The sequence below is a fragment of the Corallococcus silvisoli genome (genome assembly GCF_009909145.1).
GTDB lineage: Bacteria > Myxococcota > Myxococcia > Myxococcales > Myxococcaceae > Corallococcus > Corallococcus silvisoli.
This window is the reverse complement of record NZ_JAAAPJ010000003.1, coordinates 461,371-519,041: the sequence shown is the minus strand read 5'-3', so window position 1 is coordinate 519,041 and position 57,671 is coordinate 461,371. Positions and strand designations below refer to the sequence as shown.

Below are 57,671 nucleotides of genomic sequence, written 5' to 3'. Positions count from 1 at the left end.
ACGCCTGGGCCCACGGCGACGACCTCGCCCGCGCCATCGGAGCAGGGGATGACGGGGACGTGGAGGCCCGGGTAGGTGCCTCGGGCGATGATGAGGTCGCGGTAGTTGAGGGAGACGGCGTGGATGCGGACGAGCGCCTGGCCCAGGGCGGGCCGGGGCTCGGGTTTCTCGACGGCGACCCAGCCGTCGCTGCCGGTGGTGTGCTGGAGCTCGTACGCCTGCATGGGAGTGACTCCGGGATGGGAGGGAACGAGGGCCTGGCGGACTGCCCGGGTTGCCAGGGCGGGATGTTGCTGGAGCGCCATCCCGGCGTGCATGAGGATTGACGGGAGGCGTTCAGCGGTTAATGTAGGTCGAGTGCGGAGCGTGAGTGGCCGCACGACGTACATCGAACCGGGGGCGACCTGGCTTCGACGGGGGCAATGACGTTCGAGACGCGTGCCGAGCTTGTTGGGTGCTCGTAAAACCGCCGACAACAACACAAAAGCCAACGACAACGTTGAGCTCGCGCTGGCTGCCTAACTAGCAGTCTCTAGTGCGCGGTCCCCCTGCTCTCGGTCCGTGGGGTAGGGATGGGCCGTCATAATGCGGACTGGCTGCCGAGGGTGCCTGGGCCTGAGGCGGCGAGATCTTTCCAGGACCGGCATCGGGAATCCCGTCCGTGGGAGTCCAGGTGACGTAGCAAATCGCGGACTACGCACGTAGGGTCAAAGAGCCGACGGCTTTCGGACGAGGGTTCGATTCCCTCCGCCTCCACTTGAAAGGGCCCGTAATCCTCAGGGATTACGGGCCCTTTCATTTTCCACCCCATGTCAGCAAGGGCGAGCCAGAAACCGCCCGACGAGCAGGTCGGGGCTTCGGGAGAAGAGGAGGTGTGCCCCCTGCTTTCTCGAAGCCGCCAAGCACGTATTCGCCTGTGGACAGGCAGCGCTCGAGCCGTGCGGGGCCTTGGCGAAGGACCATGCGCGTGGGCACTGCTTGTCTCGCTGACGAGGCCTGTTGCTAGTTTGGACTCCAGCAGAGGTAATGGACCTCGACCACATTCGAGACATAGGTGTTGGCGTCGAGGACACGGAACCGGATGTACTTGTCGTAGTAGGTTCCGTATGTGTGGAAGCCCATCTGGCAGTAGTCGTTGTAGCTGGTTGAGTTGTTCCACCAGTAATCGCCATACGGTCCACCTCCGAAGTCATCGATGATCGACCACTGGTAGGTGTACGGCGGTACGCCGTTGTTGGCGCCGCCGGTGCAGGTGACTGCATTGGTCTGGGGGTTTCTTCCGCAGCCCATGGTTGCCGTTGGAGGTGGGATGTCGAAGGCGGTAACGGTGCTCTGTATATCGATATTCTCTGGCTCGCTGGCAAGGGGCTCGCCGCAGGCTCCAAGCAAGGTCACTGCCGAAATAAGCACTGCGCCATTTAGAAAGTGCTTCACGTTGGTCGGAATTGCCATGGGCTCTCCTGTGCATACGGCCGAAGTGGTGGCATTCCGAATTTAATGGATTTGCGTGGCATCCTCGTTTGCTTTGGGCGGTGGATGTTCTGAAGTGTTCAGATGCCTTGGGCGACCCTCTCGTGAGGTGCTGCGCATTGATGGGTTGCTCCTTGCGCTTGCTGCGCCTTCATGATGGTTGGCGTTGCGTTGCAGGAACGGCGTTGCCATTGGGGGCAATAGGCGCTCACTTTCCCAGGGAAACCTCGCCATCCCTGGGGATGCCATGTCCATCACGCCAGTCGGTTGTGTCCGGAGGGCACATATGGACACAACGCCTCGTAATTGGAGGCCTCTGGGTTGTGAGGTGACGCAGGGGATGGCTCAACTGAACGCCACGGTGGTAGCTGCCAGTCGTGCCTGGTGAAGTGTTGAGTGGTGGACGCTTCCCTTGAGCCGGTCAGTCTTCGTGGGCAGTCTCGGTTGACTGGAATTGCCTGTTCGAACGACGTGTATGGCCATGCGGCGATTGGCGCCGCGGAAGAGCACGCCGCGCTGAGGTCTCAAGTCAGATGGCGGTGTGTTGTCTGTGGACTGGAGGTTGCGCGATGTCGAACAGGTTCTTGTTTCGAATGGGCTTGCTGTTGGTGACTGCTCTTGGGGCGACAGGGTGCGGCGATTCCCCTGGTGAAGAGCAAGCGTCGATTGAACTCAATCCTTCGTCCCATGCCGAGGCGCGCCTGTCGCTCGAGCGCATCCGCCAACTCTACGAATCCAATCCGGCCGCCGCGTTGGACGCCCGACAGAAACTGCGTCCGAGACTCGATGTGCTCAATCGCTTGATTGTGCGGGTCGAGGTCGCGCCGGAGCACTCCGTGGAGTTTTACGAACTGCGGCCGGACGGCATCCTCGTCGCGGAGAGCGGGCCGGTGGAAGGCGGGCGTATCTTGCGTGACAGCGACTTCGCCGACGACTCGGCCGTCGAGCTCTATCGTCGGCTTACGGGAGGTTCCACGCCGCCAGAGGCCCTGGTCAGGGCTGAGTCGCACCGTGACGGACCCGCGCGCGATGAAGCTGTTGCCAGTCTGGGGGCTGTCGAAGGACTGGCCCCGGCTCGTGGTGGGCAACAAGGCGACGTCCGCTCATCTGTCACTCAGTCATGGACTGGGGCGGACGGCCAACTCTGGAGGGATACTGCCTGTTACAAGGGCGGAGACTTCGTTCAGTGCTGGCCGACCGTCACCGGCAATGGATGGGCGTCCGCGAATTCGAAGTCGTCGTTCATCAAGGTCGCGCCCTACAGCGGCGGTATCGTGGGGGTGTGGTTCTCGTATGAGCTTTCAGTGTCAGGCACGTGGGGCGTTGCCCCTGGAGAAATGCGGTCGTTCTATGCATATAGCGGCAGCTACAAGACCTGCCCGCCTCTCTCCGCGTGCGGCACTTTCGAGTACTACATTCGTAATCATCGGTGGGACATCACGGACGCGGTCGGAGACAACTATCACGCTGCGATCGCGTTCAGGTGGAATTGCAGCTACGGCCTGTGCGGGAGTCCCTAGCCCTCCTGTATCGCACCGGATGGATGAGACACCCGGTTGTCTGCATTCGACCCGTCTGCCTTTGCATCGCCTCGCGCCGGGGCTGACTCGGCGCGAGGCGGTCGTGCCGCTCCAACGGCCAATGCCCCTTGGCCTGTGGGCCTGTTCCAGTAGGGCCAGCCGGGGTTCCTCCACGGTTTCGAACGTGCGCACCCAACGGTCCTCTTGGGGGCGAACTCTCGTGTCCCTGGGGCCGGAACGCCCCCGTGGGTCACGTTTTTCGCTCCCGTAAAACAGGATTCTCTGAGCGGCGTGGATACATCGGCGGGGGAGCAAGCAGAAGGCGCACTTGGAGGCGCGACGTCATCGCCTTGGCCCGGTACCATCGGGACGAATCGATTTGTTCCGATGAACACGGACGATCGCCAGAGGTGGAGACGCACGAGGTGGTGACGGACGAGGAGCTCAAGGAGGCACCGGCGGCGACCGCGCCGTCGGTGGATCCGCTGGTGGGGTCGAAGATTGGCGAGTTCGTCATCCGGGAGCGCGTGGGCGCGGGCGGGATGGGGGTCGTCTACCGGGCGGAGCATCCGCTGATCGGCAAGCACGCGGCCATCAAGGTGATGCGCGCGGAGCTGGTGTCCCCGGAGCAGGAGCAGCGGCTGCGGGTGGAGGCTCGGGCGGTGAACGCCATCCGGCATCCGGGCGTGCTGGACATCTTCAATTTCGGGACGCTGCCAGACGGCCGGCCGTACGTGGTGATGGAGCTGCTCCAGGGCCAGTTGCTCTCGGACTTGCTGCGCGTGCGGGAGCGGCTGGACGTGGGGACCACGGCCTGGGTGTTGGAGCAGGTCCTGGCCGCGCTGGGCGCCGCGCACCGGGCGGGAGTGGTGCACCGAGACCTGAAGCCCGCGAACGTGTTCCTGATGGAACAGCAGGACGCGGCGCCGCTGATCAAGCTGGTGGATTTCGGCATCGCCAAGTTGATGCAGGCGCACGACGCGCAGGATGGCTCCACGCTGGGGACGCCGGACTTCATGGCCCCGGAGCAGATCCGCGGCGGCGAGGTGGGCCCGGCCGCGGACCTGTACGCGCTGGGGGTGATGGCGTTCCAGATGCTCACGGGCACCCGGCCGTTCCAGGGCGACAACGTGCAGCTGATGTTCGCGCACGTGGAGCAGGTCCCGCCTCGGGTGTCCTCGCGGGTGGAGGGGATTCCGCCGGAGTTCGACGACCTGGTGCTCCAGCTGATGCACAAGGAGCCCACCCAGCGGCCTGCGTCCGCGGCGGCCGTCCGGCTGAAGCTCCGCGGATTGGCGCGACCGCCGGTGCCCTCCGTGGACCCGGAGGCGGAGACCCCGGCGGTCGTGGAGACGCAGGACGTCCCGACGCTGGCACGGAGGGAGGAGCCCACGGCCCAGGTGACGCCAGGGCCCAGGGTGGCGGGGACGGAGCGCCGGAAGGCGACGTCCTTCGTGGTGGCGGCGCTCGCCGGGCTGGCGCTGCTCGGAGTGGGTTATGGGTGGGGCGCACAGGCGGGGAAGGCGCAGCGGACGCAGGCGTTCGCGCCGCCGAGCCCTTCCGAGCCGGTGGTGGCGGAGGCGCCGCCAGCGCCGCCGGTGACTCCGCCGTCGGCCACCTCGGCGCAGGCTCCTGTCGAGGCGCCGCCCGAGGAGCCCTCCGAGGACCCTGCGCAGGAGGGGGCGAAGAGCGAGCCCGCGACCGTGGCGAAGGTCACGGGGCTACCACCGTTGCCAGCCGGGACCGAGTCCGAGAAGAAGATGGAGCAGCGGCTGGCAGGCCTGTTCAAACAACTGCTGGCGCGGGCAACGGACGTGGATGCGGACAGAGCGCTGCGCGGCAGGCTGATCCAGCAATACCGGGCCGCCGCTGAAGCGACGATGGATTCCGAGCGTGCGCGCATCCACGTCGCGCTGGATGACATCGAGAAGGAGCTGACCCAGCGCATCGCGCTGCAGGACGCGCCCCCGGCTCCCGTCGGCGTCGCCGCCGTTGTTACCCCGGCGCCGCCGCCCCGGGTCCCGGCCCTCGTGATTCCCAAACTCCCCCTCCTGCCCCAAAGCAATGCCTCCGAGCAGCGGCTGGCCCAGCGCATGGACAAGCTGGTGGCGGAGCTCCGCAAGCGCACGCAGAACCAGGACGTCGCGCCGGAGCTCACCAAGCAGCTGGTGGACCTCTACACCGAGGCCGCGAAGGCCCAGACCGCCACCGAGCGCATGGACGTTCATCAGGCGCTGGATGCATGGCAGGAGCGGTTGAAGGGACGGTTCCCGCTTTGAGCGGAGCCGGCTCCCATGACCGGGTGAAGGCCACGAGCAACCGCTGATGCGAGGCCCGCGGCGTCCCACGTGTCACCGCGGGACGCTCAGTCCCGGGTCGCCAGTCGGTGGGCGGCCCTGGCGAGCGCCACGACCTCTTCGCGTTCCAGCGTCGCCTCCTGCGCGAGCAGTGCTGGAACCAGTTCGTGGGCCCCAAGGACCGGGACGTTCCTCGGCTGCTCCTTCACCACGAGCTCCGCGTCCACGAAGACCAGCAGGCTCTGGACCCAGAGCGAACGGCGTCGCGTTGCCGCGCTCAGCTCCTCACGGATCCGCTTGGCCTCCGCTTCGCCCTTCCTCACGTAGTTCCGGTTGGCGCCGCCGACCTGGATGACGTGTCCGGCGACCCACACCCTCTGGCTGAGGAACTTGGTGTTGATGACGTAGACGCCCGGCGGGCCCACCACGAGGTGATCCACGTTCGCGCCGGTCCGGCCAATCTTGACGTCGTGCTGGATGAACCAGCCCCGCGGCCGAAGGGGTTCGAGCAGCTGACCCACGCGCTCCTCGCCTTCGGCGCCGCGCCCCCAAGCACGCTCTTCGGTGTGCATCCCGAAGAGCCGCGTGAAGAACGTCTTGATGGGCGCGGCCTTCACGAGCCTGTTCTGCCGCTCTCGTGCGCCTTGCCCAGGCCGGCGGACGGAGGACCCGTGCGATTCAATGTGTTGCTTCGGCATGGAGGGACCGAGCATATACCCCTTGGGAGGGATTCTCCGGAGAGGGAGAAGGGGCCTATTGGATGGCTCATGCGAATGAGCTCCCTCGTCCTGGTGTCCTGGTGTGTCCTCCTGTCTCTTGTCACGGCCTGTCTGGGGGATGAAGGGTCCCTGGGGCCCCAGAGGTTTCCCGAACCCCAGGGCTCACTGGTGCCGATCGAGTCTCTGGCGTCTGTCCTCGACGCGGGCTCGTTCCTCTGCAAACGCGGCGAGGCCTTCTGCGACTCCGCGAACCTCTCCTATTGCAGCCGCTCCGGCACGGATGCGGTCAGCCTCGGCGCCTGTGGTGGAGGCACCGTGAACAACCCGGTGGGTTGCTTCATGACGGATTGTCCTGGCGGTGCAAAGGCTTGCTGTCGTCCTGGGAAGGCCACCTGTAGCTGGTCCTTCACGAGCCCCGCCATCTCGGGCCAGACCTTCGGCTTCGACGAAAGCAGGGACAAGGAGAACTATTGCGTGGCGCCCTCGACCTGCGACCAGAACAGCCTCACCTTCTACATCGCCCCGCCGAAGACGACGGGAACGTGCCCCGTGATGGTCGGCCGCTCGGTTCACGTCATCATCGGACGGCCACTTCCGCCGCTCGGGCAGATCGTGACGCTGCCGGATTCGCGGGTCTTCATCTCTTCCGGAGGCACCCCGACCTCCTGCTCCGCGTGGACGGGGACGGTCATCGTCCATTCGGATGTTCCCACCTGGCGCGTCAGCCTCGACTTGACGTGCAGTGACCCGAACCTGCGAGACCTCCGCCTCGTGGGGTCCGCCAGCGGTGACGTCTGACTCATCTGGTGGAGTGGAGCCGCGTCGTCAGGCTGTAAGCGCTCACGGGAGCCGAAACTCGCATCAGTGCACCGTGCGGCGCGGCTTCGTCCTCGCGGTGCGCTTCAACTGGGCCTCCAGGTAGTCCTTCAACACCCTGGCGTTGTTGTGCTCGGTGTCGCGGGCCCCGTAGAGCAAGGTGATGCGGCCCTGGCGCGCCGCCTCGAGCAGCGGCTCCCACGCGTCGTGGTGCGCATCCAACTCGCGAATGTACCGGCGCCGGAACTCGTCCCAGCGCGCCACATCATGGGCAAACCACCGCCGCAGCTCCGTGCTGGGCCCCACCTCGCGAGGCCAGCCGTCCAGGCGGAGGTCCGCCTTCCTGCGCCCCCGGGGCCACAGCCGGTCCACCAGGAAGCGAGTCCCCGCCCGCGGGTCCGGGCCGTGCTCGTCATAGACACGCTGGAGTCGAATCATCGTCGCGAGCCCCCGAATGAATATGCTGCCCACGGGAAGTGCGCACGGGGAGCACCCGGCGGGGACGTGGCGGCCGTGCGGCGCTCTCCCCGGAGGTGTGAACCGCTCCTCCTGCGACACTTCCGTGCTCCGCTGATTCCGGCTGTGAAGGAACTGGAGGCTGCAGAAGTCGTCCTTGGGATACAGCTTGGCCGTTTCCCCGGTAAAACGAGCCTCAAGCGGGCCAGAAGCTCATCAAACCCAAGCCTCCGGGATTCGACCCTTGGTGAAACGGAAAGAAGGAGTGCGTCACCCCGAAGAGGGTTCCATTGAACCGCTCGCGATCGCGGCCATGGAACAGGCCTGGGAGCTTGAGGAAGATGCCGAAGCTTCTCGCGAAGCCCTGTTCCATGCGTATTTGATGGCGGCACGGGCAGGGAGAGTGGAGGCGATGACGAATGCCGGACTTCATCTCATGTATGGAGATGGAACCCGCAAGGATGTGAGGGAGGCGCTCGGGTGGATGAGAAAGGCCGCCCGACTGGGTGATGATGTTGCTGCCTTCAATCTCGGGTTGTTCTACGGCAAGGGGCAGGACGTCCGCCAGGACAGGCGGCTCGCCGAGCGCTGGTACCGGCGAGCCATGGACCTTGGATTTCCACCGGCCAAGGGGAATCTGGCCACGCTGCTCTACTTCGGCCGGAACAAGGAGAAATGGAAGGAGGCAGTGGTGCTCTGTCGAGCGCTTGCTCGGAACGGCGACATGGCCGCGCTCTGCACCGTGGCTGATGCCTACGAGCGGGGGCGCGGCGTCAGGAAGAATCTGGGGAAGGCGATCCAGTTGTACAAGAAGGCCGCTGCTGGGGGAGATGCCGAGGCGCAATCCATCCTGGGTTGGATGTGCATCAATGGCGTCGGGGGGGCTCGGGACGTCCTGGGTGCGATCCGCTGGTACCAGGAAGCCGCGAAACAAGGCCACGTCAGCGGCTTTTTCAGCCTGGGGCACATCTATGCGGAGGGCGATGGCGTGCCGAAGTCCAAAGCCCGAGCGGTCCGGTATTACAGGATGGCCGCGGCCGCGGGGCACCCACGGGCAGCAAACTGTCTGAAGGCACTTGGCGTCGAGATGTAAGGTCTGGACACAGAGCAAGGCACGCTGGGAGCTGAAGGCGCTCCCAGGGCGGACCGCTGGACCGAGCGCGGCCTACGGCAGCACGGCCCGCAGACCCTGACCCTGTGGCCCGGGTGTCTCCAGCGCGCGCGTGGGCGCCGTGTTCCCCTGGGCGTCGCGGGGGTACACGGTGACGGTTCCGGACTTCGCGTTCGCCACCCACAGCTGCTGTCCCGATGCATCCAGCGAGACGTCGATGGGCTGTGCGAGTCCGGTGGCGCGGCCCTGGAGGACTCGGACCGGCGTCACCTCCTCCTTGCCCGCGAGGAGCGCTTCCACGGAGTACACCGCCACCGTGTCGGAGCCGTGGTCCGCGACGAAGAGCTCCTGCCGGGACACATCCAGGGCCAGCCCCGCGGCCCGGTTGAGCCCGAGCTGGTCTCCTGTCCACTTCACGCGCGGTGCCACGTCCCCCTTCGCGTTGGCGTCGAACACCGTGAGGAAGGTGGTCCGGCTGCCCGCCCTGGTGGCCACCGTCAGTCCCGTCACCTGCGCCTTTCCGGAGCCCGCCACGAAGAGCAGCTTGCGCTCCGGATCCAGCGCCAATCCCAGCGGGCCGGACAGCCCTGTCTTCTTGCCGGAGATCACTCGCTCCTGCTCGAAGCCTCCCAGCTTGTCGCGACGGAAGACCGCCACGGAGTCCTCGCCGCCATTGGCGACGTAGAGCGTGTCCTGCGCCGCGTCCAGCACCAGCGCCGTGGGCTGTACGACGCCCGCGCCGTGGCTCCCCAGCGGGGTCAACGCATCCTTCTCCTTCAAGCTGAAGCGCAGCACGGAGCTTGTCCCCGTGTCCGCGACCAGCAGCTCCTGACGCTTCAGGTCTCGCGCCAATCCCCAGGGCTGCCCCAACCCCGACGTGAAGTCGCGCCGCGCGGTCTCCGTGAGCACGGCGGGGCCCTCCGCCCGCGCCACCTCCACCACGCCCCCCGGCCCGCTCACCCGCGGCGCGAGCCCGATGACGAAGCACTGAATCCAGAACCACAGCTCGAAGTCGCCGCCCTGCCTGCCATCACCCCGGTTGGGATAGCCGATGGCGAAACGCTCGGCGAGCGAACGGGACGTGGCCTCGCCATCCAGGAGTCGGGTTCCATCCAGCGAGTGGATGAACCCGCCCTGGATGCGCAGCTTCGCGAGCATCCGAGGGTTCGACATGTTGTCGACGTTCATCCATCGCAACCGGTCCATCCATTCGAAGGCGGACGCGCTGGGGACCCACTGGATGTTCTTCCCGGAGATGCGCGCCTCCCCCGCCACCGAGAGCGTCTGGTGGCCCAGGATGCCCGGTGCCTTGCCCATGATCTGTTGCCAGTAGGAGTAGTCCGACGTCGTCATCGGATAGAGGAGCTCCAGCGACAGCGTCACGACAGGGCGCGGGAGAGGCAGGGGCGCGCCGGTGGGGCTCCGGTAGGGCGCCAGCTCCTCGCTGCACGTGATGCGAACCCCCTGCTTCAGCAGTTGGAAGAGGTCGGCGTTCACCAGCCCGTCGTTCTCGAGGAGGTACTGGGATTCGCTGGGCAGCGTCACCTGGACGACGTGGACCGCGGGTTCCGCCGCCCCCGACGCTCCGGGCCGGGCATTGAACTGGATGGGGGGCAGCCGCGTCGGCTGCTGCGAATCATCCACCAGCGTGACGAGCACCTTCTGCGCGGTCTGGGCCGACAGTCGCCAGATGACGGAGGCCGTGCCCTGCTCATCGGTGCGCACGAGCAGCGACGTGTCGCCTGGACTGGTGTCCTTGAGCGGCCGGAGCCGGGCGCCCTCCGCCGGCTTCACGATCTGGAAGTGGACCAGCGCGTTGACGACGGGGTTCTCCCCCGTCATCACCCCCACCACCAACGGCGACTCCAGCTCCTCCCCCGGAGTGCCCTCCTGTCCATCTCCGCCCAGGTACAGGAACGTGCGCTGGCGGCACAGCGTGTCCAACGCCTGCTGGACCGTCGTCGCTTGGGAGAGCGTCTGGCATCCACCCGCCTGATAGGCCACCCGGTCCGCCCGGCTCAGGCTCGCGGTGAAGACCAAGGGGAGATGGACCGGCGTGGGGTTGGCTCCGCCTCCTACCATCAGTCGCGCTTCCACCTGCTGGGTGGCGTCGTTGGCGTTCGGCAGCCAGTCCACCTCCGCGATGCCCTCGTCATTGGTCGTCGCGGTGATGCTCTGCGCCCAGGGCTGGGCCGAGCCCGTGACGCGCACCCCGCTGGAGGCCCCGTTGGACGTCCCCCGCACCTGGAAGCGGACGACCTGATTCGCCGCGCGCCGCTGATGCCGCGCCACGCCCACCCGCAGCGGACGCGGAAGGGCCTCGCCCGGCATCGCCTCCTGGCCGTCTCCGCCCTCGTACGTGAGCACGAGCTGTCGGCTCAGCGTATCCAGCGCCTCCTGGACGGTGTGCGTCCCGTTGAGGATCTCCTGCGCCGTGTCCGGCGCGTACGCCACCTTCGAGGCCACGCTGAGACTGGCGAAGTAGCGCAGCGGCGCGTGGACCACCTCGTTCCCGGAGTCCAGCAGCCGCGCCTCCACCGTCTGGCTGTGCAGGGGATGGTCCACCGTCTGCCAGCCGTCGATCTGCGGCGCCCAGTACACCTGCGCCACGCCATCCGCCCCGGTCAGGACGACGATGGAGGCGCCCGTGTTGGCCGGCGTGCTCACATCCGTCAGCGTTCCGCTGCCTTCGGGGACCACCACGTTGAACCGGACGCGCGCGCCCACCACGGGCGTGCGCCCGTTGAACACGCCCGCGCGCAGGGGCCGGGCGAGCCTCGCGGGAGCGATGGGGGGCTGGGTGGGCATCACCTCCTGGCCGTCGCCCCCCAGGTACACCAGCGTCTTGTGCTCGGTGAGCGGCGGGAACAGCTTGCGGCAGTCGTGCACCGTCCAACCGCTGCCGCCGCGCTCCAGCACCCCCAGCGCGCAGTAGTGATGGCGGATGCCCTGCGGAGGCTCGGCCACCGGCAGCCCCCCGCTCTTGGGCCAGAGCACCCCTCGCGTCACCGTGCGCGCTGGGATGAGCCAGTAATCTCCCGTGCGGTAGCGGCCCGCCGTGAAGCGCACCTGCACGCCGCTCTCCAGGGGAGTCCAGCCGCTCTCCGGCTGCGAGGGATCCGGCGCGGGGCTGACCTCCAGCGCGCCCGCGCCTCCCACCATGTCCCAGGCTCGCACGGTGAGCGCGCCCGCGGGCAGCGCGGCTGGCCACGTGGTCGCGTCCACGGTGATGCGATTGCCCGTGACGGCCTCCACGCGGACCAGCTCCCCGGGCTCGCCGCGCAGCACGCGCTCTTCGTTCGTCAGCTCCAGCCACTGGTTCGGTTGGAACCTCCGGTAGCCATCCTTGCCCGGCTCGGCCACCACGAGCAGCCGGTCCGCGGCGTCCACCGACTTCACCTGCGTGACGAGGATGCCGTTGTCGCGGGACCACTTGAAGGTGGCCTTTCCGCCGCTCGGGTTTCCGCGGTGGATCTCCACCCGGTAGAGCTGGTTCTCCAGCCGGCGGTAGCCCGCCTCCGCACCGATGATGCAGGGGTTGTCACTGGCCTGCTCGGGTTCGCCCCGCGCGGCCAGGGTGCCGGTGCTCTTCAGCTCCTCCGGCGTCCACTGGGGCGTGCCGAACGTCTGACACGGCACCGCCTCCACGGGCCCGGAGGCATTCGCGCCCGTCAGCGGATACAGCCGCACCTGCCACACCGTGCGCGTGCGGGTCGCGGTGTCCGGGCCGCCGAGCGCCACCTCGCGAAGCTCCGCGTCCTCCAGCGCGGTGACATGGCGCTGCCACACGTCCAGGAAGGCCAGGTAGCGCCCGTTCGCCGTGGGCAGCGGCACGCCGGGCAGGTCCGGCTGGGCGCCCAGCGACGGCTCCTGGTCGTTCTCGCAGAGCACGCCGTCCACGTAGTAGCGGCCCTTGCGCAGCGCCGGCTGCCCTGCGGACAGGAAGAGGGCGAAGCCCGTCTGGTCCGCGGGGGTGCCCGGCTCCTGGGGCGTGCCGCTGACGCCGATGACGTCCCGGCGGGTGGTCTGGTCCAGGTACCGCTGGATGTCGACGTGCTCGTTCCAGTCCGCGTCGAGCTGCACGCGCCCCTGTTGCATCCGCACGCCGGAGTAGTGCTTCGCGGGCCGGAACGTGTTCCGGCTGAAATCGCCCTTCATGGCGTCTCCTCAGGTCACGAAGAAGAACCCGGCTTCGAGTCCGAAGCGCAGGTAGTCAGTCAAGCTGGCGCGCAGGTTGGCCTCGCGCTGCGGTTGTTGGAGGTGGTGGAACACGCCCATCTCCCCCTCGTCACTGGCACCCCGGCGGATGCCGGAGTCGGTGTCGTCCCGGAGCTGGCAATAGCCAGGGTCCCCATACCGGTCCGACGTGAAGACGGGCTTCACCCGCCGCTCCACCTCCAGGCGCACGTCCACGGGCGCGTCCTCGGCGTAGGCGGGCTGGCAGCGGAAGCGCTGGGGCACGCGCGAGCCCGGCGGCACGTAGCAGAAGCGCACGCAGCCCTCCTGCCGCTGGAGCACCTCCACGGTGCCCGTGAAGAGCGAATCGCTGGCCAGCTCCAGCACCGTGGCCTTCACACCCCCCAGCACCGTGCTGGACAGGACGTGCAGCACGCCGGTGGCGCCTGGGCCCTCGAAGGACTCGGGGGGCGGTGGCGGGTTGTTGAACGGCGCCTCGGACGGCGGGAGCGGCTGGAGGGCCTGCTCCCCGAGCCCATCCACGATGCAGTCCTCCACGCGCAGGGTGGTGGCCCGGCCCGCCTGGAGGGGGCCGGTGATGCAGCGGTTCAGCAGCACGGTGCAGTCGCCGTCCTTCGCGCCCCGCACGACGAGGCTCGGCGCGGTGCCGCGAGGCTGACCGGCTGGAGTCAGGTCCTGTCCCGGGACGAGGGTGCAGTGCCGCAGGTCCAGCGTCGCGTTGTCCGCGGCTTGGACCTCCAGCACGCCTCCGCGCACCAGCAGTCCGCTGAGCACCAGCGTGGCGCCCTGGCCCAGCCGCACCACGCACCGCCCACCGCACACGTCGATGACCGGCCGCTGGAGGTTGGCCGCCCGCAGCTCCAGCCGCGCGCCCGCCGCGACGTCCAGGGACTCCAGGGGATGGCGCTCGCTGTCGACCACCTCCACCAGCGCGTCCGCGCTGGCGTGGCTCGCGGCCACGGCCACGGCCACGGACGTGAAGGGCCCCTTGCGCGCGTCCACCTGGAACACGTCTCGCTGTCCCAGCGGGAGCAGGGTCTCCTGCCGGTCATGGAAGCCGCCGCCCACCTCGCTGCTGAAGCCGTAGGCGTAGCTCACGGACAGCGCGCCCGGCACCGGCCGCCCCTGCGCGAAGGCGATGCGCCCGTTGACCGGATCCACCGCCGCGAGGATGTCGCGGTCCACCGGGGGCGCGTCCGGATCCGCGGCGGGATAGGGGAGGGTGGCCGCCGGGCGGTGCCAGGTGGACAGGTCGCAGATGACGATGCCGTCCGGAGAGAGCTCCGAGTGGACCTCCGGATCCTCCGCGAGGTGCAGCGCGAAGGGCGGCGCGGCGCCAAAGGCCCTGGGCTCGGGCGTCTCCCCGCGGGCGAGCGCGGCGCGGCGTGCCTCCAGCTCGTCGTACAGCGGCCGGCGGCGCAGCGCCCCGGGGACGTGGGCCTCGTCGGCCAGCGTGCCGAGCGTCGTCTCCGACTGGGGCAGGTTGAACAGGTGCGTGTCACAGCCCAGCACGTTGAAGCGGAAGAAGCCCTCCTCCGTGGCGCCGGGCTCGGAGCCGGGCTCCACGCGGAACGCGGGCGCGAGGACCACCGGATAGGCCTCGAGCCGCCACAGGAAGAGGCCGACGTTGGGCAGGTTGTGCATCCCCCGCCGGTTGTCGATGTGGCGCACGTCCACGGTGCGCGTGGCGCCCTCGAAGGGGGTGCCCACCTGCTCCAGCGCGTTCGTGTCGCGCAGGTCCGGGGTGCGCAGGTTCGCAGGGCGCGGGTGGTTGAGGTGCTGCGTGGTGCCCACCCGCTGGAAGAGCTCCACCGCCCGCGCCGGCCAGCCCGTGACGTCACGGGCCAACTGCTCCAGCATGGCCGCGGTGCCCTTGCGGCGCCGGTAGGCCAGGGAGTTGGCCACGTAGGCGCGCTGGCTGAAGAGCCCGGGGTCCACCGGGACCAGATCCCGCACCTTGAGCAGGTCGCCGATGTACGGCACCACCCACTCCTGGCAGGTCTCGATGAACCAGTTGTCGTGGAGCTGGCCGATGTCCTCCTCGATGGCCAGCAGCTCGCGCTCCATGATGGCCAGCAGCGCGCGCAGCGGCTCGCCCTGGATGGCGTCCCGGGCGCGGTGGATGGACGGCAGCAGCTTGTAGAGCCGGTCCTGCGGCGTGGGGCTCACGGGCTCACCTCCGTGTCGAGCACCAGCGTCACGCCCTTGCGCTCACCCTGGAGCGCCGGGTCGAGCAGCAGCAGCTGGGCGGGCCTGAGCACGTCGCCTTCCCATCGCGCCCCGCGCGCGCGCAGCACCGGCATCAGCTTCTGCGCCGGGATGGCGGGCGTCGTCGGGTGCAGCCGCTCCAGGTCCACCATCACCACGCCCTCCACGTCCTGGAGCACGCGAATGACCTCCGCGCCGCTCACCGCCTGGGCGAACTGGCGCCGCTGAAGGGAGAAGGCGTCTCGGAGCGCGGCCTCCGCGCGGCCCAGCACCTCCTCCGGCAGGTAGCGCGCGTCCAGGCGCAGCCGCGCCTCCATCGCGAAGAAGAGCCGCTCGTATGAGGAGACCTCGAACTGGCGCACCGGATCGTGGTGCTCCCGCAGCGCCTCCACCAGGCTCAGGAAGAGCTGGGAGTCCGCGGCCACCGGCTCCCCGTCCATCCCCGCCACGGTGACGTGGACGAGGATGCGCTCGCCGTTGGTCAGGTCCGCCGCCTGGGCCTTGCCGATGCCGGCGAACGTGGAGGCGAAGTCCTCGTAGTCCTGCAACGACACCACCCGGCGCAGCGTCAGCACGGACGCGGGGGCGTTGTCGCGCGCCTCGTCCCGGGACTCGGGCGCCGCCGCGCCGGTGGCCGCGACGGGATTGGTGACCTCCCGGATGCCCAGGGGCCGCACCTTCAGCAGCGCGAGCTGTCCCCGGTCCACCTCGCCCTCGGGCCCGATGCCGGAGCGGTACACCGCCGTCACGTTCTCCTGCCCCGTGGGCAGTCGCGCGCCGGACACCCCGTCGCCGAACGTCACCACCACGGAGCCGTCGTCCTGGATGCGCACCATGAACACCTCGGCGCGCGGGTCCTGTCCGAACAGCGTGGGCACCTGCTCCCAGCGCACGCCATTCACCCGGACCTCCAGCGTGCTCTCCCCGCCCGTGTCCGTGGGGGCCGGCACGTGGGTGAGCGGCGGCTTGCGCAGCACGAAGCGCTGGTTCACGCGCGAGCCGTCACCGCCGCCCAGCACCTCCCGCACCGTCTCTCCATGCGTGGAGGGGACCACGTTGGCGTAGATGCTGACGGTGGCGCGCTCCAGCGGCGTGGTCAGGGCCTTCTTCAGCACCAGCCGCGTGTGTCCACCGACCAGCGTCTCGGCCCGGTCCAGCTCCACCACCTCGCGGATCCACGCCCCTGGCCCCGACGCTTGCTCCAGCGCCGCGCGCCCTTCGACGATGAGCACGCGCCCGCGCTCGAGCCCCTCCACCGCGCGGTCCAGCTCGATGTCGTCGCCCTCCACGGGGTCGGTCCGGGGCATCTCCCCCACGGGCAGCTCCTCGCTCTGGGCCAGGACCACCGTGCTGCGCAGCGGGAAGTAGGACAGGTGCTCGTTCGTGTCGAAGGTGAGGCGCGTCACCTTGGCGTTGAGCGTGAAGTCCTCGCGCGCCCAGGGCTGGATGTCGGTGACGCGATACAGCTCCACGTACTTGGACTTCCAGAGCGCCACCCAGCTGCCCTTCAGGATGCTGGGGTACTCGCGGTCCAGATCGATGATGCCCTGGACCGCCGTTTGAATCTCGAAGTCGGGCCACTGCGTGAAGCGCGCGTCGTGGGGCCGGTAGTTCGGGTTGTAGAGGGCCTTGGTGGCGTCCGGCATCGCCTTGAAGGAGGGCGCGTTGTAGCCGAAGAGGTTGCCGCGCAGCCGCAGCACGAAGGCGCGGGGGTGGTCCGCGGGATCCACGCGGGGCGTCTCGCTGCCGAGCCCGGCGTCCCACGTCACCCGGGTGTGGCTCAGCGCGGGCTCCGCCGGATCCGTCACGCGGGTGACGGTCTTCACCCAGCGCAAGTCCCACTGCTCGCTGCCGGGCGCGTTCTCCCGCTCCTCGCCCACCAGCAAGAGCGCGTCTCCAGGCTGGATGCCCATCTGGAGGCCCTGGAGGTAGAGCGTGTGCTCACCCCGCATGAGCGGCTGGGGCATCGTCCGGGGCACCTTGAGGACGTTCCACGCGGCCCGGGCCTCCAGCGGCTGCGTCGTCTCGAAGGTCTGGGGCCGCGCGTCCTGGCCGGGGATGCTGAGCACCTGCACGCCTTCGGGCACGTGCACCTGGGTGGGGGCGCCGGGCGCCGTCTCCACGGTGAAGACCAGATACGTGCTGGCGGCGACGCCGGGCTTCAGCTCGTAGCCAATCTGCCGCGCCAGCTCCAGCACCGAGCGCCGCTCCGTGGCGGTGCGCAGGAAGCCCTCGTTGGCGATGCGCTCCTGGTAGAAGGTCAGCACGTCGGAGGCCGTCGCCCACGCGTCCAGCAGCGCGATGGACAGGTCCTCCGTGCCGCGCGTGGACAGCTCCGCCAGGGGCCGGGTGCCCGCGAAGTCCCCATCCGGCAGGAACTCCCCGGGCAGCCGCGCCAGCATGCGCTGGAAGAAGCCGCTGTGCGTGCCAATGCGATACGCGAGCGCGGGTTGCCCCGGCCGGTTGTAGAGCGGCGTCGGCTCCGCGGCGCCGCGGTCCTCGCAGGCCTCGCAATCCCCCGAGCCGTTTGCTGGCGTGCTCACAGGCCCCCCTGCATGAAGAAGTCGAGCTTCCCGTTCTCGGGCTGGCTCGGGTCGTTGTCGAGCCGGGCGATCTCCAGCCGCTCCATCTCGATGAGGCCGTTCTTCCACTCGTCGCGCGGCACCTGCCCCCAGCGCCGGAAGCGCTGCGGCTTGCCGGGCGCGTCCTCCGTCTCCACCCACGCCACCCCCGGCACCTTCATGGCCGTGGCCACCAGCTGGCTCAGGTACACCGGCTGGCCGAAGGTGAAGTTGTCCGGGTGGAAGAAGCCGCGCAGCCCGCCGGGTTGCTCGCGCGTGCTGAACACCTCCAGCAGCGCGGCCTTCACGTTGGCGGCCAGGTAGCCCGGTGACACGCAGACCGTCATGGCGATGTCCAGCGGGACGAAGAGGGGCGCGTCGACGCGCAGGTCGTAGCCCGCGAGCCGGAAGCGCTCCAGGAACGCGGTCAGCCGCTCGGCGAAGTCCGCGTCCACCGGGAAGCCGCCGCGCCGGTCCACGGTGACGAACATGGTGTGCCAGCTGCCCGTCCACCGCAGGCTGCCCACCGCGCGCTGCACTTCAGGGTGGCGCTGGGCGACCTCGGCGTAGTCCGCCTCCGTCACCGCGCGCTGCTGGACGCGGAAGGACTCCGGCGCGTCGATGCGAACGCGCTCCACGGACTCGGGATCCACTCCTCCCCGGGCCGGCAGGGGGTTGCGGATGCTCAGGATGGCGTCGCGCCAGTCTCCCCCCAAGGTGGAGTGCAGGTGGGAGATGGCCTCCGCGCCCACGTTGCCCGCGCTGCCATTGCCAATGCGATAGGTGGCCGTGAGCGGAACGCCCGCGCCGGGGCGCTCTCCCAGCACGTTGTCGCCGAAGCGCAGGCGGGCCCGGCCGTCGTCCTCCACCTCCGCCACGAACTCGCGGCTGAAGCGGCCGCTGTTGAGCAGCGTGCGGCGGGGGATCCACGCCCGCCCGCTCTCCGTCTCTCGCAGCCAGAGCGCGGGCAGCGTCTCCTCCGGGGGCGTCCGCAGCGCGGCGGCCGCCGACGCCGTGGGGTCCAGCGCGCGGCCTCCCTCTCCCCTCGACACCTGGGTGAGCGGACCGCGCGAGAGCCTGGGGCGGTAGCGGCCCTCGGAGGGCACGACGGGCAACGGCTCGGTCAGGGTCCGCCCATGGTCCACCAGCACCACGTTGCCGCGCGCCACGCTCACCGGCGCGAGCTTGCCGACGGGATCCTCCGGCTCATCGGCGGAGTCCGGCGGCACCATCACGTCCCACAGGCACAGCTCGAAGGGGAGCGCGTCGTCCGTGCCCCACGCGACCTCCACCACGGCCACGTCCAGCAGCGGATCCCGGGTGAACTCCACCTGCGTCAGCCGCACGGCATGGCGGCGCGACGGATCCGCGTCCACCCTCCGTCCCGTCTGGGGACTGCGCCCCTCCTCCAGGAGGAGGACCCGCCCTGGCGCGAAGTTCTCCGGTGTCAGCACCCGCTTCGCCGGGTCGAATTCGGAGGGGACGTTGAGCAGCGTGGCGGCGGTGGCGCCCTGGGGGAGGCAGCAGCGGTCCTCTCCCCAGGTATGGAAGAGGATGCGGCCGTGCCCGGAGTGCAGGGTGAGGGGGTGGAGGGACTCGAAGACCTCGGCGCCCGCGTTCACCGCTTCCTGGAGGTGCTGCGCGTCCAGCACCCGGGGGCCCTCCACGGTGGTGACGAACACCGCCCCCGGAGACACGTCCGTGGGGCCGGGGAGCGACCAGCCCTCGGCGCCGGGGGACACCTGCAACGTCACCCAGGCCCGGGCGTTGCCGCCGTCGTGCATGGGGTAGTCCAGCAGTCGCGCGTGGCGGCGCACGGAGGTGCGCTTGCGAGCGGTGCCGAGGTACGCCTCGGTGGCCACCGCGTCCTGGTAGTAGCTGAGGTAGTCGGCCGAATAGGCCATCAACTCCACCAGCGTCACGCCCAGGTCCGCGGGGTTGCGCTCCTTCCACTGGGGCGCCACCTCCGACAGCCGGTCCAGCAGCAGCCGCCGGAAGCTGGCGTAGTCCCGGGTGAGGTAGTCGATGGGCGGGTCCACGCGCCCGGGCGTCGCGCTGCCCTTCGGCGGCGCGCAGTCGAACTCGCTGGGACACTCCACCTTGAAGGTGAAGTCCACGCGGGACAGGGGCCCGTCGAAGTCGTCCGGAGGCACCGTGTCCAGGAAGCCCCGCAGCAGGGCCAGCGTGTACGTGGAGAAGTCGCCGGACGAGGTGGTGCGCACCACCAGCGTCTGCTCCGTCTCATGGGTGCCCAGCAGCTCATCGAGCACCTGGCGCTTGGCGTACTCGGCCCGCTCGGCCGCGGTGGTGCGAGGGTCGCCGGGCGCCTGGTCCATGCGGAAGGCCAGGGACACGCCGACGTCCTTCAGCCGCACGCCTCCGGAGATGGAGACGTGGTCCGCGTCGATGTCCTGGGGCAGGGGCTTGTAGCAGCGCACCCACAGCGTCCGCTGACGCTCCAGGCCGAGCGCCGACGCGTCCTCGTCCAGCACCTCCAGGAAGTCGATGCCGTTGAAGGTGGCGTGGGCCTCCACCAACCGGCGCCGCTGCTCGCTCTTGCAGACATAGCGCGCGCCCATGTCAGAGCTCCCTCGTGAACTGGGCCACCTGCCGCTGCTGGGTGCGGCGCACGACGTAGCGCACCGTCACCTGGAGGCGGGCCTCCTCGCTGAGCGTCTCCACGGCCTCCACCTGGAGGAGGTCGCCCAGCCACTGCTGGAGCGCGCCCTGCACCAGGAACTGGGTCGCGGTGGCCAGCTCCGCGCTGTTGGGGGCGAACACCAGCTGGCCCAGCCCGGTGCCGAAGGTGGGGCGGTTGATGCGCTCGCCCGGAGCCGTGAAGAGCACCTGCTCGATGAGGTGCCGCACGTGCGTGTCCAGGTCCGCGTCCGCGGTGCGACCGCGTCCATCCAGCCGATAGGGGAAGGCGATGTGCATGGCTCAGGTCCCCCTCACCCGGACCTGCGTCATCACGACCTGGGGCGGGCCCAGGGGCGCGGCGCCCATGGAAATCCCCACGCTGTTCTGCAGGATGACGGGCTGCCCGCCCGCGCGGACGCGCACCGCGGGGACCAGCCACTTCACCTGCACGCAGGGGCCTCCGCCCTGCGGCGGGAAGGGACAGCCGGACACCAGGTACTGGTCGGCCAGGGTGGCCACCGGCTGCCCGCCCACCTTCACCCGGGGATTGCCGGGCGTGGTCTGCACCTGTCCCGCGTGGGGACACATCACCGTGGCTCCGACGTGGAGGAGGAAGGCTCCCATGGCTAGATGACCTCCAGCGCGCCGTTGTTGACGTTGACGCCCGCGGGCCCGAGCTTGATGTTGGACGCGCCGAACGACAGCTCGATGCCGGTGGGGCTGAGCACCACCTTCGCGGTCCCCCCGTGGTCGATTTCGATGCCGGCGGCGCTGAACGTGGCCTTCAGCGGCATGGGCACCGCCGGGGGACTCACTTCGATGCTCAGCCCGCCCGCGCCGGGCAGGTCGTCGAGCTTCACGGTGATGGCCCCTGTCTTCCACACCTGGGTGGTGGGCAGGGCGGGCGAGGCCGGTGCCTCGCCCTCGCCCCAGAAGCAGCCGGCGACGATGGGGTAGTTGAGGTCCCCCCGCTCGAACTCCACCCAGACCTTCGCGCCCATCGCGGGCACGGCGAAGAAGCCCTTGCCGCTGCCGCCACACGGCATGCACGGCATGGCCCAGCCCAGCTGGCTGTCGCCCAGCACGGTGGGCACCTTCACCTGCACGCGCCCCATCATCAGGGGGTCGATGTTGTTGACGACCTCGCCCCGGTACTTCCCGAAGTACGTGCTCATGGCGGCACCACCGGTGTGAGCGCTCCAGCTCCCTCGCGGGTGAGGGTGAAGCGCTGCTTGTATTCGCCAGGACGGATGGAGTGCGTGACGTTGCGGACGTAGAAGAAGCCGTCGTGTTCGAAGCCCGCGCCGCGCACGCCCACCAGCCCGCGGGGGCGCAGCATGTCGCCGTAGCGCGTGGCATCCAGCTCGCCCGACCCGGTGAGCACCTGGTCCGTGGACGCATCCGTCTGACCCTGGGCCCGGCCCTGGGCCGCGATGTAGCCCGCGCCGTCCGGCACGTCCTCCAGCAGCGAGGTGCGCACGCGCGACTGGGTGAGCAGCGCGGGCTGGCTCGCCAGCGGTGGCACCCGCAGGCTCGCGAACGTCCGCACCGGGAGCGCGCGGCCCAGCGCCATCGCCTGGCCCTTCACGGTGGTGGGCGCCAGCGCGTTGTATTGGAAGTCGATGCTGTCGACGTTGGACTGCGCCCCCATGTTCACCGACAGCGCCCGCTGGGGAATGCCCACCCGGTTGGGCGGCCCCCAGTAGGCCGTGTTCATCATCGGCGCGGGGCCGGGGGTGACCTGGAAGACGTAGCCGTAGCGGTTCGCCATCTCCCGCAGGTAGGCGTAGTCGGTGCCCCGGAACACGGGGGTGCGCTGGATGGGCAGCGGCACGTCCAGCGAGGGCGGCGGGATGATGACCGGCACCAGCCCGTACTGCGCGTAGCCCAGGACGAGCTGCGCGATGATGATGGGCTCCACCTGCGCCGGGTGCTCATGCACCTTCGCGTCCAGGTCCATGGCAGCGCTCACGTCCTCGCCCGTGACCGTGAGCGTGGAGCTGCCCGGCTGCTGCGAGGGGGCGAGCGTGCGGTGGGTGATGATGCCGTCGAAGAGCACCTGCGGCACCACGTTGAAGGTGACCACCAGCACCACGCGGTTCATGGGCTTGAGCAGCGGGTGGCTCGCGAGCCCGTAGTCCATCAGGTCGAGCGGCCCCGAGCGGCCCACGCCGAACGTCAGCTGGAAGCCCGAGCGCCCCTCGTCGTTGTGGGTGACCTCCACGCGCTGGAGGGCCTCCATGAACGAACCGGGCGCGGGGACCGCCACCGTGGGGCCCACCAGCAGCGTGAGATGGATTCCCAGCAGGCTCATCGGGCGCTCAGAATTCCGGCATCCCGATGCGCACCACGGAGCCCGGCTCCCGCATCAGGTCGAAGGGGTTGAGCGTGTCGTTGGCGTCGCAGACGCGCCAGAAGTGCTCCGGGTCTCCCAGCGTGCGGTGGGTGAGCAGGTCCAGGCGGTCGCTCTCGGTGACGGAGACCTCCGCCAGCACCCGCAGGGAGGTGTTCGCGGGGATGAAGCGGCGGCGCTTGTAGGCGGCCACGCGCCCGTCGGGGAGCGTGAGGGTGGCCGTCTCCAGGGGGGCGTAGCGGCTGGTGGGGTCGAGCATGGGGGCTCCAGGAGAAGTCAGGCGCTCAGCGCGGCAGCGCGGCGTTGGCCACGCCGGCGATGCTGCCGACGACGGCCATGGCTTCCTTGACGACCTGATGCGTGAGGAAGAGGGCGTAGCCGGGGTGCATCAGGGGCAGGTCGTTGTACGAGAGCACCCGCAGGCCCAGGGACACCTTGGCGCGGATGGGGTTGAGGCTCGGGTCGTAGGCCTCCTCGGTGATGGAGAACTCGCTGACCTTCACCGGCAGGACGCGCTTGGGTCCCCAGATGAAGAGGGTCAGCGGCGCGGTGGGGGGCACCACCTCCAGCGTGCCCACCTGCATCAGCGCCGTGTTGAGGATGACCTGCGCGGTCTTGGGATAGACCAGCATCTCCAGCGCCGACAGCTGCGGGTAGATGCCCATGCTGCTGGCGAGCACGTCGCCGTTGGCGAGCTGATCCGTGGCGTCGATCTCCACGTCCACCCGGATGTTCTCCACCGGCGCGCCCTTGAGCCGCAGCGCCTCCGTGCGGTCGCCTCCGCCCTCGCCCGCCATCTGGGGCGTCAGCGTGCGCGTCATCGTGTCCGGGTTGTATTGGAACACCACCAGGCTCGCGACGGGGTTGAGCGGATCCAACCCGATGATGGCCCCGCGCTGCGTGCGGGGTGTGCGGGGGAAGGTGCTCATGCCGTCACCGCCCCTGGCCCAGGCCGGAGTAGACCGCTTGCGCGACCTGGACCCCCAGCGCCGCGGGCGGAGCGCCGGACGTCACGCGGAGGGCGCCCGCGTCCAGCCGGGGCACGTCACCGGACAGGCCCGAGGGCAGTCCTCGTTCGGAGAACAGCCGCGTCAGCTCCTGCCGCACGGCCTCGCCCACCTGCTCGCGATGCGCGGCCGGGACGCCGTGCAGCACCAGCTCGTCGATGTGCAGCGAGATGTTTCGTGGCGTCATGTCCACCCCGAGACCTCGGCTTCCGCCAAGGGCTTGTCGAGCTTGCTGAACTCCGAGCGCACCGCGCGTTGCAGGTGCGCCATCCGCACGGGCTCGCCCGCGTCGGCGGCGAGGAAGGCGGCGTTGAGGGCGATGGTGCGGATGTTGCCGCCGGTGACGCTCAGCCGCGCCAGCCGCGCCATGTCCAGGCCCTCCGTGGGCGTGGCGGCCGGGAACATGCGCCGCCAGATCTCCGTGCGCTGGGGGGCATCCGGGAACGGGAACTGGAGCACGAAGCGCAGCCGGCGCAGGAACGCGGTGTCCAGCGCGTCCTTCATGTTCGTCGTGAGGATGGCCAGCCCCCCGTAGGACTCCATCTGCTGGAGCAGGTAGCTCACCTCGATGTTGGCGTAGCGGTCGTGGCTGTCGCGCACCTCGGTGCGCTTGCCGAAGAGGGCGTCCGCTTCGTCGAACAGGAGGATGGCGCCTCCTTCCTGCGCGGCGTCGAACACGCGGCGGAGGTTCTTCTCCGTCTCGCCAATGTACTTGCTGACCACCTGGCTGAGGTCGATGCGGTAGAGGTCCAGCCCCAGCTCGAGCGCCAGCACCTCGGCCGCCATCGTCTTCCCGGTGCCGCTGGCGCCGGAGAACAGGGCGCTGATGCCCAGGCCCCGCATGCCCTTGGAGGCGAAGCCCCACGTCTCGTACACCCGCGCGCGCTGACGCACGCTCGCGGCGATCTCCCGGAGGATGGCCTTCTTCTCCGGAGGCATCACCAGGTCTTCCCACCCCGCGGTGGGCTCGATCCGCTGCGCCAGCTCTTCCAGCTGGGGCCGGGACTGCACCCGGCAGGCGGCCCACAGCGCCGCGCCCAACGCGCCTTCGTCCGCGAAGGGGCCTTGCTCCCGCACGTCCGAACCCGCCGCGCGGATGGAGCGCATGGGCAGATCGAACTGCGTGGTGATGCGCTCCAGGGCGCCGTGCGCGGCGGTCACCTCGGGCCCGAGCGCCTGGGTCCAGAGCAGGCGCTGTTCGACGCGCGTGGGCCGCTTCACCTCGAGGTGGATCGCGGCCCGGCTTCGCGGTCGCAGGGGCTCCCGGGACGAGACGATGACCACGCCCTGCACGCGCTCGGCGAAGGCGGTGGCCGCGCGCAGCGCGTCCGCTCCGGTGGCTTCGTCGCATTCCAGCAGCAGCCCGCTCCCCAGCAGCAGGGCCTCGCGCTCCCACCACCGCGCGAGCGCCGCCCGCTCCTCGGCTCCCGCGGGCAACTGGGTGGCGCGGGTGACGTGCAACTGGAGCCCCAGGCTCGCGCAGGCGGCGCTGGCGATGGCCTGCGCACCGTCCGGCTCCAGCCCGCAGAGCTGGACGAGGGGCATGGGCTCATCCACGTCCGGTGCTCGCTCCCACGGCTGTCGCAGGCGCTCTGCCAGCGCCTGATGGGAGACGGGCAGCTCCCGGGGCGGCGGCACCGGCGCCATGAACTCTTGCAGCCGCCGGTCCAGATAGGACAGGCCGACGAGGTGGTGGAGGACACGCTCGTCGATGCGAAGGGCGCAGGAGGTGAGGCCCTCTCCAGGGGCCAGGGACACCAGCTCCCAGCGGCGCAGGGGCGCCACCGGCGTCAGCGCGCTCCAGTGCGCTTCGGGGAGCGAAGCCAGGGCCATGCCGAACGTGGGCCACGGCTTGCGCGGGTCGCCGTTCACGGAGGCGAACAGGGCGCCGAAGCCCGTGCCCAGCTCCAGGCTGACGCAGCACAAGAGGATGTCGCGCTCGAACGGGGACAGGCGGAAGGCCTGACACAGGCTCTCCAGCGCGGGCTGCGCCGGCATTCCGACCTCGGCCTCCGCGAGCGCGGCGAGGGCCGTGTCCACGTCATCGGTGCCTTCGGGCAGCCCCACGCCCAGGAGGGACGCGTGCCGAGCGATGCGCGCGCGCACCACGCCGAGCGCGGCGGTGAGCTGGCGCTGGTTGGCTTCCTGCCAGGAGTCCGCGCGCGATGGGCTCATGTGACCGTCACCTGCTGGGACACGTCGAACACCGGCGGGTTCTGACTCCAGTCGATGAGCAACGAGTCCACGCCGTCCACGCGCAGCCGGACGAAGTGGTCTCCGGGGGGCACGTCCAGGACGGTGAAGGCGAGGGTGTCCACCGGCGTGGCGCGCGCGGGGGCTGGCAGCTCCCGGCCGTTGAGCAGCAGGGCCACGCGTTGGTCCGGGCGGGCGCGAGGTTGGAACGCGGCGGTGAGCGTCACCTCTCCGCCGGGGCCTCGCGCCACGGGGTTGGGGGTGAGCCCCAGGATGCGGGGAGCGAGCGTCAGCGGCAGCGCTGGGGTGGTGTGCTCGTTTCCGTCCGCATCGGTGATGACGACGGACACCGCGTAGGGCCCCGCGAGCCAGGTGGCCGCGTCGTTGGGGATGTCCACGGTCAGCCGCGACGCCGACACCACCGTGGCGGGCCGGAGCACCGGGGTGCTCCAGAGCGGGTGGCTGAAGCGCACGCCCACCGTGTCCCCGGCGAGGTGGTGTCCGGTGAGGAGGAGGGTGTCTCCCAGTCGAGCGCTGGTCTGCTGCTGGGGCGGGGTGATGGCGTCGAGCACCGGAAAAGGAGGGACCACGTCAGGCTGGATGGACAGCACCGGGCGCAGCACCGGGAGCGGCGTGCGGCTGGGGCGAGTGCTCTCGATGAGGACGACGGAGACCTGGTAGACGACCGAGATCCGGTACTGCGTCTGGAACATCGTCCAGAGCTTGGAGACTTCCTCCAGGGTGGGCGTGTCCACGGTGATGCGCACGCGCTCCGCCTGCCGGTACAGGTCATTGCCGGGCACCGCGGCGCGCAGCTCATTGGCGCCGAGCAACGGATGGTCATGAAGGACGTTCATGGCCTTGCCGAGCAGCTTGTGGCTTTCCACGTCGTCGTCGGATGGCGAGTAGGGCGTGAGCAGGTACGTCAGCCGCAGGGCCAGGGGCGGGACACCCGACTCGCCGGACTTCGTCCTCGGTGGGAAGTCCATGTTGCGCAGCGAGGCCTGCTGCGCCACCTGGAAGAGGAAGAGATTGACCTGATGGTTGGTGGCGTCCCGGCCGCGTGCCTTGTCCGGTGGAAGCGTCGTCACCGACACGTCTGGCGTGTCCACCTGGAGGTGGTTGAAGAGGAGCGTGCGGAGCGCGGCCGTCACCGTCGCGATGGAGAGGGAGTTGCTCACCGTCCCCCTCCATTGCGTCGCGCGAGGTAGTCATCGAGCGAGGGTGCCGGGGCCGCGCGCGCGGGCGCGCTCCGCGCGGGGGCCGCGGGCGCCATGGCTCGAACCTCGATTCGGCCGATGGTGATCTGAATGGTGGGGGCAGGCGGCGGCTCCGCGTCCGAGGCGCGCGTCACGGAGGGAGATGGTTCGGTCCGCGTCACCTCGGCCGCCGAGGAGGAGGCTGGAGCCGGAGCCGCCTCGAGCGCCCTGCCCAGGGCCCTTGCCCTGCCGACCGCGGACAGGGCGCGGGGCTCATCGGGGGCGCTGTCGTCGCTCGGGGGCGTCGCTCGCGAACCCGAGGGCGCGATGACAGGGAGGCTCGGGTTTCGTCCGGAGAGACCGGCGGTGTCCCGTGGGCGCGTGATGGATGCGCTCAGCTCGCGGGCCAGCTCCGCCAGGGGGGAGCGGGAGCTGGACGTCGCGCTGTGCTGACTCGCCCCAGGCGCGACGCGGCCCGTTCGCTCCGTTGCGTTGGGCGGGAGCGCTTCGAGAAGGCGGCCGGCCTCGTGTGTCATGGGTCCCCAGGAGGTCGCTTCGCTCCGGTGGGATGGCTCGAGGCGGGCGGAGTGACCGGGCGTGCCCGGAACGCGCCCTGGATGCGTGTCAGTCGAATCGGGCCCGGTGCGGTGCTCGGCGCGTTCGTCGGGCGAAGGCAGACGGGTGGGCCGCGCGGGGTTGGTGCCGGTCGCGGGCCTCCCGGTGGGCCGCGCGGAGTTCGCGTCACGCGAAAGCAGGCCGGTGGGCTGCGCGGCATCCGCGTCACGCGAATGCACCCCGGCAGGCTGTGCGGGGTTCGCGTCATGCGAGAGCAGGCCGGTGGGCTGCGCGGAGTTCGCGTCACGCGAAAGCGGCTCGGGCTCGCGGAAGGCGGTGGGCGACAGTCGCTGGGGGAGCGTCTCGGAATGGAGGCCGGCCGCAATCCGTCCGGTGGGTTCCTTGGACCGGGCGCGGAGCGATCGCGGCCCACCCCCCTGCGTCGAGGGCTCGATGCTGGATGGGAGCACGCCGGAGCTCCGCTCGGACGCTGGGTGCGCGCTGTCTCCCGGAGCCAGCTCCCGCGACGTGTCTGACCGCGGGCGGAGCGCGTCGTGGGTGCTCGCGAAGGGCGGGGCGTCAGCGCCCGACAACGCCACCTGGGGTTGTGGTGAGGTCCTCCCAGGGACGCCCAGGGTGTCGGCCCGCGCCGAGGGCTCGACGAGCGCCCGGCCCACCGCGTTCCATGCCTCGCGCGATGCGCGCGCCGGCCCGGAGACGGTCCTCGTCGCGGGCTCTCGCGCCTCAATGCCCGCGTCGAGGCCCGGGCGCGGCGCCTCACGGTGATCCACGGGGCGCGACTCGGGGGCGAAGTAGGAGCCGGCGCGCGGACGGACACCCTCACCGGGGCGATGGTGCCGTGCCACCAGATGGCTCAAGTAGTCGCTCATGTCCCCGCCAGCTCCAGGTAGCGCTGCCGCTTCCACGGGCTCATCACGAGGATGTGCTCCTCGGACCATCCGTACAGGCTCGCCAGCGTGTGCACCTCCCGCAGGGTGCGTTGCGCCCACGTCTCCACTTCCCTCCAGAAGAACTCGGCGATGTCGAACGCGGCCGCCCACGCATGCGCACAGGCAGGACACTGCGTGGACAGCTCCACCCGTGCCTGCGGATCCGCGGCCTCCATCGCTTCCTCGATGGCCCGCACCACCGCCGCTGGCAGCTCCCCCGTCTCCACGTCCACACCCTCCCGGCGTGCCTCGACCACGCACCTCGCCAGCACCCGCCTTGGCCCATCTCCCTCGGGCCCCGCCTCCAACGCCGCGAGGTCCCGGCTGTCAGGCAGGCGGAAGCGCACCGCATGCCCCTCGCATTCAACGCCCAGCACCTCCGGGACAGGCGCACCGGAGGCCACCCGGATGTCGCTCACCTGGAAGGCCAGCTCCACCTGCTCACCGCAGGCAGGACACGGCACCAACCCCACGACCTCGGCGCCGAAGGTCTGCTCCCGCACGGCGAGCAGCAGCGAGTCCCGAAGCCCCACCGGGAGCCGCGCCAGCTCTCCCGGGCTTCGCTCCGGCCACGCGGCGCACAGCAGCGCGAGCGCGCGCCCGGGCCCGGAGTGCGGGTGGCCCGCCTCCCACGCACCCAGCAGCTCTGGAGCGGTCAGCGAGCGCATGGACCCTCAGCGCATCAGGGGTTGGGCTCGTTGTAGCTGGGCTCGGTGGGCTCGTTGATGTCGTAGTCGCGCTCCCAACCCTCGTTCTCCAGCTTGAGGGTCTGGATGGCCACGGCGTTGGCGTTCGCGTCCAGGTCCGGCATGGCCTGGTACTCGGACACCCAGCACCGGAAGAGCTTGTAGGAGATCGCCAGCTGTCCGGCCTCGTTGTAGACCTCGAGGATGATGTCCTTGCGGAAGTCCTTGAGGGACACCTCGGAGCCCAGGCCGGAGCCGTAGTTCCACACCTTGTTGGCCCACCGCTCGAACTCGGTGTCGTGGGTGACGCCGCGCTCCAGGGTGAGGGCCTCGTACTCGCTGCGGCCCGGCGACTTGCGGCTGCTGCTGGGGTCGCCGCCCTCGCGGTGCTTGACGACCTCGGTGGTGCGCTTGAGCGCGCCCACCTTGCTGATGCCCGCGACATAACGGCCGTCCCACTTCACGCGGAACTTGAAGTTCTTGTACGGGTCGAAACGCTGCGCGTTGACGCTGAACTGAGCCATGGGAACGCTTCTCCTTTACGCCGCGACCTGTCCGGCCATCTGCTGGAGCTTGAGCACCACGAACTCGGCCGGCTTGAGCGGCGCGAAGCCCACGACGATGTTGACCACGCCCAGGTTGATGTCGTTCTGCGTGGTGGTTTCCTTGTCGCACTTGACGAAGTACGCATCGCGCGGCGTCTGGCCTTGGAAGGCGCCCTGCCGGAAGAGGTTCTGCATGAAGGCGCCGACGTTGAGGCGGATCTGCGCCCAGAGCGGCTCGTCGTTGGGCTCGAAGACCACCCACTGGACGCCCCGGTACAGGCTCTCCTCGATGTAGAGCGCCAGCCGGCGCACCGGCAGGTACTTCCACTCGTCGGCGAGCAGGTCATTGCCTCGGGTGGTGCGGGCGCCCCACACCACGCGGCCCGCGGCCGGCAGCGAACGCAGGCAGTTGATGCCCAGCGGGTTGAGCTGGCCATTCTCCGGGTCGGTGAGCGGCACGCTCAGCTTGGGCACGCCGGTGAGCAGCGAGTCCAGGCCCGCGGGCGCCTTCCAGACGCCGCGCTGCGTGTCCGTGCGCGCGATGACCCCCGCCACCGCGCCGCAGGGGGCGAAGACCTCCAGCTGGTTCTCCCGCAGGGGATTGGACTGCACCAGCCGGGGGAAGTAGAGCGCGGCGTTCTTGCTGCGCAGGCTGCTGGCGGCGAAGCCGCTGACCGCGTGGGCCACGCTGTCCCAGCCCACCGGAGGATCCGCGACGAAGATGGCGCGCCGCTCCTCGCAGTAGGCCGCCGCGTCGGTCGCCAGGTCCGCCTCGATGTCGCCGTCGAGCGCGTGGGGCGGCAGGCACAGCAGGTTGAAGACATCCACCTTCTCCAGCGCGTACAGGCCCTGCTTGTTGGTGCGCAGGTTCGCGCCGGTGGTGAACTGGGCGCGCGTCAGCGCGTTGCCGTCGGTGCCCTCCTGGGCGGCCGTGGGCGCGGTGGGCACCGGCCGGCCCTGGGGGTCGAGCGTGGAGGCCGCGGGGCGCGCGGGCGTGGCGGGCAGCGTCTTCACCCGGATCAGGGCGGAGCCCTGCGCGAGCACGGTGGGGTAGTAGCGGGGACTGGCCGCGTCGATGGAGAGGTTGATGAACTTCTCCGTCGCGCGCGTCCCGTTGTCGGTGACGGTCAGGTTGAAGAGCAGGTCGTCGATGCTCGCGGTGCCTGTCTTCCGGGTGTTGTAATCCACCACCACGCGAAGATTGTTACCCCAGGCGCCAGGATTGCCCGCGGCCAGGGTCAGGTCTCCACCGGTCGTGGACAGGGTCAACTCCGTGGTGTGACCCCCATTGTCCAGACGGACGATGATGGCCTGCCCGCCTCCGTTGAGGAAGAAGTCGCGGACGGCGTAGCTCATGGAGCTGGCCAACCACAGGCTTCCGAAGGTGCGCTCATAGTCGCCGTAGCCGTTGCAGACCACGGGCTCATTCACCGGTCCGCGCTGCGCGCGCCCGACGAAGGCAGTCACCGACGTGGGCACCCCGGTGATGGTGCGGACTCCACTGGGAATCTCTTCGACATAGACGCCCGGATAACTGAGAGCTGCCGGCATGGGATGACTCCTCCGTCCGCGAGTTCGCCAGCTCCGCCCCCGGTCCCGCGAGGCAAGAGCCCTTCCAGCGCACGTCGCGCGCCCGTGTTCACGGGGCACCCCGTACGCCTTCGTCACATCCGTCTGTGTGGGGAGGGTGGCAACAAATGCCGATACAGTGAGTCCTGGCGCGTGAAACGAGCTTCCCCCCCAGACATCTCCAGGAGCCTTCAAAGGCAGGCTCCCAAGAACACCGTGAAGACAGTCTGCCAGAAACCCAACGGAAAGTCATTCCCTGGGTCCGATATTGTTCACGCTGGGTGACGTGAGATGTCGTGGGTTGGTGGGAGCAACCCAATCCCAGACATCGGGATTGAAATCCACCAGGCGGCTTGACAGCAGGCCGTGGGCTTCATGCACTGGGGCGATGGCCGCCCCGCGTGAGGTCCCCATCATCCTCGGTCTCTTCGTCACCCTGGCGGCGCTGATGGCGCATGTCGTCGCCGACAGGCTCGACAGGACCTCCGCGCGCCCCGAGGGGCCGCGTGCGGCGCGGCTCGAGCCGGGTGCGCGTGCCCCAACGCCCGTGGACCTGCTCGCCATGGTGGGCGTCGGGGTGCTGGGGGTGGGGGGCGTCACGGTGCAGGCCTTGGGGCGCAGGGCGCGGCTGCTGGACGCCCTGGGTGCGGGGGCTTCCTCGCCACGGAGGTTGCCCGCTCCCGAGCGGAGGATGCTCGCGCGCCGGACGGGGCTCGTCCTCGGGGAGTGGGTGTGTTTCGCGGCGCTCTCCTTCGGGTTCATGCTGCGCCGGCCGCCCGGGGAGTGGCTGCTCTTCCTCGTGCCGTGTGTGCTCCTGGTGCTGCCGGCGAGGGTGTATGTGCGGTATCGGGATGGAGAGGCGATGTGGGCGCCGTGGCTCCTGGCGTTCGCGGTGCTCGCGCTGGGGGCGACGCGCGCGCCGAAGTCCACCTGGGGACTGCTGCTCATCGTGGGGGTCTGTCAGGTCTGCGTGCTTCGCCAGGAGCACGCGGAGCGCGTGAGACGCCGGGCGGAGGCCCTGGGCGATTCCGGTGGCGATCCGTCACGCTGACACCGTGGTGCGGGAGGTGTCAGGCCCCGCGGATGATGGCCCTGGCGGTGCCGGCGGCCATGCCCTGCGCGATCAGTGAGGCGATGACCGCCTGCCTGAACTCGTCGCTGCTGATGGTCCAGCCCGGAATCATCTCCGGGAGCGACGCGCTCACCATGCTCGCGGGGCCCACGAGCACGCTGCCCCACCGCGCGATGATGCTCCGGGCGGCGGCGTCGCTCTCCGGGGTGCGGGGCACCGTCCGGGCCGAAGCCTCGGGCCTGCTGCGTGAAGGGGGCGTGGGGGCGGCGGCCGTTTCCGGCGTGACGGCGTTGACCGTCAGCCGCATCAAGGTGGAGCTGATGATGCCCGCCCCACCGCCCATTCCCAACACGGCGCCTTGGATGGCGGTGCCTCCGATGATGCGCGCCATTCCGCCTTCCACGAACCGCAAGGCTCCGCTCCCCGCCATCTGATCGAGGATGGTGATGGGCAGGAGGCGGGCGGAGGCCCCGCCCGCGGGGAGGAGGCGTCCCAGAGTCGCCGCGGACAGCCCCGAGGCTTCGAGCACCGCACCCTGCACGATGCCGCAGCTGGTGGGATTGCCTCCAAGAAAGCGCAGCACCGCGGGCCAGCTGCGCTGCGCCGTCGCGACGGCTTGCTCGATGCTGACAGTGGCTTCCGCGGCCTCCAGCACCACGTAGGCGTTGACCCGGCGGGCCATGCCGTCCGCCATCTGGGATGACAGGGCCCTGGGGGCCTCCTCGAACAGGACCTTCAGCGGGCCGCCGTGGATGCGCAACACCTGGCCCGCGGCGTTGCGGGCATAGATGGCGGCGTGGTTCAAACCGCCCTCGGTGACGACGACCATGGCGCCGCGTTGCAGCGCCCGAAGCATCTCGGCCGACGCGGCGGCCTGGCTGGCGAAGAGCGCGCCTCCTTCGCGGGCGAAGGCCTCGGTGGTCTCGCGAGCCATGGCCTCCGAGACGATTTCTCCGCCTTCCCGGATGGCCAGCGTGCCCGCCGCGCGGCGGGCCACCGCGGTGCGGACGAGGGCGGCGGGAGCGCGCAGGAGGGCCCGGCCCGCCACGCCCGCGGAGCCGAGCGTGGCGAAGTCGAGCATCAGGAAGCCGGTGCCAAGCACCCGCTGGAAGTACGACTCCGCCTCGCGAATCTGTTGGACCGAGCCGTAGATGGGCACGAGCGTCCAGAGGCTTCGCGAGGCATCCTCCTCGCCGGCGGCGTGCCGTCGCTGGTTCTCCTCGGGGCTGTCCGAGAGGGCCCAGGTGACGACCCCCGCGACCAGTCCGATGCCGGCCAGGATGAGCCAGGGCGCGATCCGGTGCAGGTCGTCCCCCGCGCCCACGGTGATTTCGAAGGGCCGGGACGCGAGCGCCGCGCGGGCCGCGTGCTCGGCCTCGCGCTCGGAAGGCCACGAGGGATCGCTGATCCGCCCGGCGCCACCGCCGCGCCGCGCCTGGAGCGCATGGGCGAGCTCGTGACCGAGGACGTGCCTGCCCGGCCCGCTCGTTACATCGAGGCCCCCTCCGAGGACGATGTGGTCGCCCAGCGTGAAGGCCGCCGCGCCGACGGCCGCCGCGGCCCGCCGCGCGGTGGGCCCCGTGTGCAGGCGGACGGGTGACAAGTCATAGCCAAAGGACTGCTCGAAGGGGGCCCGGACCTGGGCGGGGATGGGGGCGCCTCCCTGAATCCGCGAGAGCGAAAGCGACGCGCCCTGCGGTGTCATGGGGCGCGCGACGGCAGGGTGGGGCGTGAGCGCGGCCCGGAGCAGGTTCGTGCCGAAGGCGCCCACCGTCGCCGCCACGGAGGCCGGAATGACGGCTCCCGCGGGCAGGGCCCGGGCGACGGTGGGCGCGCTGAGGGCTCGCATGTTGCCCAGCGGCCTCGTCGTCGAGCCTCCTGGCATGGGGCGCAGCGTCCCGGTCGGCATGCGGCTCCGCGCGTCGTGGACGCGCGGAGCCGGAGGCAGGAGGGGGAGGTGGGCGAAGTCGAAGCGGGCCGCGGAAGAGGCGGGCTGGGGTGTGCCTGCGTCCGCCGGCGCTCCCGGAGAGGCCGCGGACGGGGTGCGCGGCCGGGCGGCGCTCCAGTCCACGACGGCCAGCTCAGGGGGAGCCATCAGTGGGCTCGGTTGGGGCACGAGCACGGGAGGACGCGACGCGGAGTTCGGAGCCGGAGCGGAGACCGCGGACGCACGTGCTGCCCGGTTGAACATCGCCATCGGAGAGCCCCCCTTGAGCCAGCGCTACCGGACAGCGTACCCAACGCGAGACTTTCTTTCGAATCGTCCGGGCGCGGGGACGTGGCGTCAGTCGAGCGGTTCTCGTGGGACGACCCGGCCGGAGGTCCGCTGGGCCAGGTCCGACATCACCGCGTGGAGATGGCGGAGGTTGCGCAGCGCGTGGGACCCGTTGGGTTCGCCGCCAAAGCGTACGGGTCGGAAGAAGTCCAGCCGCGAGCAGACTCGCAGCGTGATGGCCCGTGCGTGCTCGCTCAGCTCTCCTGTCACATCCAGGAACAGCGGCGTCTCCTCCCTGCCCGGCTCGGACTGCGTCTGCCAGCGCGTATAGCCGTCATCCGAGGGCGCGGGGGCGGGGCGCAAGGGCAGGGGGCCCATCTCCAGCAGCTCGGGGAGGTCGAAGCGGATGACCTCGACCCGGTCCACCCCGGGAGGAAGAAAGAGGAAGGCCTCCACGGAAAGGGGCCACCCGTCGGGCAACACTTCCTCCATGCCGCTCGCGAGCGCTTGGTGATAGCGGCGCTCCAGCCCCGTGAGGGAGCGCTCGCGGAGCTGGCCTCCGAGCGCGATGGGCCACTGTTCGGAGCGCAGGTCCTCCAGTCGCGCCTGGGCAGGGGCGAGGACGACCTTCTGCGTCCCGGACACCGTGCCGAGCACGGGCTCCAACTGGCCCAACACCTCGAGCACTTCCAGGAGCTTGCGCCACAGCGCGTCCTGGCCCGCGAGTCCTTCCCACAGGACCGAGAGCAGCTCGCAGTCCTCGTCGGAGGACTGATACGTCTCGATGAAACCCGTACCCATTCGCATGACCTATGGCAGTGGCACGTCGATGATGAACTCGTGGGGGGCTCCGTTCGCGTCCACGAAGCGGACCTCGAGCCTGTCCATGAACTGCATGGCGAAGGCGTCCTGGGCCAGCCATTGCTTCAACACCTGCTGGACCTTCGCTGGAGTGTAGGACGAATCGAGGAAGGTGCTGTAGTCGACGATGCCGACATTCAGCTTTCCTCCCGAGCCGCGCGGCAGTTCGGCGTCCTTGAACTTGAGGCGGGCCTCCTTCACCTGGGTCGTCAGCTTCGAGTCGTTGGTGATGGCCTCCCGCACCCGCTTCCACTCACGCCGCTCCAGCGGCGTCTCCACGTCGATGTTCTTGAGCTTGTTCTTGTCGAACGTCGACGACTGGCGCGTCGCGTTCATCTCCTCGTACGTGAGCTTCTTGCCCTCGTAGTAATAGATCTCCATCTCTGTCTTGCCGGGGTGGGTGGCGGACTGCCGGATGGCATCGTCCAGGCTGACCTCCATCTCCATCAGGTTGACGGGGGACTTGAGCTGGCGGCTGGTGAGGACGGCCCAGTTCTCCATGCCTGGCATGTCCGCATGGACCATCAGCTTGGCGGCGAGCCTTGCCACGACGGGGTTGGTGGCTCCCTCGGTGAGCATCTTGCAGAGGGCTTCCGCGGCATTGAGCCGCCAGGAGGGATGGGCCTCCAGGAACTTGCCCAGGCCCACCGCGGCGCTCCGGCCCGCCCCCGCCACCAGCTTGTTCACCAGCTCCGCGTTGATGCGGCGCACGGCGCGGGCCACGTGCCCCAACTCCTCCAAGGTGGCTCCGGCGAGCGCCTGGAGCGACGCATCGTCCAGCGCGTACAGCGCGCCCAGCACGTCGGGCGTGAGCCGGGCGGCGATGTCCGCGCCCACCTTCTGGCCCACGCGGGAGTTCTCCGCCTGCGTCTTCACCTCCGCCCGCCGGTCCAGCTCGGCCTTGGCCTTGGGGTCCGCGTCCGCGGTGGCCTGGAGGTCCTTCTCCGTCATGCCCCGGTAGCGCTCTTCTTCCACGCGCTGCTTGAGCGACTTCTCATGCGCGGCTTGGACCGCCTTCTGGAGTTCCTCCTGTCCGAAGCGCTTCTCGGCCGCGTCCAGCGCGGCCTTCAGCTCCTCGGGAGTGAGGGCCTTCTGGATGGCGTCCGTGGCTGTCTTCAGCTCCGCCTCGAAGCGGTCCGCGTGGGCCTTCGTCTGGGTCTCGGCGTCCGTGAGCGAGCGCAGCAGGTTCTCGCGCACGGTCTCCGGGACGTTCTGGCCGCCGTGGGTCTTCGCGACAGCCTGGGCTTGCTTCGCCGTCTCGACGAGGTCGGGGTGCGCGTCGATGAGGTCCTTGAGGGCCGCGTCGTTGGCGATGATGCGATTGAGCAGCTCATCGCCCGTCATCGCCTGGATGGCCGTGCGCGTGGTGGAGACGCCCTTGTTCAGCTCCGTCAGGGCTTGGGGCAGGCCCTTGCCCTCCTCACGCAGCTGGGCGAGCAGCTCCATCTGGATTTGACCGAACTTCGTGGTGATGCCCACCTGCTTCGCCAGGGCCTCCCGCGCCATGCGCAGCGCGTGCCCCACGTTCTGGTAGCGGCCCGGCAGGCGGATGCGCATGGACAGCTTGAGCGCCAGTCCGAGGGCGATGAGCGCCGCGCCGACGATGACGTTCGTCTGCGCGGTGGCCGCGCGCTGCGTCTGCTCCTTGAAGTCCTCCACCGTCGTGGATTCGCCAGCGGCCTGGATGCTCAGCTCGGCTTCCACGCCGGCCATCACCAGGGCCGCCACACCCGCGACGAGCGCGGTGGTCGCCAGCTGCACGACGTTCACCCCGGGCACGAACAGCAGGGCGACATACAGGACGCCCGCGACACCGGCGGCCCAGCCAAGGGTCTTGCTGCCCGCGCCGAAGCCCGCGGCCCAGCGGGCAAAGCCGCTCTTGTTCGGGTCCCGCGCGACGCGGACGTCCTCGGCCACGCCCTTCGCCATCTCCACGGGAGACAGCCCTTTGACCATGCCCGCGCCGGTCTCGCCGGGATGCTCGACCATGTACTGGAGTTGGATGTTCCGGAGCTTCGCCGCGCGAGCGCGCGCCAGGTCCTGCTTGCCTTGCTCGCCGAGCGTGCCGAACCCCGCCGTGTCGAAGTCCTTCCACGCCGCTTCCATCTGCTCCTGAAGGGAGGGCTCGCCTCCGCGCGCGGCCTGTTGCTGCTTCGCCAGCGCCTCCAGGTCCGCGCGGTACTTGTCGCGAGCGCCGAGGAACACGTCGACGGACTGCTCGAAGCGATTCAGGTCGCCCGTCAGCTGCTTCGCGATGAGCCGGAACAGCATCCGGTCCTCGGGCGACATCTGCTCCACCTTCTTGGCGATGCGCTGGAGTTGTTCCAGGTCCTTGAGCTGGAAGGAGGTCGCGCCGCCCATCAGCTCCTGCGCGTCCGGCGCGAGGCCCCGGAGCGCTTCGAGCTGGGCCAGGACCTCCTGCTGGATGTTCTTCCAGAGATCCGCCTGGTCCTGGTCCTTGGGGGACTTCCCGATCGGCTTGCCCGGCGTGTCGCCCGTGCGCTCCCAGTAGCGCCGGTCGGTCTCCGCGTTGACCTTGCCCTTCAACGCGGGGGGCAGGGGAGGAGGCTTCTTTTCTCCGCCGCCCGAACCCTGGGCGCCTTGCTTCGATTTCGACGCGTCTCCTTGTCCCGAGGTGCCACGGCCAAGGTGCGCGGAGAGCGCCTCGTAGGCGCCGACATCGAAGGACGCGAGTTGCTTCCCAGCCTTCACGTCCTCGGCGCGGAAGCCCGGGTAGTTCAGGTTCTGGATGTTCTGATCCTTCATGAACTGCAGGAGCTCTCTCGCTCGGTTCTCGCTGACGGAGAACACCTGCTGGAGGACGACCACGGCCGCCTCGTCGCGTGGGAGCACCCGCCTGACCTTGATGTTGAAGCGATATCTGTGTTCCCCCGGGGTCGGGTCCCCCTCCTTGCCCTTGCGGTGGAGCCGGACGGAGCCCGAGGTGCCGTGTCCCTGCTGGACGACGTGAGCCAGCTCGTGCGCGAGCAACCACCTTCCGGATGAGGAGGAGGGGTTGTAGTGGCCGGACCCGAAATAGACGTCCCGTCCATGGGTAAAGGCCTGCGCGTCGAGCTGTCGGCTCATCCGCGCGGCGGTGGTCGTGGTGTGGACGCGCACCGGCCCCAGGTCGTAGCCGAGCCGGGGCTCGAAGAACGTGCGCACGGGCGAAGGCAGCGGAGTCCCCATGCCTCGCGAGGCCGCCAACCGCGACGTCATTCCCTGGGGAAGGCCGCCGTTCGCCGGGGCTGAGGCTTCCGCCTTGCGGTCCACCGAGGGAGGGCTCCCACCGTCAGGGGCGTCCCGCATGTCGCGCGGGGCCTCGCCGGTGGTGAAGGGCACGGGCTCCTCGGATGCGAGGAGCTCGGGAGTCGCGGTGGACGCCTCGGGCAGGGCGCGGATCGCGGGCGCCGCGCCAGCGGCATCCGTCGCGGGAGTCGCGGGCGCTGTCACCTCATCCGCGAATCGGTCCGCCTCCTGCTCCGAGGCATCTCCGGGTTCACTGACCGCGCGCCTGGCCTGGAGTGGGGGATGGAGCGGAAGTCGGCTGAAGTCGAAGGCAGGCGGACGCGCCGGGGCCCTCCCCATGGCGGAGGGACCCAGGATCGGGCGGTGTGTCGACGATGCGCCTTCCCCCGAAGGCGACGACTCCGGACGAATGCCGTGGGAAGCGGCCCGGTGTTGCGGAGGGGCTCTCATATGCTGCCCTCGTTGACCGTGTGTCTGGAATGACAGACTACACCATTGTCTTCCGCGATGAAGAGAGCCCACGTGGGCTCATGTGCGAAGTGTCATGCGCACGAAAGCGTTTGCCGCCGGGGAGCCGAAGCTTGATGGCGGTCCCGTCGTGTTCCACGGCGTCCGCCATCCTGGGTCCTTGACAGTCCGCATTCGTGCATCCGTTGTTCAAAGCCAATGCACGCAAGGCCGAGCTTCGTCCTGTCTTTGGGATTGGATTCCCAAGGGCGGGATTTCCTTGAACTCACTGGAATGGTCCGTTGGGATGCGCCCCGCCGAAAAACACCTACACCTCGTCTCGAGGGGGAGAACCCATCATGAAGAAGGTCCTGATCGGCCTGGCGGCAATGGCTTCACTGACGGCTTGCGGTAGCAGCGTGTGCGAGAAGATAAAGGATGGGGTCAACAAGGTGACGAGCCAGGCCAAGGCCTGTGGCTTCGTGCAGGAAGATCCCGATGACACGGGCGAATACACGGACGCGCAGGAGAAGCTCTGTGAATCAGCCATGGAGCGCTGCTCGGACAGCGAAAAGAAGATGCTCGAGGACTTCGCTGACTGTGTGAACGACATTCCGGCCTGCAAGTCCGCCTCCGAAGCGGAGCTGGACGCGATGGGCGTCAAGTACAACAAGTGCGGGGTCGACCACCTCCAGGGCATCAGCGAGGCTTGCTTCAGGGTCAGGGCCGAGTAGTCCGCATCCGCCATCGCGGCGGCATGAAGTCAGTGCCACGCGCCAGAGTCGCGTGTCCCGGGATAGGGCCCTCGCCACTGCAAGCGCATCGCCAATCTCATGGAAGATCCCGCGGGGCGTGGGGCCGTCGGACCTCGAGCTGTTCCGCGAATAGCAGGTCCTGCGCCGGAGCGGACGGGTGCTCCAGCGCAGCGGTCGAGCGCGGTTTCGCTGGGATTGGATGTTTGTGGTTGATGTGGTGATTTGCATTCCTGAGGGCTGCCGGGAGATCCTCAGGCCTGCGGATGCGCCTTCGCGCGTCCGCTGAGCGAGGGAAAGCCATGTCAATGAATCGCGTCGTGTTTGCGAGTATTGCGGCCCTGTTCGTCTCCGCCTGTGGAGGAGCTCCCTCCGATGAGTCCTCCACCGCCAGGGAGCTGGGAACCCAGGAGCAGGGCATCATCTACACGTGCGACGGCTCGATGTCCTGGACTCGTTACTGGTACAGCGACATCGGGAAGACAGTGGAGGTGGGACGCGAAATCTGCAACTGCGACGGCAGCTCGGAGTCTAGTGGCGTGCGCGGTCGTTACTATGACTACAATGGAAGTGCGTCGAGTTGCTAAGTAGGTCGCCAGGAGTTCTCTAACAAATCGCGTAGCCAGAAGCCCTCGGCGGGGCAGTCGGCCTTGCGGACGGCGTTCTGGGCAGCGTGCCCCAGCCCCCAGCGAATGGCGGCGTCGACGTGCTGCCGGGACTTCTGGGCCGCGTGAAAACTGGCACGGTACAGATCTTATCGTGGACGATCAGGTCCATCACGCGGTCGGGATGGAAGTTGCTCACGCCCGATCGGCTCCAACGTCTGGTTCAACGCCGGTCCGCATTCTCGAGCAGCCGCTGCCCGGCCTTCGTGAGAGCCATGCTGCGCGATGTACGCGTGAGCAGCGGAATGCCGATACGGGCTTCGAGCTGACGCACCGATTGACTGAGCGCGGAGGTCGAGACGCCAAGGTCCTTCGACGCTCGCGCGTAACTCAACCTGCGTGCCACCGCGACGAAGGCGTTTAGAGAATTGAGCGAAGTAATCGCCATCGTTCAGAGAAGCTACACGCTCGATTCTCGGCCGGCCAGGAGCCTGACTTCTGTTCATCAGCGCGAAACCCGGAGCCTGCTCCGGGACGGCACAGACACGACCCAACCCCCCCACGAGGTTCACATGACCGACGAAGAGCACGCGGAGCTGACCGCGCGGGCCAACGACATCATCAAGAGCTGGGAGGACGACAGGTACGACAACGCCCGCGAAGCCTGGAGCGACGTCGATGCGGTGCTCGAAGAGCGCCAGTTCCTGGACCGGGACCTCGTCCGGCGGCTGGACGAAATCCAGAACGAAGCGGCCCGCATGGTCGCCAAGGCGCACCTCGGCGCGGACTGCTGAACTCAGGTCGGAGCGGCCTGCGGCTCGGCGGTCGGCTGGGATGCGACCTCCTATCAGCGCTCGGCGCCTGCGAGGGGCGCGTTCGACAGCGCCCTGGGCGGAGGCGAGAACTTCTGGCGGTAGTGGCGCACCCAGAGGCGGAGCCCCGTGACCCCGACCACCGTGGGGCCGAGGAACACGGCGAGCTGCATTCCGCTGATGCCCAGGTGCCGGGCATTCACCACCAGGACCGCCGTGAGCGTGCCGATGCCTGAGGTCACCATGGCGGCCATGTGCTGGAACCACCAGTGCATGCGCTCCCGGGGAGGCGTCAGCCAGTAGTACAGCGTCGACGCGCCCACGAAGATTCCCACGGGCGCGAAGCCCCACAGCAAGGGCGCGTTCATCATCACGCCCCAGGTCAGCGTGACGAGCCCCGTGCCGAGGGTGAGGCCGGCGATGCCCAGGTCGTAGACGCTCCGGTGCGCGGTGGTGCGCTGCTTCGCGCGCAGCACCCGGACTCCCAGCGAGGCCGCCGCCGCGCTCTGCGTGCTCAGGGAGATGAAGAAGAGGGCGACGGACCGCACGGCCGGATCCACGATGAACCGCGTCCCGGAGAGAATCAGGGCCGTGAAGGCGACGACCCCCATGGCGCTCACGTACACCCAGCCCATGCGCCGGTGCAGCGCGCCGCCCTTTCGAGCGAACAACGGCAGCCACAGGGTGATGAAGCCCACGACCCCCGCAGCGATGTGGAGCGAGCGGGCGAGCGAGTAGAACGTCATGTGTGTCTCCGACGAACTGCGAGTCGGTGGCCAAGGTACGGGAAGGGCGGAGGGGCCCACATCTGCGGGAAGTCACACCCCGCCCATGTGACTTCTGGCATATGCCGCTCTCACGACGCGGGCCCTATGCTGTGTCACATGGCCCAGAGGCACGGCGCTGTGAAATCTCCCTCCACCCGGCGCATGCTGCTGGCGGCCGGGTTGCTGACCTGGGGCGTCGTCGGCTCGCCCCACGTCGAGGCGCTGCTGCGCGGTGGAGTCCCCTCGCTCCTGTCACCCATGTCGCTGCTCTGGCTGGTGGCGTTCGTCGGTTTCGGCATGGCCTACGCGCGCAACGCCATCGCCGAGGATGACGGCAGCGTGCCCGTGCTGGCGGTCCAGTCACTCGCGGGACTCATCGCCGTGGGCGCCAGTCGCACGGGCGTGGATGGCGCGCTGCTCGCCATCGTCGCGGCCCAGGTGCCCGAGCTGCTCCCCCAGCGTCGAGCGGTGCTCTGGGTGGCCACGCAGTCCGTGGCGCTGGTGCTGGTGTACCTGTGCCTCCATTCCCTCTCGCATGCCCTCATCCAGGGGCTCATCTTCATCGGCTTCCAGGGGTTCACCCTGGCCTCGGCCGTCGTCATGGTGCGCGAGGCCCAGGCGGGGCGGGAGCTGGCCCGGCTCCACGCGGAGCTGCAGTCCACGCAGGTGCTGCTCGCGGCCCGGGAGCGGGAAGGGGAGCGGCTGCGCATCGCGCGGGAGCTGCACGACTCGCTCGGGCACCACCTGACGGCCCTGTCGCTCAACCTGGAGGCCGCGGCGTACACCGCGAAGGACACGCCCTCGGCCGAGCATCTGCGGCGTGCCCGCGAGGCCGCGCGGACCCTCTTGTCCGAGGTGCGCGAGACGGTCTCGGCCCTGCGTGACACGCCACCTCCTCTGCGCGCCTCCCTGCACGCGCTCGCCGCGAACACGCCGGGACTGACGGTCGACCTCGACATCCCGGAGGACCTCGCGCTCGCTTCATCCGAAGCGACACACTCGCTCATCCGCTGTGTCCAGGAGGTCCTCACGAACACGCTGCGCCATGCGCTCGCCACGCGGTTGTGGATTCGCGTCGAGTCCACCCCGGCGGGCGGGGTGCGGGTCGTCACGCGGGATGACGGACGGGGCGCGACGACTCCCACGCCCGGCGCCGGGCTCACCGGCATGCGCGAGCGCTTCACTCGACTGGGCGGGGACGTGGTGTGGCGCGCGGAGGCGGGGCGGGGGTGGGAGCTGGAGGCCTGGCTCCCCGCGATGGTGAGGGGGGACTCATGATCCGGCTGGTCCTGGCGGATGACCATGCCATGGTGCGGCAGGGCCTGCGGAGCCTGCTGGACCTCACCCCGGACCTGCGAGTGGTGGGCGAGGCGGTGGACGGGGAAGAGGCGCTGGCCAAGGTCGCGGAGCTGGATCCGGACGTGGTGCTGATGGACGTGCGCATGCCTCGGATGACGGGCCTGGAGGCCCTGCGCGCGCTGCGCCGCGATACCCCTCACCGTCGCGTGGTGCTGCTCACCACCTTCGACGAGGACGCGGCCATCATCGAGGCGCTGCGCGCCGGTGTGCAGGGCTTCCTGCTCAAGGACGTGTCCCTGGAGGAGCTCTCCGACGCCATCCGCCGCGTCCACGCGGGACAGACACTGCTCCCTCCTGGTGTGGCGGAGCGCGTCGCGCGCGGCCTGGCGGAGCTGCCTCGGGACTTCCCTCACGCGGAGCTCCCCGAGGGACTCACCCGCCGCGAACTGGAGGTGCTGCGCCTCATCGCTCGAGGATGGTCCAACCGGGAGATCGCCGACGCGCTCGGCACCGCCGAGGGGACGGTGAAGAACCAGACCTCCAGCATCCTGTCCAAGCTGGGCGTGAGGGACCGTACCCGCGCCGTCCTGCGAGGCATGGAGCTTGGTTGCCTCTAGCAGGTCGGGCGGAGCGCTTGCGTCACGAGGGGGCGTCAAGACGCACCATCCCGCCGGGGCGGCAAGCTACTCGCGGGTGGCGGCCACGACGAAGTCGAGGAAGGCGCGGACCCTCGCCGACAGGAGCTTCGCCGAGTCGTGGAAGTTGAATTCGAGCACCTGCGCGATGCCCTGTCCCGCGGAGGCACGCAGCGCGCATCAGGCCGAACGGATTGGCCCTCAGCGCGCCGTGCATGGTCACGGAGACGACCTCCTTACATGACCGGAGGCAGAGCCATATGCCTGCCAGCCAGGCTTCTCCAAAAGCCTGTCAGGCGGCCACCCGAGACATCCCCTTTGCGGAGACTATTTTGGAAGAGGGGCCTGCAGGGCCCGGATGTGAGGCGACGCATCGAATGAAGTCCTCCTGGCTCCCAAGAGCAGGGCTGCTGGCCGTGTCCGCAGGGGGGCTGCTGGTCGGAGGCGTCGCCTGGCTTCTCGGCGCCTCCCAGGTCGCGGACGTCGCATGGGCCGCAGGCGTCGTGCCCGTGATGCTCGTCGTGGCGGTATCCATCATCCAGGCCCTGCGTCACGGCACGACGGGAGTGGACATCGTCGCCCTGCTCGCGATGGGAGGCGCCCTTGGGCTCGGTCAGTACCTCGCGGGCGCCATCATCGCCCTCATGTACTCGAGTGGCGGTGCCCTGGAGGACTACGCGCGTACCCGCGCAAGGCGCGAGCTGTCCTCGTTGCTCGGACGGGCTCCCAAGGTGGCCACCCGATATGAAGAAGGGGGGCTCGTACAGGTGCCAGTAGGGGCGCTGGAGCCCGGGGACCTGCTGCTCATCAAGGGAGGCGAGGTGGTGCCCGTGGATGGCCTCGTGGCCTCCCCGGAGGCGGTGCTGGATGAGTCGGCGCTCACGGGCGAGTCGCTCCCCGTGTCCCACCCCATGGGGCAGCGCGTGCGTAGTGGCACCATCAGCGCGGGCCCGCCCTTCGAACTGCGCGGGCTCTCCACGGCCGACGAGAGCACCTACGCGGGCGTGGTGCGCCTGGTTCAATCCGCGCAGGCCTCGAAGGCGCCCTTCGTTCGCATCGCCGACCGTTATGCGCTGCTCTTCGTCCCGTTCACCCTGGCCCTCTCCGGTGTGGCCGGGTTGCTGGCCGGCGACCCGGTGCGGGCGCTCGCCGTGCTCGTTGTGGCCACACCTTGTCCCCTCATCCTCGCGGCTCCCGTGGCCATCGTGTCAGGGATCTCCCGTGCGGCCCGCCGCGGAGTGCTCATCAAGGATGGCGCGGCCCTGGAGGCGCTCGCTTGCACGCAGACGCTGCTGTTCGACAAGACGGGGACCCTCACCTCGGGACAGGCCCGACTCACGGCCATCGAAACCGCCGGCACCCAGGGGCCCGAGGAACTGTTGCGGCTGGGCGCTTCGCTGGAGCAGGCGTCCCAGCACGTCATCGCCAGCGCCATCGTCTCCGCCGCGCGCGAGCGAGGCCTTGCTCTCTCTCTGCCCACCGGCGCGAAGGAGGAGCCCGGGGTCGGCATGAGCGGCGTGGTGGAGGGACACCGGCTGCGGCTCGGCTCACCTGCCTGGGTGGAGGACTCGGAGTCGCTCTCGCCCTGGACTCGCGTGGTGCTGCGACGCATGGGGTATGAGGGCTGTTCCGGGGTATTCATCTCCATCGACGGCAGGTTGGCCGGAGCGCTCCTGCTGGCGGACGAAATCCGTCCCGAAGCGCCGAGGGCGCTGCGGCTGCTGAGCCGGGCCGGCGTGAAGCGGCTCATCATGGTGAGCGGAGATCGGGCGGAGGTGGCGGAGACGATTGGCGCCGCCCTGGGCGTGGACGCCGTGCTTGCCGAGCGCAGCCCCGAAGAGAAGGTCCAAGCGGTCCTTTCCCAGCGCGCCGCTGGCATCACGCTCATGGTCGGGGATGGCATCAACGATGCGCCCGCGCTGGCGGCCGCGGACGTGGGCGTCGCGATGGGCGCGCGGGGTTCGGGGGCCTCGGCGGAAGCCGCGGACGTGGTGCTGCTCGTGGACAGGTTGGATCGCCTCGTGGAGGGAATCCTCGTGGCCCGCCGCGCTCGCTCCATCGCCCTGCAGAGTGTCGCGGTGGGCATGAGCCTGTCCGTGGTGGCCATGGGGTTCGCGGCGGTGGGCCTGCTGGGGCCGGTGGTGGGGGCCGTGCTGCAGGAGGGCATCGACGTGGCCGTCATCCTCAACGCCCTGCGAGCTCTGGGCGGAGGCGGCTTGGTGCCTGCGCGCCATGGCCTGCCGGAGCAGACGGTGCGCCAGCTGATGGCCGAGCATCAGGAGCTGCGCCCCGTGCTCGAGCGTGTCCAATCGATGGCCGACCGGCTGGATGCGCTTGGCGCACGCCAGCAGAAGTCTGAACTGGTGGAGCTGGATGTGCTGCTGCACGAGCGGCTGTTGCCTCACGAGCGCAGGGATGACACCGAACTCTATCCCACGCTGGCGCGACTGCTCGGGGGCGAAGATCCGTTGGGAACCATGAGCCGTACCCACCGGGAGATCGCCCACCTGAGTCGCCTCTATCACCGCCGGGTGGTGGACCTGGGCGAACAGGGGCCGGACGCGCTGGAGCGGCGCGAGTTGCGGAGGCTCCTGTACGGTCTGGGCGCCATCCTCCAGCTCCACTTCGCCCAGGAGGAGGAGATCTTCGAGGCCGTCTCCTGAACACCGGTCGCCCGGGATGCGCCGCCCACGGTGACGGCGCGCGTTCCTCGAACGGGACCTGGACCTCAGTGGTCCCCTCAAGGCCGCCCAACAAGGGGGGGCGCATAGGCCCCCCAATCCCAGGTGCTAGCCTTGGGCCATGGTGGGTTCCCACGCTCATCAAGCTTGCGCGGCAGAAGGGCGCTCCCGCGTATGTATATCGAAGAGGGACAGAACCGGTGGCCCGCCGTGCATCGGCTCGACGCCGCGCTCCTCTACCGCCTCATCCTGGAGCGGAGCCCGGTCGGAGGTCGCTACCGCGCGGTCGGCAACTGCTTCGCCACCTGACCGGTGGTCTCCGTGACGACGAAACCCGCGGTGGACTTGGGCCGGAGAAGGCCGCGCGTGTTCCCCGTCGCGCTCGGTGGCATGGGGGCGAGCGCGGCGCCGCCGGCGGAGCCTGGGGGATTCAGCCCCGACTTCGCCGGCACAGGTTCGCGGAAGGCGGGGGGCTCACTCCGACGTCCGTTCGCCTGAGACGACAGGCCCCACGCGCGCGTGCGGCGTTACCAGTTGTGTTGGCTCCCGGGGCCGCTGGCGTGTCCGTCGTGGAAAAAGCCTGCTGTCGGTCCCCCCTGTCCGAGCGTGGCGAGCCGGACCGCGATCTCGGCTCCCTCGGCAACGGTCCTGCGGCCCTGGTGCTGGTTGAGATCCGTCGCCGTATAGCCGGGATTGGCCGCGTTGACCTTGATGCCGTGGGCCGCGAGTTCCTTGGCGAAGAGCACGGTGATCATGTTGAGCGCACTCTTCGACGAGTTGTAGGCGAGCAGGTTGACGCCGTAGTCCTCGCTCGTCGTGTCGAGCTGATTCGAGATCGAGCCCAGGCTGCTGCTCATCATGACGATGCGGCCCTGGCCTGACTTGACCAGGAACGGCAGGAAGGCCTGGGTGACGCGCACCGGTCCGAAGGTGTTCACCTCGTAGATGGCGCGCATGTCATCGAGGCGGGTCTGGCTCGGTGGCCCCCACTCGCCGGTGAAGATTCCGGCATTGTTCACCAGCACGTCGAGCCGCGGGCTGATCTTGCCGAAGGTCAGGGCCGCCTCCTTCACGCTCGCGTCGCTCGTCACGTCGAGCTGGAGCGCGTGGGCGTCGATGCCTTCCGCGCGCAAGCCAGCGGCTGCCTTGTCGCCACGCTCGGTGTCCCGGCAGCCGAGCCATACCGTGTATTCCTTCTGTCCCAGTCGCCGCGCGATCTCGCGCCCGAGTCCCTTGTTCGCGCCGGTGATCACCGCCGTCTTCCGCGTGCTCATGTGGCCATCTCCTTTGACGGGTCGATGTAGCCGACGAAGCGCACTTGATGCTGTCGTTGTCTTGCCTGATCCTCTCAATGCGGCTGAGGAGAAAAGCGATTAGGAAGGAGGGCGACGCTCATGACCCACCCGTTGAACGAACTCCGCGCGCTGGTCCTTCGCCACGCCTCCGCACCTCCGCCCGTACTCCCCGGCGTCACGCTTTGGTCCAGCCGCCGCCCCACGGCGCCGACGCCCACGATGTATGAGCCGAAGATCTACTTCCCACTCCAAGGCGCCAAGCGGCTCAGCAGCGGCGACCGGACACTGAAGTACGGGGCGGGCAGCTTCGTCCTCGTCTCGCTCGACGTGCCGGTCGTCGGGGCGGTCATCGAGGCGAGCGCGGATCATCCGTACCTCGCGGTGTCGCTCGAGCTCGATCCCGCGAGCATCGCTGCCTTGCTGCTCGAGCTTCCACCCGCGACGGTGGCGGACAGCTCGGACGCGGCGAAAGCACTCATGGTCACCCCCACCACCGAGGCGATGTGCGACGCGCTCTTGCGCATGCTCCGCCTGCTCGACGCACCGGCGGACGCACCGCTGCTCGCGCCGATGATCGAGCGTGAGCTGCTCTACCGCGTCCTCCAGAGCCCGCGCGGTGTCGTCTTGCGACAGATTGCCCGGGCGGACAGCCGGCTGGCGCAAATCCAGCGTGCCGTGAAGTGGATCCGCGCGCACCTCGCCGAGTCGCTCCCGGTGGAGACGCTCGCGGGGATCGCGTCGATGAGCGTGTCGTCGTTCCACCGGCACTTCAAGGCGGTCACCGGCCTCAGCCCGCTCGCCTTCCACAAGCAGGTGCGCCTGCAGGAGGCGCGTCTGCGCCTGCTCGCCGCGCCCCCGGGTGCGGTGTCCAGCGTCGCGTTCGCCGTGGGCTACGAGAGCGCCTCTCAGTTCAGCCGGGAGTACGTCCGTCAGTTCGGGATCTCACCGGGAAGAGACGCAGCGCGCCTCCGCGCCGGTTGAGCACACCCGGGTCAGGGAAGAGGTCGGCATGGGCGGACGCGCCGGGCCGACGAAGCCCACCGCGCGCCTGGCCAATCCGCATGATGACCGTGCGCGCCTCGCTCACTCGCCGGGATGCGTCCATGGTACGGCGACCGGCTCAGGCGCGGAGGCTCATGTGGTAGCATTCGGCCATGGCGGTCATCATCATCGTGGGAGTGCTCGTCGTGGCGCTCGTCGTCGGAATCGGGGCCCTGCTTCGGTGGACAGTGGGGGCTGACGTCCGGCGCGCCAAGGTGCTCGCGCAGGGGGAGGCAGGGACGGCGCGCATCCTCGGCTGGGAGCAAACCGGATTCAGCCACGGGCGCAATGACATCCTCCGCTTCTCGCTGGCCATTCGTCTGTCTTCCGAGGACTCCGAGTTCCAGGCCACGGCGGACCGCTCCGTGCGGCCGATGGAGGCGCCGCTCTTCCAGGCTGGGATGCGGCGACCGGTGCGCGTTCTTCGGGACGGCGAGCGCATGCTGGTGGAGTTCGAGTAGCGCGGGGTGCCGTCGCCGTCGAAGTGAACATTGTCTCCGCGCTCGGCGCGGATTGCTGGGAGCCTTTTCAGAATGATCCTTCGCGACGTCACGGATGCGGACCTTCCCATCTTCTTCGAACACCAGCGGGACCCAGACGCGCTGCGCATGGCCGCGTTTTCATCGCGGGAGCGCGATGCGTTCATGGCCCACTGGCGGACAAACGTACTCCGCCCTGAAAACGTCTCCCGCACCATCGTCATGGGCGGCGCGGTCGTGGGGAACATCGGCAGTTGGTCGCAGGAGGGCATGCGCCTCATCGGCTATTGGATTGGTCGCGAGCACTGGGGCAAAGGCGTCGCCACTCGGGCCCTGGCTGAGTTCCTCCTGGTCGAGCCCACCCGGCCGCTTCATGCGTGGGTCGCGCTCCACAACCTCGCGTCGATCCGCGTCCTTGAGAAGTGTGGCTTCCGCGCCCTGCTCGAAGAGAGCCCGGAGCACCCGGACGGAGTCGCCGAAGTCCTCATGAGGCTTGCTCCGACGGAGTAGCGTGGCTCGCTTCGCCGGAGGTGGGAGACTGCCATTCACTTCCGTGCCGGCAGGCTCTTCTGCCATGACGTCGGAGCGGTCGGACGGGTGACTCGCCCTCCATGCCCCACCGAATCGAAGGCGAGGTGCACGGTTGCTCGCTCGAGCAGGCGCTTGACGAGTCCGAGCAGGAGCGTGGAGCGCCGGAGCTTGACGCTGCGCAGGAAGTATCGCCAGTGCGCCATGGCGAAGGGCCTGGTCCTCACGAACCACCAAGGATTGGCGCTCCAGGTGCAGTCGGACATCGAAGCGCCCTGACCGTTCAGGCTTGCCACCCGGCTCGCATTCCAAGGCGATGCGTCGAGTCGCTTCAATGCCAGCGGCACTTCAAGCGCCGAGCAGCCACTGCCCGGCCGCGGCGCTTGCGGCGACAACCAGCCACGGCGGTGCCGCCCATTGCTCGAGGAGCCCGAAGGCCAGGAGCGCTGCCACGACGTCACGGGGGCCGCGCACGCTCTCCGTCATGACCGGAGTGTAGAGCGCCGCGAGAAGCACACCGACGACCGCGGCGTTCGCACCGGCGAGAGCCGCCCGTGCCCAGCGCTTTTCTCGCAGCCGATGCCAGAACGGGAGCGCCCCGCCAATGAGCAGCCACGCAGGCAGGAAGATGGCCAGGAGACACCACAGCCCGTTGAGCCAACTCCCAGCGCCAGGTTTCATCGCTGCCCCAAGATAGGCCGCGAAGGCGAACAGTGGCCCCGGCAGCGCCTGGGCGGCCCCATAGCCGGCGAGGAACTGATCATCGGTGAGCCAGCCGCGGGGCACGATCTCGGCGCGCAAGAGCGGGAGGACGACGTGCCCGCCGCCGAACACGAGCGAGCCGGCGCGATAGAGACTGTCGAAGACGGCGAGGTCGTGCGACTCCGTCGCGGAGGCGAGCAACGGGAGCGCCACCTGCAGGGCGAGAAAGGCGACGAGCGCTCCCGCTGCCGCGATATGGCCGCGTGTACCGCTGACGACGCCCGGCGGCGCCCCCACTGAGACCGTGCTTCGATAGAGCCACCAGCCGACGAGACCGCCGCCCGCGATGACGCCAAACTGGGCGAGGGCGCCCGGGAACGCGAGCAGCACCGCCGCGGAGCCGATGCACAGCGAGATGCGCGCGCGGTCGATGCACAGCCTCCTGCCCATGCCCCACACGGCCTGCGCGATGACCGCGACGGCCGCGAGCTTCAGTCCATGCAGCCAGCCGGCGTTGCCCAGGTCCGAGGCACGGGCGACGCCGTAGGCGAAGCCAATCATGAGCAGCGCCGATGGCAGCGTGAAACACGCCGATGCGAGGAGGGCTCCGAGCAGCCCGGCGCGCTGCATGCCGAGCGCGAAGACCACCTGACTGCTGGCGGGGCCCGGGAGGAACTGGCAGAGCGCGACCAGGTCGCCGTAGTGCGCGTCGTCGAGCCATCTTCGTCTCCCGACGAACTCGGCTCGCAGATACCCGAGGTGGGCGATTGGACCGCCGAACGAGAGGCAGCCGAGGCGGAGGAACGCGGCTGCTACTTCGAGGAGGCGGCTCGCCGTCGGCGGATGTGACCCAACAGGGGCGGTCTCGCGGCGACCTGACGCGGCTCCCTCGTTCTCCTGAGGCTGAGTGGGGGTGGACGTCTCGCTCATGACCTGCGCGTCCACTCAACGCACCAGGGGCGCGTTGCGGTCCTCGGTGCCGCGCGCGGCCCGGGCGCGTTCGCCATCGTCAGCGACAGCCCGACCCTGGCGAGGAGCCAGCCGGCGGCGAAGCGGTTCGAGGCGACTCCCTGTTGCGACAGGTCCATGCGCTCCTGGTTCAGCTTGAGTGCCAGCATGATGTGACCGAGCACCCCCGTCGTGAATGTGGCCGTCCGCGCGAGAACCACATCACCGGTTGTGTGGAACCACCAGGGGTCGATTGCGAGGACCGCGGACGCGGTCGAGCCCCCCACCTCCGGGCGCTGCGCGAGTTCCCCTCCTGTCGCGTACTGGCACCGAGGCGCTCACGGCTGGCGGCGACGTCGGCACCCTGGTGCGCGCCATCGAAGAGGGCCGCCAGCTGTTCTTGAACCTCCAGCGCGGCTTCCTCTCACCGCGGCTCGTCCACCTGCCGTTGGCGAGCACCGCGGCGCTCGGGCCGCTCCACGTCCAGGACTGAAGGACTCCGGCGTGCGAGACAGGGTTCAGCCCTCCGCGTCGGTGGCCTCGGACTCGATGTCCTTGATGAGCTTGTAGAGGTACTTGGGGTTGACGCCCAAGCGGCGCGCCGCCTCGGCGTGGCTGCCGCTGGTGTCGAGCGCCTGTTGGACGAGCCGCTGGCGATAGACACGGACCGCCTCCTTGATGCCCCGGGGGGTGGTGGCTGGCCGAAGGGCTCCAGCGATCTCCGGCGGCAGCACGTCCAAGCCGATCCGCTCCGCGTCGCTCAGCACCACCGCGCGTTCGAGCACGTTGCGCAGCTCGCGCACGTTGCCTGGCCAGGACCAGGACTCCAGCGCGGCCAGGGCGGCCGGGTGAAGCCTTCGCGCAGGGAGGCCCTGCTCGGCGACGAGCCGGGCGATGAGCGATTCGGCGACCAGACCGATGTCCTCCTCTCGCTCGCGCAGCGGTGGCACCTCCAGCCGCACGACATCCAACCGGAAGAGCAGATCCTCGCGGAAGCGTCCGGCGCGCACCTCCGCGTGGAGCTCCTTGTGCGTGGCGGCCATGACTCGCACATCCGCGCGTCGCGACTCGGTGGAGCCCACCCGCATGAACGTGCCGCCCTCCAGCAGGCGCAGCAGCTTCGCCTGGACGGGCAAGGGCAGCTCGCCCACCTCGTCGAGGAAGAAGGTGCCTCCGTCCGCGGCCTCGAAGCTGCCGGGGCGCGTCCGCTCGGCCCCGGTGAAGGCGCCTCGCTCGTGACCGAACAGCTCGCTCTCCACCAGCCCCGGTGAGAGCGCTCCGCAGTTGATGGCCACGAAGGGACCGGAGGCCCGGCGGGAGTGCTCGTGCACTGCTCGCGCCACCAGCTCCTTGCCCGTGCCCGTCTCGCCCAGGATGAGCACGGGGGAAGGGGAGGGGGCCACCTTCACCAGCAGCTCCAACAGCTCCAACATCGCATCGCTCTCCCCGACCAGCGCCTCCAGCTTGCGGCCCGTGCGCAGCCGCGCGCCCCGCTCCTGACGTCTCTCGCGTGCGCGGGCGAGCGCCACATCTCGCTCCAGGAGCGGCCCCAGGGCGCGCGCGAAGGCCTCGGCGTGCTCGCGGGCCTCCGGGCCAAAGGCCCCCGCGGTGCTCGGATGGTCCAGGTACAGCACTCCGAAGGGCCCCGCGCGGCCCGGCAGCGGCACCACCAGCACCGCGCGCAGGGCGAGCGCCATCACACTGGGCGCTTGGGCGAAGCGGACATCGACCCGCGCGTCCTGGAGCAGCAGGGGGCCGCCCGTCTCCAGGGCGGCGGCGAGGATGGTCCGGGACAGCTGTCCCTCGGGGCCGCTGGGGTGCGGATCCGTGAAGCCCTGGTGGGCCGCGAAGCGCAGCGCTCCGCCCCTCCCGCGCAGGCCGACGAAGCCCCGCCTCGCCCCGGTGAGGTCCATCAGGGCGCCCAGCGCCACCTCCAGCGAGGTGCCCAGCGGCGCGGCCGACACCTGCTCCAGCGAGCGCTGCACCGCGCTCTTGGGGGGCTCTGGCGGCGGTGCGGGCCGGGGCGGCGGGGCCGCGGCCATCCGCGAGGCCTCCTGTTCGATGCGCACCAGGGCCCCGAAGTGCTCCAGGGCCCAGGTCCGCAGGCGCTCCCGGTCCACGACCTCCGCGCGGGCAAGGGACTCCAGCTCCACGAAGGCCCGCAGCGCTTCACGCACCTGTTCGACGAGCGGTGGGGCGCTCATGCCGCCTCCTTCCGGTCCAGCGCCTCGAGCAGCGCCTCCGCGCTCTGGAACCGCTCCTCCAGGTCTCGCGACAGGCAGCGGTCGATGAGGGCGCGCAGGTCCTCCGGCACGGTGGAGGGCAGGGGGGCGGCGGGGGTGTTGTGGATGCGGTAGACGAGCTCCAGCTCGTGGGTGCCGAGGAAGGGCCGGTGGCCGCACAGCAACTCGTAGAGCACCACGCCGAGGCTCCACACGTCACTGCGCCCATCCACGGGCCGGCCCACGCACTGCTCGGGGCTCATGTACGCGAGCGTCCCCACCGCCGCCCCGTGACGGGTGACGGTCTTGAAGACGATGCTGCGCACCAGCCCCAGGTCCGTGAGCACCGCCCCCTGGGAGCCCAGGAGGATGTTCTCGGGCTTCACGTCGCGGTGCACGACGCCCGCGCCGTGCAGGGCGGCGAGCGCGGAGGCCACGTCGTGCGCGAGGCCGCGCACCTCGTCCGCCGCGAGCGTGCCACGCACCGTGAGGTGCGCGCGCAGGGACGGGCCGTCCACGAGCTGCATGGCGAGAAACCCCCTTCCGTCCTCGAGGGTGCCGGCCTCCAGGATGCGCACCAGGTTCGAGTGGGCCATCTGCATGCCGGCGCGGGCCTCGCGGAAGAAGCGGTCGCGCACCTCGGGGTGGCTCATGGCCTCGGCGTCGAACAGCTTGAGGGCCACCTCGCCGTGCGGCCCCCGGGCTCGCCACACGGTGGCCGCGGCGCCCGAGCCCAGCTGTTCCAGGAGGACGTAGGGCCCGGCATGCCGGCGCGCGCGGCGCCGCTGGTTCCAGGCGCGGAGCAGTCCCGTGCTCAAGGACGCCAGCAGCGCGCCGGGCCCGAGCAGGAGGACACCGGGCGCCCCCCAACGCACCAGCGGCCCGAGCAGCACGAGGACGCTGGTGGCGAAGACGGGCAGCGTCACCCGCTGCTGGCCGGGCACCAGCCGCCTGCCCACCCACCCCAGCGCGAGCAGCCCAAGCAACAGGGAGACTCCCTCGCGAGGCCCGTTGGCGAGGCGCACCGAGTTGGACACCCACAGCATGGCGAGCCGCCCCGCGCGCGCCGGTCCCTCCACGTCGCTCACCCGCACCGTGCTGCCCGCGCTGACTCCCGCGAGGGTGCGCCGCTCTCCCGTGGGGAAGCGCACCTCCAGGGTGTAGCGCGCCAACGGATCCGGCAGTCCGACCCGCGCCCTTCCACCTCGCGCCCGGACCGTGGCCACCGGGGGGCCGCCCGCCTCCGGGCGGAGCAACACCCAGGCGCCCTCGGCTCGGCTGTCGCTGTGGCTGGCGCTCACGTCCACCCGCACGGCGCGGCCCGCGTTCGCGGTGGCCAGCAGCAGGCCTCGCTCCGGCGTGTACACGTCGGGGGCCCCGTCCCCGTTGGCGTCGAACACCGCGGGCTGGGACAGCGGGCCCGTGATGTCGGTGATGCGCTCGAAGCCCCGCGCGCCTCCGAGGTACACCTCGCCGCCCTGGGTCATCCGGGCGCCCACGCGCAGCTCCGCCTGGATGACGTCGGGGTGGCCATCCAGATCCAGATCCACCACCAGCCCGGCGGGGGCCGCGGGGTGCGGCCAGGGCTCGCAGCCGCCGCTGGGGGTGGGCGGGCAGGTGACGAAGGGGAAGGCCCGCTCGGGGTTGTGCAGGCGCTGCGCGGACGCCTCCGGCCGGCCGTCCCGGTCGAGGTCCGTCCACGCGCCTCCCTCGGCGACGAGCGGCAGGGGGAGGACCTGGAAGTGCCCCGGCGCGTCCTGGCGCAGCAGCAGCGGTGGGTCCCTCCAGCGCAGGGCGAAGCCATCCGCATCCCCATCCCCGTCGGCGTCGTCCCACAGCACGTGGTCCGTCCCGGGCGGCGTGGGCGCCTCGGGCCCGAGGGTGAACTGGCCCGCCCCATCGTTGAGGTAGAAGGCGTGCCGCTCCTGCGTCACCACGTGCAGGTCCAGGTCCCCATCCCCTTCCATGTCCACGAGCGCCACGCTGGCGTTGTTCGCGGGAAGGGCCCACGCGCGCTCGAAGCGCCCGGCGGAGAAGCGCCACACCTCCACCGTCCCCGCCCGGGTGGCCACCGCCAGGTCCAGGTCCCCGTCCCCGTCGAGGTCCCCCAGGGCGAAGCGCCCATTCCACAGCTGGATGGGCCGGGGCAGCTCGCCGTCGAGCGGAACGAAGCGGCCGGCGCCGTCGTTGCGGAACGCCACCATCGAGGCGCTGCCCGTGCCCTCGCCGCCCTCGGGGGTGAGCGCGAGCAGATCCTCGTCCCCATCCCCGTCGAAGTCCGCGGCCTCGGTGTGCAGCAGGCCCTTGGGGAGCGTGCCGGGAGGCGTCTCCGCGAAGGTGGGCACCCGCCGGTCCGTGGAGCGGTAGATGCCATCGTGGGCCAGCACCCAGACCTCTCCGCCCGACTCGGCGATCGCGCGCGGTTCGAAGCGCAGCCCGCTGGCCACCGGCACCCACCGCTCCCGCTCCACGCGGAAGACCGTGCCCTCGCTCGCGCCCCACCGGCCGTCCACGTCCAGCACGATGTTGCCCAAGGAGAACGGCCCCGGAATGGGATGCCAGCGGTCCTCCTCGAAGCGGTAGAGGCGGCCCTCACGGCTCCCCAGTCCGCTGGCGTGGAGGGCGTGCTCCTTGTCGCCGTCCAGCGGCGGGACGCGCTCCCAGCGCCCGTCCGTCCAGCGCCAGAGCCTGGCCCCGCCGTACTCCAGCACCCAGCCCTGGCCCTGGGCGTCGAAGTGCACCTGGCCGCAGTAGTAGGTGTTGGCCCCAGCCTCCGGTGTCCACGCGGCGAAGGACGGCTGGTGCACCCACGCCCCGTTCCTCCAGCGCCACATCCGGGCGCGCTGTCCGCAGGCCCAGCCGTCTCCGTCCGGCAGCAGGGCATAGCTGCCCACCTGGAGGAACTCGCTGTCGTCCAGCCGCTCCCTCGGGGTGGGCATGGGCTCACTGCCCTCGGCCGTCACTCGCAGCAGGTTGGGCTCGAAGCCGTTCAGGGTGTGATTGAAGCCGAAGTAGACCTCGCCCGCGCGCCACGACGACAGCGACAGCTCGGTGGCGAAGGGGCCCTCGTGGACCACGCGCCAGGAGCCCCCCGGCGGGCGGTGATACAGCCGCGAGCGCCCGGCGGTGGTCGCGTCTCCTGACACCGCCACCCAGAGCCCTCCGCCTGGATCCACGTGCATGGCGGGGACGTTCCCGCCCACCTCGTCCAGGGGGAGCTCCCGGTAGAAGCGCCAGGTGCCGGCCGCCTCGGCCACGGGAGGACGCTCGCGGCTCGCGCTGTCGCACGCGGCGGCCAGCACGAGCAGCGGCAACACCCACGGGAGCACGCCCCCTCCCGGCGCACGCGACGGTCTGGAATTGAACATTGGATTGGGAATGTACGCGTCGAGCGAGCCCCCTGGGGAGGGTGCCGCGACGTGACGAGGAACGTCACCCGGTCAGAAAGAGCTGACTCTTTTCCCTCCCAGGTCCGCAACCGCGCGTTTTTACAGACGCGGCCAGAGGCGTGGGGTTTGGAATGTCGTTTGCTCCACGGTCGCCGCGAGGGGGCCGGTCCGGCCACCGCGACGAACACCCATCCACCGCCGCACCCGCCGGCTGGCGCACCGCTCCTGGGGTGCGCCGCGACAGGAGACGTGTATGCATCGAGAGATTGATTCATCCCGAGGAAGGCGCCTGGGGGCCCTGCTGCCGTTGCTGCTGATGAGCGCGCTGGCGGGCCTGGAGGGCTGCAAGCCTTCAGAGTCCGTCCCGGCGGATGAGACCAGCACCGCCGTGTTCTCCATCGACGTCGACGAGCCGGCGTCGGGCGGCGGCACCGGTGGGGCAGGGCGCGTGTCGTCGTTCGCCAACTTCTCCTTCACGAGCGTGGCGCGCATCCGCATCGACGTGCTGGAGACGGCGACGAGCGCCCCGCTCTTCAAGGGGGTGGACCTCACCGTGGCGGGCGGGACGTGGTCGGGCACCGTGCCCTTCCTGCCTCGGAACAAGGGCCTCACCTTCCAGG

45 protein-coding genes, 1 other RNA gene and 1 pseudogene (2 of these 47 only partly in view) are annotated in these 57,671 nt (G+C 69.9%); 18 read left to right on the top strand and 29 right to left on the bottom strand.

The window, feature by feature from the left end; translation table 11 throughout:
• Positions 1-224, bottom strand: partial view of a zinc-dependent alcohol dehydrogenase family protein gene (locus GTY96_RS08510; RefSeq protein WP_161664432.1) — the start only. 784 nt of this gene lie to the left of the window's left edge; only the first 224 of its 1,008 coding nucleotides appear in the window; the start codon lies at positions 222-224; the stop codon falls past the left edge of the window.
• 171 nt (positions 225-395) lie between these two features.
• Between GTY96_RS08510 and ssrA the strand changes: the two genes are divergently transcribed.
• Positions 396-759: a transfer-messenger RNA gene (ssrA, locus tag GTY96_RS08505) on the top strand.
• A gap of 243 nt (positions 760-1,002) precedes the next feature.
• Here ssrA and GTY96_RS08500 read toward each other — a convergent pair.
• Entirely contained in the window at positions 1,003-1,452 is a 450-nt protein-coding gene (locus GTY96_RS08500; protein ID WP_161664431.1) for a hypothetical protein, read from the bottom strand.
• Positions 1,453-2,039: 587 nt separating this feature from the next.
• Between GTY96_RS08500 and GTY96_RS08495 the strand changes: the two genes are divergently transcribed.
• Both GTY96_RS08495 and GTY96_RS08490 read left to right on the top strand, forming a co-directional pair.
• Positions 2,040-2,990 carry a hypothetical protein gene (locus tag GTY96_RS08495; RefSeq protein WP_161664430.1) on the top strand — a complete coding sequence of 317 codons (951 nt, stop codon included), beginning with the start codon at positions 2,040-2,042 and terminating at the stop codon, positions 2,988-2,990.
• A gap of 410 nt (positions 2,991-3,400) precedes the next feature.
• Complete coding sequence (locus GTY96_RS08490; RefSeq protein ID WP_328700807.1) at positions 3,401-5,269, top strand: serine/threonine-protein kinase; 1,869 nt, start codon at positions 3,401-3,403, stop codon at positions 5,267-5,269.
• An 86-nt stretch (positions 5,270-5,355) separates the two neighbouring features.
• Here GTY96_RS08490 and GTY96_RS08485 read toward each other — a convergent pair whose 3' ends face one another.
• A complete protein-coding gene (locus tag GTY96_RS08485) occupies positions 5,356-5,904 on the bottom strand; it encodes a nuclease-related domain-containing protein (RefSeq protein WP_161664429.1) in 549 nt (182 codons plus the stop codon).
• A gap of 156 nt (positions 5,905-6,060) precedes the next feature.
• Between GTY96_RS08485 and GTY96_RS08480 the strand changes: the two genes are divergently transcribed.
• Positions 6,061-6,804 (top strand): hypothetical protein, encoded by a 744-nt coding sequence (locus tag GTY96_RS08480; RefSeq protein WP_161664428.1) that lies wholly within the window; start codon positions 6,061-6,063, stop codon positions 6,802-6,804.
• 63 nt (positions 6,805-6,867) lie between these two features.
• Here GTY96_RS08480 and GTY96_RS08475 read toward each other — a convergent pair whose 3' ends face one another.
• Entirely contained in the window at positions 6,868-7,260 is a 393-nt protein-coding gene (locus GTY96_RS08475) for a DUF488 domain-containing protein (RefSeq protein ID WP_161664427.1), read from the bottom strand.
• A 265-nt stretch (positions 7,261-7,525) separates the two neighbouring features.
• Here GTY96_RS08475 and GTY96_RS08470 point away from each other — a divergent pair, with 265 nt between their 5' ends.
• A complete protein-coding gene (locus GTY96_RS08470; protein ID WP_255442013.1) occupies positions 7,526-8,371 on the top strand; it encodes a tetratricopeptide repeat protein in 846 nt (281 codons plus the stop codon).
• A 72-nt stretch (positions 8,372-8,443) separates the two neighbouring features.
• On the opposite strand, the gene GTY96_RS08465 is transcribed toward GTY96_RS08470, so the two are convergent.
• From GTY96_RS08465 to GTY96_RS08390, 16 genes are all read right to left on the bottom strand, one after another.
• Positions 8,444-12,547: a DUF6519 domain-containing protein gene (locus GTY96_RS08465; protein ID WP_161664426.1), complete on the bottom strand. Its 4,104-nt coding sequence runs from the start codon at positions 12,545-12,547 to the stop codon at positions 8,444-8,446.
• 9 nt (positions 12,548-12,556) lie between these two features.
• Entirely contained in the window at positions 12,557-14,755 is a 2,199-nt protein-coding gene (locus tag GTY96_RS08460) for a hypothetical protein (RefSeq protein WP_161664425.1), read from the bottom strand.
• Positions 14,752-17,337 carry a putative baseplate assembly protein gene (locus GTY96_RS38540; protein ID WP_161664424.1) on the bottom strand — a complete coding sequence of 862 codons (2,586 nt, stop codon included), beginning with the start codon at positions 17,335-17,337 and terminating at the stop codon, positions 14,752-14,754. The genes GTY96_RS08460 and GTY96_RS38540 overlap by 4 nt, the downstream gene beginning before the upstream one ends.
• Positions 17,334-19,934 (bottom strand): putative baseplate assembly protein, encoded by a 2,601-nt coding sequence (locus GTY96_RS08450; RefSeq protein WP_143899587.1) that lies wholly within the window; start codon positions 19,932-19,934, stop codon positions 17,334-17,336. Before GTY96_RS08450 ends, GTY96_RS38540 begins: the two co-directional genes overlap by 4 nt.
• A gap of 1 nt (position 19,935) precedes the next feature.
• Positions 19,936-20,292: a GPW/gp25 family protein gene (locus tag GTY96_RS08445; protein WP_161664423.1), complete on the bottom strand. Its 357-nt coding sequence runs from the start codon at positions 20,290-20,292 to the stop codon at positions 19,936-19,938.
• 3 nt (positions 20,293-20,295) lie between these two features.
• A complete protein-coding gene (locus tag GTY96_RS08440; protein WP_143899583.1) occupies positions 20,296-20,619 on the bottom strand; it encodes a hypothetical protein in 324 nt (107 codons plus the stop codon).
• 2 nt (positions 20,620-20,621) lie between these two features.
• Positions 20,622-21,170 carry a phage baseplate assembly protein V gene (locus GTY96_RS08435; RefSeq protein WP_161664422.1) on the bottom strand — a complete coding sequence of 183 codons (549 nt, stop codon included), beginning with the start codon at positions 21,168-21,170 and terminating at the stop codon, positions 20,622-20,624.
• Positions 21,167-22,309 (bottom strand): hypothetical protein, encoded by a 1,143-nt coding sequence (locus GTY96_RS08430; RefSeq protein WP_161664421.1) that lies wholly within the window; start codon positions 22,307-22,309, stop codon positions 21,167-21,169. The genes GTY96_RS08435 and GTY96_RS08430 overlap by 4 nt, the downstream gene beginning before the upstream one ends.
• Before the next feature lie 7 nt (positions 22,310-22,316).
• A complete protein-coding gene (locus GTY96_RS08425; RefSeq protein WP_143899579.1) occupies positions 22,317-22,607 on the bottom strand; it encodes a hypothetical protein in 291 nt (96 codons plus the stop codon).
• 25 nt (positions 22,608-22,632) lie between these two features.
• Positions 22,633-23,277 carry a hypothetical protein gene (locus GTY96_RS08420; RefSeq protein ID WP_161664420.1) on the bottom strand — a complete coding sequence of 215 codons (645 nt, stop codon included), beginning with the start codon at positions 23,275-23,277 and terminating at the stop codon, positions 22,633-22,635.
• A gap of 4 nt (positions 23,278-23,281) precedes the next feature.
• Entirely contained in the window at positions 23,282-23,542 is a 261-nt protein-coding gene (locus GTY96_RS08415; RefSeq protein ID WP_161664419.1) for a hypothetical protein, read from the bottom strand.
• A complete protein-coding gene (locus GTY96_RS08410; protein ID WP_161664418.1) occupies positions 23,539-25,530 on the bottom strand; it encodes an ATP-binding protein in 1,992 nt (663 codons plus the stop codon). Before GTY96_RS08410 ends, GTY96_RS08415 begins: the two co-directional genes overlap by 4 nt.
• Complete coding sequence (locus GTY96_RS08405; RefSeq protein ID WP_161664417.1) at positions 25,527-26,729, bottom strand: Pvc16 family protein; 1,203 nt, start codon at positions 26,727-26,729, stop codon at positions 25,527-25,529. The genes GTY96_RS08410 and GTY96_RS08405 overlap by 4 nt, the downstream gene beginning before the upstream one ends.
• Before the next feature lie 1,459 nt (positions 26,730-28,188).
• Complete coding sequence (locus GTY96_RS08400; protein ID WP_161664416.1) at positions 28,189-28,920, bottom strand: T4 family baseplate hub assembly chaperone; 732 nt, start codon at positions 28,918-28,920, stop codon at positions 28,189-28,191.
• A 14-nt stretch (positions 28,921-28,934) separates the two neighbouring features.
• Positions 28,935-29,462: a phage tail protein gene (locus GTY96_RS08395; protein WP_161664415.1), complete on the bottom strand. Its 528-nt coding sequence runs from the start codon at positions 29,460-29,462 to the stop codon at positions 28,935-28,937.
• Between the two features lie 15 nt (positions 29,463-29,477).
• On the bottom strand, positions 29,478-31,034 hold the full coding sequence (locus GTY96_RS08390) for a phage tail sheath family protein (protein WP_161664414.1): 1,557 nt from the start codon (positions 31,032-31,034) through the stop codon (positions 29,478-29,480).
• Between the two features lie 406 nt (positions 31,035-31,440).
• Here GTY96_RS08390 and GTY96_RS08385 point away from each other — a divergent pair, with 406 nt between their 5' ends.
• Positions 31,441-32,103, top strand: a complete 663-nt coding sequence (locus tag GTY96_RS08385) for a hypothetical protein (protein ID WP_143899571.1) — start codon at positions 31,441-31,443, stop codon at positions 32,101-32,103.
• 19 nt (positions 32,104-32,122) lie between these two features.
• On the opposite strand, the gene GTY96_RS08380 is transcribed toward GTY96_RS08385, so the two are convergent.
• The 3 genes from GTY96_RS08380 to GTY96_RS08370 all read right to left on the bottom strand — a co-directional run bounded on the left by GTY96_RS08380 (position 32,123) and on the right by GTY96_RS08370 (position 38,653).
• A complete protein-coding gene (locus GTY96_RS08380; protein ID WP_161664413.1) occupies positions 32,123-34,219 on the bottom strand; it encodes an eCIS core domain-containing protein in 2,097 nt (698 codons plus the stop codon).
• Positions 34,220-34,408: 189 nt separating this feature from the next.
• Positions 34,409-35,140 (bottom strand): hypothetical protein, encoded by a 732-nt coding sequence (locus GTY96_RS08375; RefSeq protein ID WP_143899569.1) that lies wholly within the window; start codon positions 35,138-35,140, stop codon positions 34,409-34,411.
• A gap of 9 nt (positions 35,141-35,149) precedes the next feature.
• Entirely contained in the window at positions 35,150-38,653 is a 3,504-nt protein-coding gene (locus tag GTY96_RS08370; RefSeq protein WP_161664412.1) for an eCIS core domain-containing protein, read from the bottom strand.
• 602 nt (positions 38,654-39,255) lie between these two features.
• Between GTY96_RS08370 and GTY96_RS08365 the strand changes: the two genes are divergently transcribed.
• Positions 39,256-39,630: a hypothetical protein gene (locus tag GTY96_RS08365; protein WP_143899567.1), complete on the top strand. Its 375-nt coding sequence runs from the start codon at positions 39,256-39,258 to the stop codon at positions 39,628-39,630.
• Between the two features lie 338 nt (positions 39,631-39,968).
• Entirely contained in the window at positions 39,969-40,235 is a 267-nt protein-coding gene (locus tag GTY96_RS08360) for a hypothetical protein (RefSeq protein WP_161664411.1), read from the top strand.
• Positions 40,236-40,488: 253 nt separating this feature from the next.
• On the opposite strand, the pseudogene GTY96_RS08355 reads toward GTY96_RS08360, so the two are convergent.
• Positions 40,489-40,701: pseudogene (locus GTY96_RS08355) on the bottom strand (LysR family transcriptional regulator); the annotation flags it as partial.
• A gap of 124 nt (positions 40,702-40,825) precedes the next feature.
• Here GTY96_RS08355 and GTY96_RS08350 point away from each other — a divergent pair.
• Positions 40,826-41,047, top strand: coding sequence for a hypothetical protein (locus tag GTY96_RS08350; RefSeq protein ID WP_161664410.1), 222 nt, complete (start codon positions 40,826-40,828; stop codon positions 41,045-41,047).
• A gap of 53 nt (positions 41,048-41,100) precedes the next feature.
• On the opposite strand, the gene GTY96_RS08345 is transcribed toward GTY96_RS08350, so the two are convergent.
• Positions 41,101-41,811: a DUF2306 domain-containing protein gene (locus GTY96_RS08345; protein ID WP_161664409.1), complete on the bottom strand. Its 711-nt coding sequence runs from the start codon at positions 41,809-41,811 to the stop codon at positions 41,101-41,103.
• 159 nt (positions 41,812-41,970) lie between these two features.
• Here GTY96_RS08345 and GTY96_RS08340 point away from each other — a divergent pair, with 159 nt between their 5' ends.
• From GTY96_RS08340 to GTY96_RS38210, 4 genes are all read left to right on the top strand, one after another.
• Positions 41,971-43,110: a sensor histidine kinase gene (locus GTY96_RS08340; RefSeq protein ID WP_255442007.1), complete on the top strand. Its 1,140-nt coding sequence runs from the start codon at positions 41,971-41,973 to the stop codon at positions 43,108-43,110.
• Positions 43,107-43,748 (top strand): response regulator, encoded by a 642-nt coding sequence (locus GTY96_RS08335; RefSeq protein WP_143899562.1) that lies wholly within the window; start codon positions 43,107-43,109, stop codon positions 43,746-43,748. The genes GTY96_RS08340 and GTY96_RS08335 overlap by 4 nt, the downstream gene beginning before the upstream one ends.
• A 395-nt stretch (positions 43,749-44,143) precedes the next feature.
• Entirely contained in the window at positions 44,144-46,429 is a 2,286-nt protein-coding gene (locus GTY96_RS08330; RefSeq protein WP_143899561.1) for a heavy metal translocating P-type ATPase, read from the top strand.
• 192 nt (positions 46,430-46,621) lie between these two features.
• On the top strand, positions 46,622-46,756 hold the full coding sequence (locus GTY96_RS38210; RefSeq protein WP_255442006.1) for a hypothetical protein: 135 nt from the start codon (positions 46,622-46,624) through the stop codon (positions 46,754-46,756).
• A gap of 218 nt (positions 46,757-46,974) precedes the next feature.
• Here the strand turns inward: GTY96_RS38210 and GTY96_RS08325 are convergent, their stop codons facing one another.
• Positions 46,975-47,721 carry an SDR family oxidoreductase gene (locus GTY96_RS08325; protein WP_161664408.1) on the bottom strand — a complete coding sequence of 249 codons (747 nt, stop codon included), beginning with the start codon at positions 47,719-47,721 and terminating at the stop codon, positions 46,975-46,977.
• A gap of 120 nt (positions 47,722-47,841) precedes the next feature.
• On the opposite strand from GTY96_RS08325, the gene GTY96_RS08320 reads away from it, so the two are divergent.
• The 3 genes from GTY96_RS08320 to GTY96_RS08310 all read left to right on the top strand — a co-directional run bounded on the left by GTY96_RS08320 (position 47,842) and on the right by GTY96_RS08310 (position 49,772).
• Positions 47,842-48,723 carry an AraC family transcriptional regulator gene (locus GTY96_RS08320; RefSeq protein WP_143899559.1) on the top strand — a complete coding sequence of 294 codons (882 nt, stop codon included), beginning with the start codon at positions 47,842-47,844 and terminating at the stop codon, positions 48,721-48,723.
• Positions 48,724-48,896: 173 nt separating this feature from the next.
• Complete coding sequence (locus GTY96_RS08315) at positions 48,897-49,244, top strand: hypothetical protein (protein ID WP_143899558.1); 348 nt, start codon at positions 48,897-48,899, stop codon at positions 49,242-49,244.
• 72 nt (positions 49,245-49,316) lie between these two features.
• On the top strand, positions 49,317-49,772 hold the full coding sequence (locus tag GTY96_RS08310) for a GNAT family N-acetyltransferase (RefSeq protein WP_161664407.1): 456 nt from the start codon (positions 49,317-49,319) through the stop codon (positions 49,770-49,772).
• 366 nt (positions 49,773-50,138) lie between these two features.
• Here GTY96_RS08310 and chrA read toward each other — a convergent pair whose 3' ends face one another.
• The gene (gene chrA / locus GTY96_RS08305) at positions 50,139-51,422 is read right to left on the bottom strand and encodes a chromate efflux transporter (protein ID WP_143899556.1); all 1,284 of its coding nucleotides are present in this window, start codon (positions 51,420-51,422) and stop codon (positions 50,139-50,141) included.
• A gap of 385 nt (positions 51,423-51,807) precedes the next feature.
• Here chrA and GTY96_RS38205 point away from each other — a divergent pair, with 385 nt between their 5' ends.
• Entirely contained in the window at positions 51,808-51,933 is a 126-nt protein-coding gene (locus tag GTY96_RS38205; RefSeq protein WP_255442005.1) for a hypothetical protein, read from the top strand.
• Positions 51,934-51,958: 25 nt separating this feature from the next.
• On the opposite strand, the gene GTY96_RS08300 is transcribed toward GTY96_RS38205, so the two are convergent.
• Positions 51,959-53,644, bottom strand: a complete 1,686-nt coding sequence (locus GTY96_RS08300) for a sigma-54-dependent Fis family transcriptional regulator (protein ID WP_161664406.1) — start codon at positions 53,642-53,644, stop codon at positions 51,959-51,961.
• Positions 53,641-56,991 carry a serine/threonine-protein kinase gene (locus GTY96_RS08295; protein ID WP_161664405.1) on the bottom strand — a complete coding sequence of 1,117 codons (3,351 nt, stop codon included), beginning with the start codon at positions 56,989-56,991 and terminating at the stop codon, positions 53,641-53,643. Before GTY96_RS08295 ends, GTY96_RS08300 begins: the two co-directional genes overlap by 4 nt.
• 313 nt (positions 56,992-57,304) lie before the next feature.
• Between GTY96_RS08295 and GTY96_RS08290 the strand changes: the two genes are divergently transcribed.
• Positions 57,305-57,671: the beginning of an RCC1 domain-containing protein gene (locus tag GTY96_RS08290; RefSeq protein WP_161664404.1), read on the top strand. Its footprint extends 2,000 nt past the window's final position; 367 of the gene's 2,367 nt are visible here — the first part of the coding sequence; it begins with the start codon at positions 57,305-57,307; the stop codon falls past the right edge of the window.

Excerpts from the sequence above, each read along its gene's own strand:
- GTY96_RS08500 (WP_161664431.1), bottom strand. The coding sequence starts at position 1,452 with ATGGCAATTCCGACCAACGTGAAGCACTTTCTAAATGGCGCAGTGCTT.
- GTY96_RS08495 (WP_161664430.1), top strand. The coding sequence starts at position 2,040 with ATGTCGAACAGGTTCTTGTTTCGAATGGGCTTGCTGTTGGTGACTGCT.
- GTY96_RS08480 (WP_161664428.1), top strand. The coding sequence starts at position 6,061 with ATGAGCTCCCTCGTCCTGGTGTCCTGGTGTGTCCTCCTGTCTCTTGTC.
- GTY96_RS08475 (WP_161664427.1), bottom strand. The coding sequence starts at position 7,260 with ATGATTCGACTCCAGCGTGTCTATGACGAGCACGGCCCGGACCCGCGG.
- GTY96_RS08465 (WP_161664426.1), bottom strand. The coding sequence starts at position 12,547 with ATGAAGGGCGATTTCAGCCGGAACACGTTCCGGCCCGCGAAGCACTAC.
- GTY96_RS08450 (WP_143899587.1), bottom strand. The coding sequence starts at position 19,934 with ATGGGCGCGCGCTATGTCTGCAAGAGCGAGCAGCGGCGCCGGTTGGTG.
- GTY96_RS08445 (WP_161664423.1), bottom strand. The coding sequence starts at position 20,292 with ATGCACATCGCCTTCCCCTATCGGCTGGATGGACGCGGTCGCACCGCG.
- GTY96_RS08440 (WP_143899583.1), bottom strand. The coding sequence starts at position 20,619 with ATGGGAGCCTTCCTCCTCCACGTCGGAGCCACGGTGATGTGTCCCCAC.
- GTY96_RS08435 (WP_161664422.1), bottom strand. The coding sequence starts at position 21,170 with ATGAGCACGTACTTCGGGAAGTACCGGGGCGAGGTCGTCAACAACATC.
- GTY96_RS08430 (WP_161664421.1), bottom strand. The coding sequence starts at position 22,309 with ATGAGCCTGCTGGGAATCCATCTCACGCTGCTGGTGGGCCCCACGGTG.
- GTY96_RS08425 (WP_143899579.1), bottom strand. The coding sequence starts at position 22,607 with ATGCTCGACCCCACCAGCCGCTACGCCCCCCTGGAGACGGCCACCCTC.
- GTY96_RS08420 (WP_161664420.1), bottom strand. The coding sequence starts at position 23,277 with ATGAGCACCTTCCCCCGCACACCCCGCACGCAGCGCGGGGCCATCATC.
- GTY96_RS08415 (WP_161664419.1), bottom strand. The coding sequence starts at position 23,542 with ATGACGCCACGAAACATCTCGCTGCACATCGACGAGCTGGTGCTGCAC.
- GTY96_RS08410 (WP_161664418.1), bottom strand. The coding sequence starts at position 25,530 with ATGAGCCCATCGCGCGCGGACTCCTGGCAGGAAGCCAACCAGCGCCAG.
- GTY96_RS08400 (WP_161664416.1), bottom strand. The coding sequence starts at position 28,920 with ATGCGCTCGCTGACCGCTCCAGAGCTGCTGGGTGCGTGGGAGGCGGGC.
- GTY96_RS08395 (WP_161664415.1), bottom strand. The coding sequence starts at position 29,462 with ATGGCTCAGTTCAGCGTCAACGCGCAGCGTTTCGACCCGTACAAGAAC.
- GTY96_RS08390 (WP_161664414.1), bottom strand. The coding sequence starts at position 31,034 with ATGCCGGCAGCTCTCAGTTATCCGGGCGTCTATGTCGAAGAGATTCCC.
- GTY96_RS08385 (WP_143899571.1), top strand. The coding sequence starts at position 31,441 with ATGGCCGCCCCGCGTGAGGTCCCCATCATCCTCGGTCTCTTCGTCACC.
- GTY96_RS08380 (WP_161664413.1), bottom strand. The coding sequence starts at position 34,219 with ATGGCTCCCCCTGAGCTGGCCGTCGTGGACTGGAGCGCCGCCCGGCCG.
- GTY96_RS08375 (WP_143899569.1), bottom strand. The coding sequence starts at position 35,140 with ATGGGTACGGGTTTCATCGAGACGTATCAGTCCTCCGACGAGGACTGC.
- GTY96_RS08365 (WP_143899567.1), top strand. The coding sequence starts at position 39,256 with ATGAAGAAGGTCCTGATCGGCCTGGCGGCAATGGCTTCACTGACGGCT.
- GTY96_RS08350 (WP_161664410.1), top strand. The coding sequence starts at position 40,826 with ATGACCGACGAAGAGCACGCGGAGCTGACCGCGCGGGCCAACGACATC.
- GTY96_RS08345 (WP_161664409.1), bottom strand. The coding sequence starts at position 41,811 with ATGACGTTCTACTCGCTCGCCCGCTCGCTCCACATCGCTGCGGGGGTC.
- GTY96_RS08335 (WP_143899562.1), top strand. The coding sequence starts at position 43,107 with ATGATCCGGCTGGTCCTGGCGGATGACCATGCCATGGTGCGGCAGGGC.
- GTY96_RS08330 (WP_143899561.1), top strand. The coding sequence starts at position 44,144 with ATGAAGTCCTCCTGGCTCCCAAGAGCAGGGCTGCTGGCCGTGTCCGCA.
- GTY96_RS38210 (WP_255442006.1), top strand. The coding sequence starts at position 46,622 with ATGTATATCGAAGAGGGACAGAACCGGTGGCCCGCCGTGCATCGGCTC.
- GTY96_RS08325 (WP_161664408.1), bottom strand. The coding sequence starts at position 47,721 with ATGAGCACGCGGAAGACGGCGGTGATCACCGGCGCGAACAAGGGACTC.
- GTY96_RS08320 (WP_143899559.1), top strand. The coding sequence starts at position 47,842 with ATGACCCACCCGTTGAACGAACTCCGCGCGCTGGTCCTTCGCCACGCC.
- GTY96_RS08315 (WP_143899558.1), top strand. The coding sequence starts at position 48,897 with ATGGCGGTCATCATCATCGTGGGAGTGCTCGTCGTGGCGCTCGTCGTC.
- GTY96_RS08310 (WP_161664407.1), top strand. The coding sequence starts at position 49,317 with ATGATCCTTCGCGACGTCACGGATGCGGACCTTCCCATCTTCTTCGAA.
- chrA (WP_143899556.1), bottom strand. The coding sequence starts at position 51,422 with ATGAGCGAGACGTCCACCCCCACTCAGCCTCAGGAGAACGAGGGAGCC.
- GTY96_RS08300 (WP_161664406.1), bottom strand. The coding sequence starts at position 53,644 with ATGAGCGCCCCACCGCTCGTCGAACAGGTGCGTGAAGCGCTGCGGGCC.